Genomic DNA, 56,297 nt, shown 5'->3' on the forward strand with positions numbered 1-56,297 from the left:
CGCGGCGCCGCCGCCGCCGCGCCATGGCGGAGGCGGCTGGTTCGGCGGCGACTTCTTCGCACCATTCCAGCAGCCCCAGCAGCAACAGCAGGCCCCGCGCCAGGATTTTTCGCGCGCACCGGCGCCGGCCAAGCGCGAAACGGTCGCTGAGAAGAACGTGCTGGTGATCGGCGACGCCATGGCCGACTGGCTCGCCTATGGCCTGGAAGACGCCTACACCGAGCAGCCCGACATGGGCGTGATCCGCAAGCACAAGACCGCGTCCGGCCTGATCAAGTATCAGCCGCGCGGCGAGCCCTCCGACTGGGCAGCCGCGGCCAAAGGCATCCTCGAGACCGAAAAGCCCGACGTCATCGTCGTCATGCTCGGCCTCAACGACCGCAGTGCGATCCGCGAGCCCGCACCGGACAAATCGGACAAGGCATCCGACAAGAAGAACGACAAGGGCGCGCGCGCCAAGCCGCAAGGAAAGCCCGGCGACGCCAAGCCCGGTGGCACCGACACGGCCGCCAAGCCGGACGACAAAGCGGTTGACAGCGACCTGCCGCAGGACGAGGTCGACAGCGCCGATGCGCCGCAGCCGCCGGCCGCCGAGAAGACCGCGCGCTCCCCGAACGGCGTCTACGAATTCCGCGACGACCGCTGGGTCGAGCTCTACAGCAAGAAGATCGAGGAGCTGATCGGCGTCCTCAAAGCCAAGGGCGTGCCGGTGCTCTGGGTCGGCCTGCCCGCTATCCGCGGTCCGAAGGGAACGGCGGACATGCTGTTCCTGGATTCGCTCTACCGCGAGGGCGCGGGCAAGGCGGGCATCACCTATGTCGATGTCTGGGACGGCTTTGTCGATGAAGCCGGCCGCTTCCTCCAGAAGGGCCCCGACTTCGAAGGCCAGATCCGTCAGCTCCGCACCTATGACGGCGTCTATTTCACCAAGGCCGGCGCACGCAAGCTCGCGCACTATGTCGAGCGCGAGATCACGCGTCTGCTCGCAGGCCGCTCGGGCCCGATTGCATTGCCGAGCGAGCCGGCAACGCCCGACACCAGCGCCGAGCCCGGCAAGCCCGCGCCGCGGCCGCTGGCCGGCCCGATCGTGCCGCTCGTTGCAGCCTCGATCTCAACCGACCAATTGCTGGGCGGACCGGGCACACGTCCCGCCGCCGTCGACGCGCTCGCCGCCAAGACGCTGGTGAAGGGCGAGCCACTGACGGCGCCCGCGGGCCGCGCGGATGATTATTCCTGGCCGCGCCGCGAGGTCGGCCGCGAGCAGGCCAAGGGCGATACACCGATGGCGACGACGACGCCTGACAGCAGCGGCGCCACGCCCGGTTCAGCGGGGGCACCCGGCGCAGCCGCAGCGCTCGCGCCGCCGCCGCCGCCGAGGCTCGCGCCGAAGAAGCCTCCGGTACCGCAGCAGCAACCGGCCCAGGCAACGCCCTCATTTCGCGATTTCTTCGGCTTCGGGTCGCCGCCACCGCCGCCGCGTCAATTTGCGCCAGCGCCGCGCAATCCTAATTTCTATCCCGCGATCCCGCGTCCGCCGGGCAATGTTGGGCGATCGGCGGAAATGTTTCGGTAGTCGTCTCGCTGAAATGATCTCGCTGAAATGAGATGTCATTTCGGGGCGTACGAAATGCACCCCCAAGCAATGTGGAATCTCGCGCCACACATCCGGCTTCCGGTCGCCTCTGACGCGTCGTCCCGGAATGCCGTGCTTGGCTGCTATCTGTAGTAACGCCAGCGCGGCGGCGGGCGGCGCGCTGGGCGCGACATCAGCAACGCAAGTGCGAAACCGATGCCGCCGGCGATCAGGAGCGCGCCGAGCGGATTGTCCCGCACCTTGCGAGCGAGCGCCTGCGTGCCGTCGCGGAACGTCTCGCCTCCGCTCTCATAGGCATCCTTCGCGTAGTCAGCCGCGGCCGCGCCCGCATCGCGCGCGGCGTCCTTGGCCTGACCGTAGAGATTCTGCACCGTGCCTGCAGCTTCCCGCGCCTTGGCCGCCGCCTGCGTCTTCGCGTCGCCCGTCATCTCTCCGATGGCGCCTTCCGCGCGTCCGGCAAACTCCTTCGCTGATCCGACAATCCGATCGTTGTCCATGACGGTCCTCCTCGGGGGTCAGCCCAGGTAACCGATCAGGCACGGCGCAGTTCCCTTTAGGTTTTACAGAATGAGCCCGCCATCGACGACGAGGGTCTGGCCGATGACGTAGGACGACAAGGGCGAGGCCAGAAACAGCGCCGCGCCCGCCATGTCAGCCGGCGTGCCCAATCGCCGCAGCGGAATGCGCGCCAGCGCGCCTTCGAGCCGCTTGGGATTGTCGGTCGTCACCTTCGTCATTTTGGTGTCGACGAGGCCGGGCGCGATGCCGTTGACGCGGATGCCGTCCTCGGCCCACGCCTCGCCCAGTGTCCGCGTCAATCCGACCGCGCCGGTCTTCGAGGCGTTGTAGGCGGGATTGCCCATGGTGGAGTGATAGGCCGCGGTCGACGACACGATGATCAGCGAGCCCTTGGTATCCCGCAACATGGAATGAAATCGGCTCGCGCAGGCCATCAGGCTCATCAGGTTGACCTCGACGACTTTACGAAAGCCCGCCATTTCGAATTCGCCGCGGCGGTAGATCACCGCGCCTTGCGCGAGCACGAGCACATCGAGCCGGTCGAAGGACGGCTTGAACGTTTCAATCGCGCCGGCGCTGCCGACATCGAGCTGCGCGTAAGCGAGACCCGTGAGGTCTGAGCCTTCTTCCGGCGAATATTCCTTGGCGTGGGCACGCGTGCCGCAAACCGCGACATCCGCGCCCCTGGCGCGAAAGGCCTGCGCGATGCCGTTGCCGATTCCGCTGGAACCGCCGACGACCAGCACTTGCTTGCCTGTGAAATCGAGCTCGTTCGCCATCGCGGCCTCCCTTTATCTTGCTTGTTTGACCTGTCTGCGGATCGATGCAAGCCTTGTCGATCTCATAACAAGAAGCAAGCGCACCTGAGGAAACAGCATGTCCGACTTCAAGCAGCTCAGCCGGTCCGTGAAGGGCCTGACCGTTCTCGTCACCGGTGCAGCGAGCGGGATGGGCCGCGCGACCGCGCGCGTGTTCGCGGATGAAGGCGCGCACGTCGCCGTCACCGACCATGACGAACGAGGTGCGCAAGCGGTTGCAAAGGAGATTGCAGCGAGCGGTGGTTCGGCGAAGGCCTGGAAGCTCGATGTTGCCGACGCCGGCGAGATCAAGCGGGTGGTCAATGATGTCGCCGCGCACTTCGGCGGGCTCGACATCGTCGTCAACAATGCCGGCATCTCCGTGCGCGTCGCGATCGATGACGACGCTTACGAAGATGCGTGGGCCAAGGGCATCGCCGTAATGCTGACAGCGCATCCGCGCGTCATCCGTGCGGCCCTTCCGCACCTGCGGAAATCAAAGAGTCCGCGCATCGTCAACATCGCCTCGACCGAGGCGCTTGGCGCCACCGCGCTGCACAGCCCCTATTCGGCGGCGAAGGGCGGCGTCGCGAGCCTCACCCGCTCGCTCGCGGTCGAACTCGGCCGCGACGGCATCACCGTCAACTGCATCTGCCCGGGCCCGATCCGCACCGCGATCACCGATCGCATCCCGGAGGAGCACAAGACGATCTACGCCAAGCGCCGCACGGCACTCGGCCGCTACGGCGACCCCGAGGAGGTCGCGCATATGACGCTCAGCCTGTGCCTGCCGTCCGCCTCCTTTCTCACCGGTGCGGTGATCCCGGTCGACGGCGGCCTGATGGCACGCAACGCGTAAGAGCCATGCGCGCCAAGCGTTGACATCGCCGGGTGCGAGAGTAGCTTTTTCGTCAGCAGAGCGGGACCAACCGCTCGCGGTCCGCGGGAGAAACGTCATGACGATCGCCATCCGGCAGCTTCAGAAGCATTTTGTCGGCGAGGTTTCAGGCCTCGACCTGCGCCAGCCGCTCACGGCGGAAGAGGCACGCGAGATCGAGGCCGCGATGGACAAATACGCCGTGCTCGTCTTCCACGACCAGGACATCAACGACGAGCAGCAGATGGCCTTCGCGCTGAATTTCGGCCAGCGCGAGGACGCGCGCGGCGGCACCGTCACCAAGGAGAAGGACTACCGGCTCTCCTCGGGCCTGAATGACGTCTCTAATCTCGGCAAGGACGGCAAGCCGCTGGCGAAGGACAGCCGCACGCATCTGTTCAATCTCGGCAACTGCCTCTGGCATTCCGACAGCTCGTTCCGCCCGATCCCCGCAAAATTCTCGCTGCTGTCGGCGCGCGTGGTGAACCCGAAGGGCGGCAACACCGAATTCGCCGACATGCGCGCGGCCTATGATGCGCTCGATGACGAGATCAAGGCGGAGATCGAGGATCTCGTCTGCGAACACTCGCTGATGTATTCGCGCGGCTCGCTCGGCTTCACCGAATACAGCGACGAGGAAAGGGAGATGTTCAAGCCGGTGCTGCAGCGGCTGGTGCGCACCCATCCCGTCCATCGTCGCAAGTCGCTCTATCTCTCATCGCATGCCGGCAAGATCGTCGGCATGAGCGTGCCGGAAGGCCGGCTCTTGCTGCGCGACCTCAACGAGCACGCGACGCAGCCAGAGTTCGTCTATGTCCACAAATGGAAACTGCATGATCTCGTGATGTGGGACAACCGCCAGACCATGCACCGCGTCCGCCGCTACGACCAGTCGCAGCCCCGCGACATGCGCCGCGCCACCGTCGCCGGCACCGAGCCCACGGTGCAGCAGCAGGCGGCGGAGTAGCTACACACTCACCAATGTCGTCCCGGCGAAGGCCGGGCTCACAGCATACGGTTTGGCGAAAACTCGTGGTTGCCAGGTTGTTCCCACAACTGCTCCCTGGGTTATGGGTCCCGGATCTGCGCTCCGCTACGGGACAGCGCTCCGCGCTCCCCGGCGCTGCGCTTGTCCGGGACGACGCGGGAGGGTGTTGCGACAGCTACGCGTGCCCCGCCTCGTTCGAGAGCATGCCGGGATCGATGCCGATCTTGCGCAGTGCGCGGGCGTATTTGTCATCGACGTCGCCGCCGAAGATCAGATCCGCATCCGCATCGCAATGCAGCCAGCCGTTGCTCTGGATCTCGGTCTCGAGCTGGCCCGGCGCCCAGCCGGCATAGCCGAGCGCGAGGATGGCGTGCTTCGGCCCGGAGCCGTTGGCGATGGCCCGCAAGATATCGACGGTTGCGGTGAGGCAGACGCCGTCGTCGATCCTGAGCGTCGCGTTCTCGATGAAGAAGTCGCTGGAATGCAGCACGAAGCCGCGCCCGGTATCGACCGGGCCGCCGCGCAGCACCTTCATGCTTTCGGCGTTCTCCGGCAGCTTGATCTGCTCCCCCTTCTTGATGATGCCGAGCTGCACCAGGAGCTCGGGGAAATCAATGCTGCCGGCGGGTTGATTGACGATGATGCCCATCGCGCCCTCCGCCGAATGCGCGCAGAGATAGATCACCGAGCGCTCGAAGCGCGGATCGCCCATCACCGGCATGGCAATCAGGAGGCGGCCGTCGAGATAGCCGGCCGGGGTGTGCTGCGGGGAGCCCGCGGTGTGGGTGCTGTCGCCAGTCCTTTTGCCTTCAGGAGCCATGGGAAGCACTCCGGTTTCGATTCCTATCCTGATGTCGGGCCCGCCCGCTGTCAAATCAAGGCTTGCAGCAGCCGGATTCCGGTGCATCCATCACAAGCAATTCAATGGTTTGCCCCGAGGTCACCCTGTAAAGACGTGCCATGCTCAACAGAGTTCCCATGCGTGCGGCGATTGGCGTCGCAACAACCCTGCTTGCGTCGTCGTTGGCGTTTGCGGCCCGCGCCGACGACGCCTCGCCCTGGCAGCGCGACGGACATTCCGCGGTGCGGCTGCTGGCGGGATCGCGCAGCGGCGCGGTCCTGCTCGGCGGCATCGCCTTTCAGATCCAGCCCGGCTGGAAGACCTACTGGCGCATGCCCGGCGATTCCGGTGTTCCGCCGCGGTTCGACTTCTCGAAGTCGGACAATGTCGAGGCGGTGACGGTATTGTGGCCGGCGCCGCTGAAATTCGACGACGGCGCCGGCGGCCATTCGATCGGCTATCACGACCAGATCGTGCTGCCCTTGCGCATCGTGGCCAAGGCGCCCGACAAGCCGGTGACGCTACGCGCCGAGATCAATTACGCCGTCTGCGAGAAGCTCTGCATTCCCGTCGAGGCCAGCGCCGAGCTCGGCTTCAACAGCGTCGCCTCGACCGAGGACGCCAATCTCTTTGCGGCGCTGGACACCGTGCCCAAGCCCGCCAATGTCGGCGATCCCAACCCGCTGACCATCCGCGGCATCAAGCGCGACGGCGCCAACAAGGTGGTCGTCGATGTGGTCGCCCCGGCGGACGCACGCAACGTCAACCTGTTCGTGGAAGGGCCGACGCCCGACTGGTCGCTGCCGATTCCGGCTCCGGTCGAGCACAGCCCGCCAGGGGTGAAGCGCTTCGCCTTCGAGCTCGACGGGCTGCCGCCCAACACCAAGCCCGACGGCGCCGCGCTGAAGTTCACGCTGGTCGGGCCTGAGAAGTCGTACGAGTTCAATATCAATCTGGAGTGACTCTTCCCGTCGTCCCGGACAAACGCAGGGCCGCGCAGCGCGGAGCGCTGTGCCGTAGCGAAGCGCAAATCCAGGACCCATAGCCACAGGGAGTGGTTTGACGAAGATTCGGGGTTACCGCTTTCGCACTACAACCACGCTCTGGGGTTATCGCGACGCGCGCAAGCGCCCGCGCGGGGGCCGGCCGCGCAATTGTTCACTAGGCCGGGACGACGCATTGGGCGCCCACCCAACCGAATCTTAACGAATGGTTGCTACGCCGAAGGCTGCCGCATCACGCGGGGGCAAGGAATTTCGACGTGGCCGTGATGGACGCTCAATCCGCAACGACCGGACCGGCTGGCCTGATCGCGCGGTTGCGTGGCAAACTGGCGGGTGGGTCGAGCGAAGCGTCGCTGACGCGCAGGCTTGCCGGCACCATCTTCCTTATCCGCGTGATCAGCGCAGGCCTTGCCTACGTCTCGCAGGTCCTGCTTGCGCGTTGGATGGGCACGTCCGACTACGGCATCTATGTCTATGTCTGGACCTGGGTGCTGCTGTTCGGCAGCATGATGGATTTCGGCATCTCGGCCTCCGCGCAAAAAATCATTCCGGAGTATCGCACCAGCGGCGAGCTCGCGCTGCTGCGCGGCTTCCTCGCCGGCAGCCGCTGGCTGACCTTTGCCGCTTCCACGATGATGTCGCTCGCGCTCGCCGGCATAGTCAGGCTGCTCTCGCCCTGGATCGATCCGGCCGAAGAGCTGCCGCTCTATATCGGCTGCATGACGCTGCCCGCCTTCGTCGTCGCCAACACCCAGGACGGCATCGCCCGCTCTCACGACTGGATGCAGCTCGGCTTGATGCCACAATTCATCATCCGCCAGGCGCTGATCATCGGCATTACGGCCTGCGCCTTCCTGCTCGGCTATCATCTCGGCGCGGTTGCCGCGATGGTCGCGAGCGCCGGCGCGGTGTGGATCGCGATGGCCGGGCAGATGCTGGTGCTGAACCGCAAGCTCGCCGACCACATCGAGCCCGGTCCCAGGACTTATGACATCGGCGGCTGGCTTACGGTTTCGCTGCCGATCCTGCTGGTCGAGAGTTTCTACCTGCTGCTCTCCTACACCGACGTCCTGGTGCTTCAGCAGTTCCGCTCTTCCGAGGAGGTCGGCGTCTACTTCGCCGTGGTGAAGACGCTGGCTCTGGTCTCCTTCATTCACTACGCAATGTCGGCGACGACCGCGCACCGCTTTGCCGAGTATAACGCGCTCGGCGACAAGGCGCGCCTGTCGGCCTATGTGGCGCACGCCATCAACTGGACGTTCTGGCCTTCGCTGGCGGCGACGATCGTGCTGCTCGCGCTCGGCAAGCCGTTGCTCTGGCTGTTCGGGCCGCCATTCGTGGTCGGTTACGACATCATGTTCGTCGCCGCGATCGGGCTCGTGGTACGCGCCGCGATCGGTCCGGTCGAACGTCTGCTCAACATGCTCGGCCAGCAGAAGGTCTGCGCGCTGGCCTACGCCCTGGCCTTCGTGATGAATGTGGTACTCTGCGTGGCCTTGGTGCCGCGCTTTGGCGGCCACGGCGCCGCGGCCGCGACATCGATCGCGCTCACCTTCGAGACGGTGCTGCTGTTCTGGATCGTGCGGCAGCGCGTGGGCCTGCACGTGCTGGCGATCGGCAAATAGGCCGCGCGGCCTACCCTGCCCAAAGGGAACGGTGATCTCGCGAGACGCTCGCAAACAGGGCAAAATGGCTGCCCATGTTAGCCCTGCAGCATGATTTTTCTTATTTGACCCAGGTGGTTGCACCACAGGGAAAGTTTATTCTACGTCATATTGCCCAAAGGACGAGATAAACCTAAGATTCCGCGGACATGATCGATCCTCTTTACGTGGCCTCGGGATTCGGCGTCGGCCTGCTTGTCGGCATGACCGGCGTGGGTGGCGGTTCGCTGATGACGCCGCTTCTGATCCTCCTGTTCGGCGTCCATCCATCGACCGCGGTCGGAACCGATCTGCTCTATGCCGCCGGCACCAAGACGGGCGGCAGCGTGGTGCATGGCTGGTCGCGCAGCGTGCATTGGCCGGCGGTACTGCGGCTCGCCTGCGGCAGCATTCCGGCAAGCGCCCTGACGTTGTTCGTGCTGTGGAAGCTCGATCTCAAGAGCGAAGCCGAGCGCAATCTGGTAAACTTGGTGCTGTGCTTTGCGCTGATGTTGACGGCGATCTCGCTGATCTTCCGCAAGTCGATCATGGAGCGCTACCGCCGGCGTCTGCAAAAGATCGATGACCGCACCACGGCGATCGCGACCGTCATCACCGGTATCGTGCTCGGCGTATTGGTGTCGATTTCGTCGGTCGGCGCCGGCGCGGTTGGCGTGACCGTGCTGCTGCTGCTCTACCCGCGCCTGCCGATGGCGACCATCGTCGGCTCGGACATCGCGCATGCAGTACCATTGACGCTGGTGGCCGGCACCGGGCACTGGATGCTCGGCTCGGTCGACTGGCACCTGATGGGCGTGCTGCTGATGGGCTCGCTGCCCGGCATCATCGTCGGCAGCTACAGCGCGACCCGCATGCCGGAGACGGTGCTGCGCCTCGCGCTCGCCTGCGTCCTCGTCGTGGTCGCAAGCAAGATCATGTTCACCGAGCTGAACCTGTCATCCGCGATCGTGACGGCTCTGGCCTGGAGCCATTGAGCCAGGCGTGGTGAGGAGAACTTCCTCACCACTGCCGTTTTGCAGCGCGCCGACTACTCCGCCGTCCAGCCGCCGTCGATGGAGAGATTGGTGCCGGTGATCTGCGCGGCATCGTCGCTGCACAGGAACAGCGCCAGCGCCGCGACCTGCTCGGAGGTGACGAATTCCTTGGTCGGCTGCGCGTCGAGCAGCACGTCGTTGATGACCTGCTCGCGTGTCAGGTTGCGCGCCTTCATCGTGTCGGGAATCTGCTTCTCGACCAGCGGTGTCCAGACATAGCCCGGGCTGATGCAGTTGCAGGTGATCTTGTGGGTCGCAACCTCCAGCGCCACCGTCTTGGTCAGGCCGGCGATGCCGTGCTTGGCCGACACGTAAGCCGACTTGAACGGTGAAGCGACCAGCGAGTGCGCCGACGCCGTGTTGATGATGCGGCCCCAGCCTTTCTTCTTCATGCCGGGTACCGCGGCGCGGATGGCGTGGAAGGCCGAAGACAGGTTGATTGCGATGATCTGGTCCCACTTCTCGATCGGGAATTCCTCGATCGGCGAGACGAACTGGATGCCGGCATTGTTGACGAGGACGTCGACCGAGCCGAAGGTCTTGTCGCCGAGCGCGATCATCTCCGCGATCTGGGCCGGCTTGGTCATGTCGGCGGGCGAATAGATGGCCTTCATCTTGAAGTCGGACTCGATCTTCGAGCGCTCCTTCTCGATATCCTCCGGGGAGCCGAAGCCGTTGATCACGACGTTGGCCCCAGCACTCGCAAAGGCGCGCGCGTAAGCCAGCCCGATGCCGCTGGTTGATCCAGTCACGACGGCGTTCTTGCCTGACAGACTACCCATTTTATTCGCTCCTTTTTGCCGGGGGCGCGGAGACGTCCCCCGTGAGATCGTAGGTCACCATGGTCTCATCGGATTGCGGCCGCTCGAGCCAATCCTTGTGGCGCATCGACAGGTGCACGTCGCGCACGCCGGCTTCCCAATGCTCGACCATGCCGACATGCGAGAAATCGTAATCCTTGGACGAGGATTCGTAGTTCTTGCTGCGATAGATCAAATGCACGACGGTCACGGTGCTTTCGCGTGCCGCCTTGGCGAGGAATTCGACGGAAGGATCGTTCTTCAGATAATCCGGTAATTTGCCGATCAGGTCGCGCACGGCCCTGCGGGCGTTGTGGATCTGCTTGTTCTTGTCCGTGTTCATCCGCGTGCGGCTGGAATAACGGATGTCCTTCTCGCGCTCGGCAGCCTCGAGCAGCGAGGTCGGCAAGTCCCCGCGCGCGCTGAACAGGTCGACCTGGAAGATCAGCATGTCGCGGTGGAATTCGGCATCGAGCACGTAATCGAGCGGCGTGTTGGAGGCGATGCCGCCGTCCCAATAATGCTCGCCATCGATGATGACGGATGGAAAGCCCGGCGGCAGCGCGCCGGAGGCCATGATGTGCTCGGGGCCGATCTTCTTGCCGAGCCTCTTGAACTCGTAATTGTCGAAATATCTGAAGTTGCCCGAGGTGACGCCGACCGCACCGACCGACAGGCGCGTCTTCAGGTCGTTGATGCGGTCGAAGTCGACCAGCCGCTCCAGCGTCTTCTTCAGGGGCGCGGTGTCGTAGTAGCTCTCCGCTTCAGGATGGCCCGGTGGCCAGAGCGGCGCGGGCGGAATGCGCGGGGTGAAGAAGCCGGGCACGCCGAAGGTCGCGATCAGCGCAGCGCTCGTGGAGTTGAACAGCTCGCGGCTGTGATCGCTCTTGCCGATCGGCTTCCACGGCACCGGCGCCGAAACCATCTCCCAGAATTCTTTCAGCCGCTTGATCCGTGTTTGCCCCTCGTTGCCGGCGATGATGGCGGCGTTGACCGCGCCGATCGAAATGCCGGCAACCCATTCCGGCTCGAAGCCGAAATGGCACAGCGCCTGATAGGCGCCGGCCTGATAGGAGCCAAGCGCACCGCCGCCCTGCAACACCAGGACGCGTTGCGCATTCGCGGGGACGCTGGCAGCTTGGGGGCTATGATCGGTCATGCGGGAACATTAGCAAATGACGAGCCACCGTGGCGACAGTTCGCCGCGGCGTCAATGCATCCCGGGATCAAGACTGGCTTATCGGGGGTCCGTTGAGGCCAAAATCATGGTCCAGAACACCTTGTATTTGGTGTTCGGAGCATAGCTCGCCGCTATGCCCAATTTTGTGACACCGCCCTTGAGCATGTTCGCCCGGTGCGGAGGCGAGTCACGCCAGCCGGAAAACGCTTCTGCCAGCGTATGATAGCCGGCCGAGACGTTCTCGACCGCGACGGTGGCCGGATAACCGCCGGCATTGAGCCGCTTGCCCAGGGGCGCGCGGACGTCATGGTCCATCTTGTTCGCCGCCGCCATGGCGTCGGACTGGGATTCGGCGAGTTTCATCAAGTCGGGGTCGATGATCACAGTGCCGAGGCCGTTGTTCTGCCGATACTGCGAGATCATCACGGAAGCGGCTTGCGCATCGAGCTTGGCGCCCGGGGCCGCCATGTCGGCATACATGGACGGCTGCTGGACAGGCGCTTCATTGCCCGCACAGCCGGCCAACAGCAAAAGGATGAGAATTGCGGCCGCGGCGCGCATGAGTAAGGCCCCCAAATGAGGGGCCGTTGTTGCATACCAACCGTGGCTGAAAGGTGAATTTCGAGGAAAATTTGTCCCGTTGTGACGGGCTCAGGCGCCCGCAAATATCCGATAGCGGCGGGGCTCGAGACCGATCGTGTCGCCGGCGCGCAGTTCCTTGTCGCGAGGGGCGTCGATCTCGATGGTTTCGCCACCGAACAGCGCCACCTCGGCCCGCTGCACCGGGCCGAAATTCCGGACATGCTGCACGGCGCCCTCGAAGGCCCCGCTGCCGGCCGGGCCGACCAGCATGTCATGTCGCCGCACGAACAATCGTGACGCGCCAGACGCGGCACCCTGCGCCACGAGATTGAGCGGGCGGTCGCCGAGCCGGACCGCACCATTTGCCACCTCCACCGGCAGCACGATGGATTCGCCGATGAAGCCGTGCACGAAGGCGGTCGCGGGATTTTCGTAGACGTCGTCGGGCGAGCCGATCTGCTCGATCTTGCCCTTGTCCATCACCACGACACGGTTGGCGACTTCCAGCGCCTCTTCCTGGTCATGGGTAACGAAGATCGAGGTGACGTTGATCTCGTGATGCAGCGAGCGCAGCCACATGCGCAGCTCCTTGCGGACCTTGGCGTCGAGCGCACCGAAGGGCTCGTCCAGCAGCAGGATGCGCGGCTCGATCGCAAGCGCGCGAGCAAGCGCAATGCGCTGGCGCTGGCCGCCGGAGAGCTGGCTCGGATAGCGGTCGGCCAGCCAGTCGAGTTGCACCAGATCGAGCAGCTCCCTTACGCGCGCACGGATGGTGGCCTCATCCTTTCGAACTGCGCGCGGCTGCACGCGCAGGCCGAAGGCGACGTTCTCGAAAACCGTCATATGGCGGAACAGCGCGTAGTGCTGGAACACGAAGCCGACGTGACGCTCGCGCGCGCCCTGCGCCAGCGCATCCTCACCGTTGAACGAGACTTCGCCGGCGTCAGGCCAGTCGAGGCCAGCAATGATCCGCAGCAACGTCGTCTTGCCGGAGCCCGATGGACCGAGCAGCGCCAGCAATTCGCCGTTGTCGACCTTGAGGTCGACGCCGTCGAGAGCGGCAAAGGTCCCGAATTTCTTGACGAGATTCCTGACTTCAATGGTCACGGGCGTCATGTCCTTCGTCCAGATGACGTTCGAGAACGGTCTTGGCGATCAGCGTGATCAGCGCCAGCATTGCGAGCAGCGAAGCGATCGCGAACGCAGCGACGAACTGGTACTCGTTGTAGAGAATCTCGACCAGGAGCGGCATGGTGTTGGTCTCGCCACGGATGTGGCCGGAGACGACCGACACCGCGCCGAACTCGCCCATCGCGCGCGCATTGCAGAGCAGGACGCCATAGAGCACGCCCCATTTGATGTTGGGCAGCGTGACGCGGAAGAAGGTCTGCATCCCCGAGGCGCCGAGCGAGATCGCGGCCTCCTCTTCCTGGGTGCCCTGCTCATGCATCAGCGGGATCAGCGCGCGCGCCACGAAGGGGAAGGTCACGAAGGTCGTCGCCAGCGCAATGCCAGGTACCGCGAACAGGATCTGGATGTTGTGCTCACGCAGCCAGCCGCCGAAATAGCCCTGCGCACCGAACAGCAGCACGAAGACGAGACCGGAGATCACCGGACTTACCGAGAACGGCAGGTCGATCAGCGTGATCAGCGCGGTCTTGCCCTTGAAGTCGAACTTGGCGATGGCCCAGGCCGCGACCAGGCCGAACACGAGGTTGAGGCCGACCGAGATCGCCGCGACCAGCAGCGTCAACCTGATCGCGGACAGCGCCTCCGGCTCGGAGAGCGCAGCGAGATAGGCCAAAATGCCCCGCGAGAAGGCCTGCGCGAACACCACCGCCAGCGGCAGCACGACGAAGACGCTGAGGAACAGCACCGCCAGCGTGATGATGGCAATCCGTACCGCCTTCGGCTCGGTGCGGAGGCTGTCGCGTGCCGCGGCGGCGTGTGCGCGCGCCTTCACATCCGATCGCGAGAGCGAGACGATATCTGCGATCTGCATGGTCATCGCATCCAGCCTCAGCGCACCGGGATCCGGTTCTGCGCCCAGCGCTGCAACCGGTTGACCGCGAAGATGATGACGAACGACACGACGAGCATGACGGCCGCGATCGCGGTCGCGTCGGCATAGCGGAACTCGGAGAGCCGGATCACGATCAGGAGCGGCGCGATCTCGGAGACGTTGGGCAGATTGCCGGCAATGAAGATCACCGAGCCGTATTCGCCGACGGCGCGCGCAAAAGCGAGCGCCAGTCCCGTGAGCAGCGCGGGCGCGAGCGAGGGCAGGATCACGCGCGTGATGGTCTGCCAGCGGCTGGCCCCCAGACTGCCCGCGGCTTCCTCGATCTCGGGATCGAGGTCCTGGAGCACCGGCTGCACGGTGCGGACCACGAAGGGAATGCCGATGAAGATCATGGCGACGAAGATGCCGAGCGGCGTGAACGCCACCTTGACGCCGAGCGCGGCGAGCGGCGCGCCGAGCCAGCCTTTCGCTGCGAACAGCGAGGTCAGCGCGACGCCGGCGACCGCCGTCGGCAGCGCGAAGGGGACGTCGACGATGGCGTCGAACAGCCGCCGGCCAGGGAAGCGGTAGCGCACCAGCGCCCAGACGATGATGGTGCCCATCACCAGATTGACGCATGCCGCCGCGAAGGCGAGCCCGAACGAGACCCGCAGCGCGTTCAGGGTACGGCGACTGGAGAGAATGGCCCAGAACTGCTCGGGGCTCAGCTCAAAGGATTTCAGGAACAGGCCGGCGAGCGGAATCAGGACAATGATCGACAGCCAGGACAGCGTCAGTCCCATCGTGAGACCGAACCCCGGCAGAGTCCGGCGTCGTGCTGCGATTGCGCTCACCAGGCCCCCTGTGCCCTCGTTGACGACGACGCCCAATCAGTTCTTGTAGATCTGATCGAAGACGCCGCCGTCGGCGAAATGTTCCCGCTGCGCCTTGGTCCAGCCGCCGAACACGTCATCGATCGTGAACAGCTCGACCTTGGCGAATGAGTTTTCGTACTTTTTGGCGATGTCCGGATCGCGCGGACGATAGAAATTGCGCGCCGCGATCTCCTGGCCTTCCTTGGTGTACCAGTATTGGAGATAGGCATCGGCCGCGTTGAGGGTGCCCTTCTTGTCGGCAACCTTGTCGACGATCGCGACCGGCGGCTCGGCGAGGATCGATTGCGGCGGCGCCACGATCTCGAACTTCTCCGGACCGAACTCTTTCAGCGCGAGATACGCCTCGTTCTCCCAGGCGAGCAGCACGTCGCCGACGCCCCGCTCGACGAAAGTCACGGTCGCACCGCGCGCACCGGTATCGAGCACCGGCACCTGCTGGTAGAGTTTTGCGATGAAATCCTTGGCCTTGTCGGCCGAGCCGTATTTCTTCTGCGCGAAGCCCCAGGCCGCGAGATAGTTCCAGCGCGCACCGCCCGAGGTCTTCGGGTTCGGCGTGATCACGGCAACGCCGGGCTTGAGCAGATCGTCCCAGTCCTTGATGCCCTTGGGATTGCCCTTGCGCACCAGGAAGACGATGGTCGAGGTGTAGGGTGATGAATTCTGCGGCAACCGCTTCTGCCAATCGGCGGCGGTGAGGCCTTTGCCGGCGATGGCATCGATGTCGTAGGCGAGCGCAAGCGTCACGACGTCCGCCTGCAATCCGTCGATCACCGCGCGCGCCTGCGAACCGCTGCCGCCGTGCGACTGCTTGATCTCGATGCTCTTGCCGGTTTCCTTCTGATAGACGCGCGAAAACGCCTTGTTGAACTCGACATAGAGCTCACGCGTCGGATCGTACGACACGTTCAACAAATTGATGTCAGCGGCGAGAGCCGAGCTTGCCCAAAGGAATCCTGCCGCGAGCGGAACGATACGACGCATCATGTCCATCTCCATTCACTTCGACGACGTCAGTGTCAGCGAAGGCGTGCAGGCATAACTCGGGTCGAAACGCGCTTAAGTCAACGGAACCGGATTTCCTTGTTCGCAGCGTGGCAGGCTGACTGTGCTACGAAATCTTCATCGTGTGAATGCCGCATTCTGTCTTGGCCCGGCCACGCCACCGGCCGGCACGAGAATCCTCGCCTGCGGCCGTCCGGCTGGTGCAAGGCATGCACCCAACGGACAGGAATCCTGACTCGACAAGAGGGTGCCGCGGCAATTTGGCGCGGACGAAAATCGCCTCGAGCTCCTCGCGCGAGACGTTGGCGAAGGGATTGAACTTCAACCGCACGCCGTCGTCCTCGACGACCGGAATGTCGGCGCGCGCATTGCCCTGGAAGCGCTTGCGGCCGTTGATCCAGGCCGAGAACGGCTTTAGCGCACGCGCGAGCGGCTCCACCTTGCGGATGCGGCAACAAGCGTCGGGATCGGAGAACCAGAGCTCGCGGTCCGGATCCTCGCGCGACAGCGTTTCCTCCGCCGGCTTGATCGAGCGGACGTCTTTCAGTCCAAGCGTCGCAATCAAAGTATCGCGATAGGCGAGCGTCTCCTCGAACAGCCATCCGGTGTCGAGGAAGATCACAGGGATCGCGGGATCGACGTCCGCCATCACCTTGAGCAGCGTTGCCGATTCCGTGCCGAAGGACGACACCAGCGCGAGCTTCTCGCGCCCGACGCTCTTCAGCGCCATGGCGATAACTTCCGCGGGCGAGGCATCGCGCAGAGCGCGATCAAGCTCCTCCGCCGAGGGCAGCGCAGAGACGGACGTTGATGAAACCTGGGATGCTATTGCGTTCACGTGCCGACACCTTCGGAGTGACGCAACTGCATGCGCCGATGCAGCGCCGTGATGCGGCCGTCGCCGGTCGGCTGATAGAACACCGAATAGTGTTTTGCCGTCTGCATGAAGGCTTCCGCGTCGGCCTGCTTCTTGACCTCGAAGGCATCGAAGCCCGCGCGCAGCATGAACACGAACTGGTCGCGCAGCACCTGGCCCGTTGCACGCAGCTCGCCGCGATAGTTGAACCGCTCACGCAGCAGCCGCGCCTGGCTATAGGCGCGACCGTCACGGAAGGTCGGGAACACCAGCGCCACGGCGGCAAGCCTGCCGAGATAGGGCACGAGTTCGTCGATGTCGCGATTGTTCGGCCAGATCACGCCGACCTTGCCTGGGCGCGCGAGGAACGCCTCCGCATCGCCGAGGAAGCGCTCAGCCGGCACCAGGATGTCGCCGCTTTCGGGCAGCGGCGTATCGACGGCGAGCTTGACGAAGCTGTCGTCGACGATCTTTCCGCCGTTAACGAGTGGCATAGACCCGCTCCTTGAAGGGTTCGACGCCGAGACGTTTCACCGTGTCGATGAACAGCTCTTCCGGGCGCTCGCGCAACGCGAGATAGGCTTCCACGATGTCCTCGACGACGTCGGCGACCTCGTCGAACTTCACGCCGGGCCCGATCAGATTGCCGAGCGCAGCGCTCTCGTCGGCGCGACCGCCGATGGTGATCTGGTAGACCTCCTCGCCGTTCTTCTCGACGCCGAGAATGCCGATATGGCCGACATGGTGATGGCCGCAGGCATTGATGCAGCCGGAGATGTTGATGTGCAGCCGGCCGATCAGGTTGGCGAGCTCATGATTGGCGAACCGCCGCGTCAGTTCCTGCGCGATCGGGATCGAGCGCGCATTCGCCAGCGAGCAGTAGTCGAGCCCGGGGCAGGCGATGATGTCGGTGATCAGGTTGACGTTCGGCGTCGCCAGTCCGAGCTTGTCGAGCGCCTTCCACAGTGCCGGCAGGTCGCGCTTGGCGACGTGCGGCAGCGCCAGGTTCTGCTCGTGGCCGACGCGGATCTCGCCGAAGGAATATTTGTCGGCGAGATCGGCCAGCGCATCCATCTGCTCGGCGGTGGCGTCGCCCGGAGGGCCGCCGGTCGGCTTCAGCGAGATCGTGACGATGGAATAGCCCTGGACCTTGTGCGGAGACACCGAGTTCTTGCGCCACGCCTCGAAGTCCGGATCGGCCGCGGCCTGGCGCAGCTCGTCCGGCATATGCGGGAGCTTCTCATAGGCCGGATAAGTGAAGCGGGAGCGGATGTCCTCGATCACCTCGTCGTCTATCTGAAGCGAGGAGTTGCGAATGTGCTGCCACTCCTCCTCGACCTCGCGCGAGAACTTCTCGATGCCGAGCTCGTGCACCAGGATCTTGATGCGCGCTTTGTAGATGTTGTCGCGGCGGCCGTACTGATTGTAGACGCGAAGGATCGCCTCGATATAGCTCAGGATATCGCGACCGTGCACGAAGTGCTTGATCGTCTTGGCGATGAACGGCGTGCGGCCGAGCCCGCCGCCGACCAGCACCTCGAAACCGGTCTCGCCCTTCTCGTTCTTGATCAGCCTGAGGCCGATGTCGTGAATCCTGATCGCGGCGCGGTCATGGTCCGACGCGGTGATCGCGATCTTGAACTTGCGCGGCAGGAACGAGAATTCCGGATGCAGCGTGGTGTGCTGGCGAATCAGCTCCGACCAGATGCGGGGATCCTCGATCTCGCCCGGCGCGACGCCGGCCCACTGGTCCGAGGTGACGTTGCGCATGTTGTTGCCGGAGGTCTGCATCGCATGGATGCCGACCTCGGCGAGATCGGCCAGCGCATCCGGCAGCTCGGCAAGCTTGATCCAGTTGAACTGGATGTTCTGTCGCGTGGTGAAATGGCCGTAGCCGCGATCATATTTGCGCGCGACATGCGCGAGCCGCCGCAACTGGTTCGACGCCAGCGTTCCGTAGGGAATCGCGACGCGGAACATGTAGGCGTGCAGTTGCAGATAGACGCCGTTCTGAAGCCGCAGGATCTTGAATTCGTCCTCGGTGAGCTCGCCGGAAAGGCGGCGCTTCACCTGGTCGCGGAATTCCGAGACACGCTCGTTGACCAGCGTGCGGTCGATTTCGTCGTAAGCATACATAAGAGAGTGCCTTAAACCTGGACCGGCTGTCCGATGGTTACGCCGGTGCGGCGGATCTGTTCGCGCAGATTGCCGGGTTCGACCTTGCCGTCCTCGGCGACCTGCACCGGAGCGATATAGGCACCCACGGCGCCGACGTCATCAGCGACGGACTCCGCAAGCAACGCTTTCGCCTCGTCGGAGTTGCGCACGATCGCGGCTTCCGACAAGTCCGCGGACCAGCCCTGGGCGGCGGTGCGATAGACCACGATGCCATCCCAGGTACGGTTGGCGGTCACGACCGAGGGGCCGGCGATTTTGATCTTTTTCTGTTCAAGCGGGGAGGTCATTCGGCTGCATCCAGGAGGTCAGAGATGATGTGTTTGGGGGTTTGACGGCGAAGCGAACCGGCATGCCGGACCACTTCGCCGATAATGAGAATGGCGGGACCGCCATCGGTCCGCCTGACGAGCTCGGGCAGGTCACGCAGCGTGCCGATCGCGGCTTGCGCATCGGGCTGGGTGACGCGGGCGAACACGCCGACCGGCGTCTCCGGCGAACGACCGGCAGCGAGCAGACCGGCGCGCACGGCGGGCGCAGCGGTCATGCCCATGTAGACGACCACGGTCATCCTGGTGTCCGTCAGCGTCGACCAGTCGACGGTCTCGGCATCGCGCGCCTTGTGCGCGGTGAGGAAGGTGATGCGCGTCGCTTCATGGCGATATGTCAGCGGCACCTCGAAATCGGCGGCGCCGCCGATGCCGGCGGTGATGCCGGGAATGATTGAATAGGGGACGCCCGCGGCGCGCAAGGCTTCGACTTCCTCGCCACCGCGGCCGAACACGAAGGGATCGCCGCCCTTCAGCCGCACCACGCGCTGGCCGGCCTGTGCGGCCTCGATCATCCGCCTGTTGATGGCGTCCTGGCCGATGCCGGGCTTGCCGACGCGGCGGCCGACCGCAACGCGCGTGGTGTCGCGGCGGATGCGGTCGAGAATTTCCGCCGAGACCAGCTCGTCATGGAAGACGATGTCAGCGTCCTGCAATGCGCGCAGCGCCTTGATGGTGAGGAGATCGGGATCGCCGGGGCCGGCGCCGACCAGTGCGACGGAGCCCTCCGGCTTGTCGGCGCGCGCGAAGGCGGACGGATCGGAAATCTGCTCGAGCGCCGCTTCGGCTTCGCTCTTGCGGCCGGCGAGCACGGAAGCCCCGATCGGACCGTCGATCACGCGCTCCCAGAAGCGGCGGCGCAACGGAAACTCGGCGATGCGCTCGTTGATGGATTTGCGGAAGCCTCCGATGAATTCGGCGAGTTCGCCGATGCGCGCCGGCAGCAGCGCCTCGATCTTCTCGCGCACGCGCCGCGCCACCACTGGCGAGGTGCCGCCGGTGCCGACCGCGACCACGACATCGCCGCGATCGACGATCGCCGGGAAGATGAAGCTGGAATGTTCGAGGTCGTCCATGACGTTGACCGGCAGGCCGAGCGCCTTGGCGCGCACCGACATCGCAACGCCGACATCGCCCGCGCCTGCGCAGACGATGGCGATGACGCCGGCAAGATCGGCAGTGAGCGGATCGCCGGCAGCGAACTCGATCCGCGCCGCGTCGTCGGGAGTGAGTCCGCCGAGGTCATGATCGCCGTCGATCGCATGCACGCGGATGCGCGCACCGGCCGCCGCGAGCACGCGAAGCTTGGCGCGCAAAAGCTCGCCCGCGCCGATGAGGACCACCGGACCGGCCTTGAGATCGAGAAACACCGGCAAGAACCGCATGCGATACTCGTTTCCCCCAATTCGGGGTTGACTGGAATTATTTTCTATATATGTGTCGTTTCGAGCGCGCAAAGAGAAAATTTTTTCTTCTATTCCGCGCTGCAACTATAGAATTTTCGCCTCCAAACGCAAAGTGGCAGAGATGCATCTTCTCAAGGACGATTCCGCAGGTGACGGACTGAGCAGCACCGCGTTCACCGAGCGCGTGCGTGCGCAAGAATTTTCTGCCGACCTTGCTCCGAGCATGGACCATCTCGACCAGCTCGAGGCGCAGAGCATCTACATCTTCCGCGAGGCGTTCGCCCGGCTAAAGAAGATTGCCCTGCTGTGGTCGCTCGGCAAGGACTCCAACGTCATGATCTGGCTGGCGCGGAAGGCGTTCTTCAGCCGCATGCCGTTCCCCGCCCTTCATGTCGACACCGGGAAGAAGTTTCCTGAGATGTATCGCTTCCGCGATAACTACGGCAAAGAGTGGGAGCTCGACCTGCGCGTCGAGCCCTGCCCGCCGATCGATGCCGTCGATCCGACCTTGCCGCCGGCCGCCCGTTCCGCGGCACGCAAGACCGAAGGGCTGAAGATGGCGCTCGCGAAATTTGGCTTTGATGGCCTGATCGCCGGCATCCGCCGCGACGAGGAGGCGACGCGCGCCAAGGAGCGCGTGTTCTCGCCGCGCGGGCTCGAAGGCAATTGGGACGTGCGCGACCAGCCGCCGGAGTTCTGGGACCAGTTCAACGCCTCGCCGCCGCCGGGCGCGCACCTTCGCATTCATCCGATCCTGCATTGGACCGAGGCCGACATCTGGGCCTACACCAAGCGCGAGAACATTCCGATCATCCCGCTCTATCTGTCGCAGAACGGCAAGCGCTACCGCTCGCTGGGCGATTCCGACATCACCTTCCCGGTGAATTCGAGCGCATCGAACATCGACGAGATCCTCGTCGAACTCGAAGATACCAAGGTGCCGGAGCGCGCCGGCCGCGCGCTCGACCACGAGACCGAGGACGCCTTCGAGCGTCTGCGCGTCGCCGGCTATCTCTGACCTCAGGACGCAACGCGGCTATGAACATGATCGTCACGACGGCTACGCCCGCCACCCCGAACGGCACCACGCGTCCCCAGGTCCGCATCGTCATCGTCGGCCATGTCGACCATGGCAAGTCGACGCTGGTCGGCCGCCTGCTGCATGAGACCGGCAGCCTGCCCGAGGGCAAGCTCGAAATGCTCAAGGCCGTCAGCGCCCGGCGCGGCATGCCCTTCGAATGGTCGTTCCTGCTCGATGCGCTCCAGACCGAGCGCGACCAGGGCATCACCATCGACACCACGCAGATCCGTTTCCGCACCAATTCGCGCGACATCGTGCTGATCGATGCGCCCGGCCACGCCGAGTTCCTGCGCAACATGATCACCGGCGCCTCGCAGGCCGATGGCGCGGTGCTGATCATCGACGCCCTCGAAGGCGTGCGCGACCAGACCCGACGACACGGCTATCTCCTGCATCTGCTCGGCGTGAAGCAGGTCGCGATCGTCGTCAACAAGATGGACCGCGTCGACTTCGCCGCCGACCGATTCAAGGCGATCAGCGACGAGATTTCCGCGCATCTCGAAGGGCTCGGCGTGACGCCGACCGCGATCATTCCGATTTCCGCCCGCGACGGCGACGGCGTCGCCGAGCGCACCGATCGCATCGGCTGGTACAAGGGACCGACCGTGGTCGAGGCGCTCGACCGGCTGGAGCCGGCGCGACCGCTCGAAGCACTGGCGCTGCGGCTGCCGGTGCAGGCGATCTACAAGTTCGACGACCGCCGCATCGTCGCGGGCCGCATCGAATCCGGCAGCCTCAAAGCCGGCGACGAGATCGTGATCATGCCGGCCGGCAAGATCGCGAAGATCAAGACCGTTGAGGGCTGGCCGGTAACGCCGGTCGCAGGCCGGCAGGGCGCGGGACGCTCGGTCGGCATCACGCTCGACCGTGAACTGTTCGTCGAGCGCGGCGACATCATCGCGCATGCGGGCACTGCGCCGCGCGAAACGCGCCGGCTGCGCGCGCGCATCTTCTGGCTGCACGACAAGCCGCTCGCCAAGGGCGACCAGCTCCTGGTGCGCTGCGGGCCGAAGGAAAGCCGCGCCACGGTCGTTGCGATCGAGAAGGCGGTCGATCCCGGCGAGCTCTCGACCACCGAGAACAAGGCGATCGGTCGCAACCATGTCGGCGAGATCGACATCTCTCTTTCCAATCCGATTGCGGCCGATCCCTATACCGAGAATCCACGCACCGGGCGCCTCGTGATCGAGGTGTCGGGACGCATCGCGGGCGGCGGCCTGGTGCTCTCCGTCGATGCCGGCCAGCGCGCCGTGCCGGTCGACATCGTGCCGGTGGAATCGGCGCTGCGGCCCGACGAGCGCTCCGCGCGTTATCGCCATAACGGCGCCGTGGTCTGGCTCACGGGCCTCCCCGCCTCCGGCAAGTCGACGCTGGCGAAGGCGCTGGAGCGGCGGCTGTTTTCGAATGGCGGCTCGCCCATCCTGCTCGACGGCGACACGCTGCGCGCCGGGCTCAACAGCGATCTCGGCTTCTCCGCCGCTGATCGCAGCGAGAACATCCGCCGCCTCGCCGAAGTCGCCACGCATCTGGCGCGCAACGGCCACATCGCGATCGTCGCCGCCGTCTCGCCCGCCCGCGAGGACCGCGCCGCTGCGCGCCGCATCGCCGACACCGCGTTCCGTGAGATCCATGTCGCAACCCCTGCGGCCGTGTGCGAGGAGCGTGACCCCAAGGGCCACTACAAGAAGGCCCGCTCCGGCGCGCTCGTTTCGTTCACGGGCATCGGCAACGATTACGAGAAGCCCGACGCCGCCGAGCTCGTGATCGATACGTCCACTCGAACGGTCGCGGATGCGGCGGACGAGATCGAGCGCATGCTCAAGACGACCGGCGTGCTGTTCGACGAACTCGTGGACCTCGCCGCGAATATTTGAGTCTGTCTCATTCCCGGCTGTCGTCGCCCGGTCATCGAGACCGGGCGACCCAGGATTCCAGAGACAGCGTTGGGATACGGAGAAGCCGCGGCGTACTGGATTCCCCGCTTTCGCGGGGAATGACACCGGTGTGTTGGGCCTCCCACACCTCGTCTTGACATTTTGACAGACCTTTGGGGGTCTTCTCACCGCCCCGATTTTGGGGCTATTAGGACCCCGAAAGCCGTCCCCTGTGGGCGCATTTTGCTGCTGTCGGGTCTAAAGCAGCCAAAAACAGCCATTTCCAACAAGAAAGCCCATCATGAAACGCGTCGACGCCCACGGATTGAAGATCGCTCCCGTCCTGTTTGACTTCATCGCCAAGGAAGCGGCCCCGAAAACGGGGATCGCGCCGGATGCGTTCTGGGCCGGGCTTGCCGCTATCATCAAGGAGCTTGGGCCGAAGAACCGGTCGCTGCTCGCCGTTCGCGACACGTTGCAGGCCAAGATCGACGACTGGCACCGCGCCAACAAGGGCAAGGCGTTCGACATCGACGCCTACACCGCCTTCCTGAAGGAGATCGGCTATCTCGTCCCTGAGCCTGCGACGCAGAAGGTCGAGACGGCCAATGTCGACGAGGAGATCGGCAAGATCTGCGGCCCGCAGCTCGTCGTGCCCCTGACCAATGCACGCTACGCGCTGAACGCGGCGAATGCGCGCTGGGGCTCGCTCTATGACGCCTTCTACGGCACCGACGCCATCCCGCACGATGCCGCCGACACCGGCAAAGGCTACAGCAAGGCGCGCGGCGACAAAGTGATCGCCAAGGCCAAGGCGTTCCTCGATACCGCCGTGCCGCTCGCGACCGGCAGCCACACCGACGTCACCGCCTACAGCGTCGTCGCGGGCCAGCTCGCGGTGAAGCTGAAGAGCGGCAATGCCACCGCGCTGAAGAACGCCGCACAGTTCGCGGGCTTCCAGGGCGAAGCGGCTGCGCCGTCCGCGGTGCTGCTCGTCAACAACGGCCTGCACATCGAGGTCAAGATCGACCGCAACAACACGATCGGCAAGGACGATCCGGCCGGCGTTGCCGACATGATCATGGAGGCTGCGGTCTCCACCATCCTCGACATGGAAGACTCGGTCGCCGCCGTCGATGCCGAGGACAAGGTGCTGGTCTATCGCAACACGCTCGGCCTGATGAACGGCACGCTGTCGGCCGACTTCGAGAAAGGCGGCAAGACGCTGACGCGTTCGCTCAACGCCGACCACAGCTACACGACGCCGGACGGCAAGGGCGAAGTGAAACTTCACGGCCGCAGCCTGCTGCTGATGCGCAACTGCGGTCACCACATGTTCACCGACGCGGTACTGGACGAGACCGGCGAGGAGATTCCGGAAGGCCTGCTCGATGCCGCCGTCTCCGGACTTGTTGCCATCCACGACCTCAGGGGCAATTCGAAGGTCAAGAACAGCCGCACCGGATCGGCCTATATCGTCAAGCCGAAGATGCACGGCCCCGACGAGGTGTCGCTGACCTGCGAGATATTCGACCGCGTCGAGAAGATGCTGTCGCTGCCGGAGAACACGCTCAAGGTCGGCATCATGGACGAAGAGCGGCGCACCACCGTCAACCTCAAGGCCTGCATCCAGCGCGCCTCGAAGCGCATCATGTTCATCAACACCGGCTTCCTCGACCGCACCGGCGACGAGATCCACACCTCGATGGAAGCGGGTCCGATGATCCGCAAGAACGAGATGAAGGCGCAAGCGTGGATCAAGGCCTATGAGAACTGGAACGTCGACATGGGCCTGATCGACGGTCTCCCCGGCCACGCCCAGATCGGCAAGGGCATGTGGGCCGCGCCCGACAAGATGGCGGACATGCTGGCCCAGAAGCTCGCGCATCCGCAGGCCGGCGCCACCACCGCCTGGGTGCCCTCTCCGACCGCGGCGACGCTGCACGCGCTGCACTACCACCAGGTCAACGTCATCGCGCGCCAGCAGGAGCTGACCAAGGGCGGACCTCGCGCGAAGCTCTCGGACATCCTCACCATTCCGGTGTCGAAGTCGAACTGGGCGCCGGACGACGTCAAGCAGGAGATCGACAACAACTGCCAGGGTATCCTCGGCTACGTCGTGCGCTGGATCGACCAGGGCGTCGGTTGCTCCAAAGTGCCCGACATCCACGATGTCGGCCTGATGGAAGACCGCGCAACGCTGCGCATCTCGAGCCAGCATCTCGCCAACTGGCTGCACCAGGGTGTCATCACCGAGGCGCAGGTGATGGAATCGCTGAAGCGCATGGCCGTCGTCGTCGACAAGCAGAACGCGGGCGATTCGCTGTACAAGCCGATGGCGCCGTCCTTCGACGGCGTCGCCTTCAAGGCCGCCTGCGACCTCATCTTCAAGGGCCGCACGCAGCCGAACGGCTACACCGAATACATCCTCACCGCGCGCCGACGCGAGGCGAAGGCGGCGGGCTGATCGGGCGAAACGTCGCGGCGCGCGGCGGAACGGCCGCCCGCCGATCGCGTTGTCCGGCCATCAACTGGCGGGAGATGGTCATGGACTGGAATCGCATCGAAGGAAACTGGAAGCAGTTCAAGGGCTCGGCCAAGGAGAAGTGGGGCAAGCTCACTGACGACGACCTCAAATTGATCGAGGGCCGTCGCGAACAACTCGAAGGCCGGCTGCAGGAACGCTATGGCAAGGCCAAGGACCAGGTTCGTCAGGACGTCGACGACTGGCTCAAATCGCTGCACTAGGGCACGATAAGGCGAACGAAGCCCCGGCTCACGCCGGGGCTTTTTTGTTGGAAGAGTCGGAGCCCGGATGGAGCGCAGCGTAATCCGCGATCGGTGCGGCTTGGGGTAAGACCCCGGATTTCACTTCGCTCCACCCGGGCTACGGATCCCCGCTAAAACACCGTGAGATATTTCAGCAGCGACACGACACCGATGATGATCACGATGACGCGCGCGATCTGCTTGGCCCGGCCATCCATCGGCAGCATGTTGATGAGATAGAGAACGAGAATGATGACGAGAAAGGTGACGAGCACACCCACGATCATCGCAGAGCCCCCTTCAGGCAATTCCTGATGATGTCCTAACGCGGTCCCCTCGCTCCGGGTTCCATGCCCAGCAATCCGCTGCAACTTCTAGTTATGCGTACTTCCACCGGCGGGCTCGCTGCCTAAAATCTTACCCTTTTGCTTCGGAATGCGGAAACCGTTTGCGGCAAGCCGCGAGCCGCATGCGATTGCCGATCACGACGCGCCCTCCCTGTTTTCCTTCAATTGCCGTTGGCGGTGCCCTTACGAATCCTGGAATTTGGAGTTGGGGGTTTCGATGCTGAGTCGTCTGACCGTATCCGCCCTGTTGAAGGCGTGATTGCGATAACGTCGGTCTGCGTGGTGATTGCGCTCTCGCTCACCGCCTATGAATCCTGCCGCCTCAAGACCGCCAACCGCATCTCGCACATCGCGGACGCCTGCGCTGACCTGTTCAAGGCGATGCACAATCTGTGCACCGACCGCTCGACCACCACGCGGCTGTTGAACGCGACCGAGCCGATGGACGCCGAGATCGAGAAATATCTGCGCACGTTACGCGACGCGCACGCAATATGCGGCGCAGGGCACCAGGAACGTCTCGGACAACATCACCGGCGTCAAAGCCGACGCCGACGCCGCGGCGGGTGCAGCGGAGAACGTCAAGCAGGTGTCGGAGACGCCGGAGACCCAGGCAGCTCGGCCAACAGGTCAGCGATTTCCTCGGCAAGATCCGCGCGGCGTAAGGCACGCTAGCGCCACACTCACGGTGTCGTCCCGGCGCAGGCCGGGACCCAACCCTAGGGAGTGGTTGTCGCGCGAGCCGCTAACCACGAGTCTTCGCCAAATCCAATCCTGTGGGTTTGGGTCCCGGCCTGCGCCGGGACGACGGCGGAGATTTGGGCAGCGCTATCGCACCCCTCGCGATGTCTTCGCGGCGAAAGCCGGCGACACATCCACGGTGTCGTCCTGGCTTTCGCCAGGACGACAATAAGAGGCATGATGCTCCGGATCAGAAAAATCGCGCTTCGAATGCAATGAGCGACGGTGCCTGCACCGCCCCCAATCCTTAACGACTCCGTAATTTTACGGCAGGCCCACTGTCTAAGTTTTTACCCTTTTCGGGCCAAATGCGCCCAGCGCCTGCCGGCGGCATGCGCGTATCGCGTGCATCCCTTTGGTCTTTCGAAGTTCGTGGGGGCTGCCGTTCGGGGCCACGAACTTCGAAACGCGTACCGGGGTGTCCGATGCTCAACCGCTTGACCGTATCTGCGCTGCTGAAGGCGGTGATCCTGTCCACCGCGCTCGTCGTCGTCGTCGGATTCTCGCTCAACGCCTGGAGCTCCTGGACCCGGCTGCAAGCGGCCAACCGGATCGTCGCGATTTCGGCAGCCTCGGCCGACGTGTTCAAGGCGATGGCGAACATCCGTGCCGACCGCTCGACCAGCAGCCGCCAACTCACCTCCGACATCCAAGTGGACCAGGACATCGAAAGATATATCCGAGGGATCCGCGACATCCTGATGCCGGCGCTGGTGCGCGCGATCGAGATCCTGCCCTCCATCGACCTGCCACAACGGGACACGATGGTGTCCGAGCTTGACCGGCTGACCAAGGTCCTGCTTGAGAAGCAGGCGGAATTCTGGACCGAGGTCACCAAGCCCAAGGCCTCGCGCCGCGCAACACTCGCCAAGGAATATGCCGACACCGAGGATGGGCTGATGGCGATCCTGGAAAAACTGTCGCCCCTGCTCAGCGCGAGCGTCAATCATCAGGATCCGGTCATCGACCAGTTCCTGATGATCAAGCAGATGGCCTGGCTGTTGCGCCTGAGCGCCGGCGAATCTTCGTTGATCGTCGGCAACGCGCTCGGCACCGGCAAGATCACGCCCGAGCTTCAGCTCGCTTACACGAAATTCGTCGGCGGCACCGAAACCGCCTGGAATGCGATCCAGCTCGCCACGGTGGGCATGCAATTGCCGCCGGGACTCGCCGCGGCAATGGCCGATACCAAGGCGGTCTATTTCGACCCGCAATACGCCGCCACGCGCGACGGCATCATTGCCGCTGTCAGCAAGGGCGACAAACCGTCGATGACCGCCAACCAGTGGAGCCCCTATTCGGTCGGCCGGATGGCAAGTGCGATCAAGCTCGCCGACGCCGCGCTTGCTGCCGCCAAGGACCATTCCGCAGCCCAGCGCGCGACCGCGGTGCAGTCGCTGATCGTCAATGTGGCCCTGCTCATCGCCGCGATCGTGCTGACGGGCGCATCGATGCTGGCGGTGAGCCGCCGCGTGATCACGCCGCTGCACCGGATTCGCGATGCCATGCTGAAGGTCGCCGGCGGCGATCTCGCCGTCGACAGCGGCTATCTCGACCGCCACGACGAGATCGGCGCGCTCGCCGGCGCGCTGGAGACGTTCAAGCAGCAGGCGACGGACAAGCTGAAGATCGAAGCGCAGGAGCGCGAGCGCAATGCAGGCGCGGCGGCGCGCCAGCGCGCGATCGAGGCCTATGTCGGCGAATTCGAAGGCGTGGTGCAGAGGTCGTTGGGTGAATTGAGCGACGCCTCATCCGAGATGCGCAAGACCTCCGGCGAGCTGTCCGCCGTGTCGCGCCAGACCAATGAACGCGTCGAGGTCGCGGGCAAGGCCTCCAACGATGCCTCCTCCAGCGTCGAAAGCGTCGCCGCTGCGGCCGAGGAGCTCAGTGCCTCCATCAACGACATCAGCCAGCAGGCTGCGCATGCCGCGGGCATTGCCAGCCGCGCCGTCAACCAGGCGCGCGAGACCGACGGCACCGTCCAGGGATTGGCGCAATCCGCCGGCCGCATCGGCGAGGTGGTCGGGCTGATCAACACGATCGCGGCGCAAACCAATCTGCTCGCGCTCAACGCCACCATTGAAGCGGCGCGCGCGGGCGAAGCCGGACGCGGGTTTGCCGTTGTCGCCTCCGAGGTGAAGTCGCTGGCGAGCCAGACCGCGAAAGCGACGGAGGAGATTTCCGAGCAGATCGCCGACATCCAGAAGGTCGCGGGCGACGCCATCAACGCCATCCAGGCAATCGGCGGCATCATCGGCGAGGTGAACGAGGTCGCGACTGCGATTGCGGCGGCCGTGCAGGAACAGGGTGCGGCCACGCAGGAGATCACCCGCAGCACGCAATATGCGGCGCAGGGCACCAAGAACGTGTCGGACAACATCAACGGCGTCAAAGCCGACGCCGACACCGCGGCGGGTGCGGCGGAGAATGTGAAGCAGGCGTCCGAGACACTGGAGACCCAGAGCCGCCAGCTCGGCCAACAGGTCAGCGACTTCCTCGGGAAGATCCGGGCGGCGTAAGGCCGGGCGTTCAGGCTGGCGAAAGCCAGGACGACGTTAGGGAAGGTCCTGCGCGACGCCGCCCGTAACGATTCGGTCGCGGTAACGATCTGTTAACGACCAGCACTCTCTGCGCAACCAGCACACCCGCCGTACCCGACCGTGCGCGCAAGTCGCAGGCCCTACCCGATGCACGCGGCGCGCGCGTTACAACTCTCTTTATCCCTTTCTGCGAAAAAAGCTCCGGGTTCGGGGGGATTCATCATGCTTCGACGTCTGACCGTTTCGGCGCTGCTCCAGTCCGTGATCGCCCTTCTCGCGGTTTGTGTGGTGGCCCTGCTGGTGACGACCGCCTGGCGATCCTGGGAGCGGCTGCGCGCAACCGGGCACATCGCCGCCGTTGCCGAGGCCTCCGCGAATGCCTTCAAGGCCATGCACAATTTGCGCACCGACCGCTCGTCGACGCCGCGGGTGCTGAACGGCGAGGCGCCGGTGTCTCCCGAGATCGAGAAATTCCTCCGCGGCATTCACGACGCCGAAATGCCGGCGATCCGCGCCACGGCCGCACTGCTGCCATCAATCCCCTTCGCCGAGCAGACGACGCTGCTGGTTCAGTTGAACGAGGAGCTCAACAAGCTGGGAACGCTCCAGACCGAAGCCTGGGACGAGATGCGCAAGCCGAGGAAGGCGCGGCGCACAGCCCTTTCGAAGGAGTACACCGACCAGACCGGCGCTCTGCTCGCAACGCTCGAGACGATCTCGGCGCGCCTCACCGCAGTCGTCAACCACAACGACCCGCTGATCGACCAGCTCCTGTCGATCAAGCAGGCCGCCTGGCTCCTGCGCAACACCGCCGGCGAAGCTTCTGACCTTGTCGCGACCGGCCTGGTCGCGACCGGCAGCCTGCCGCTGGAAGCACAGCAGACCTACACCAAATCCGTCGGCGCCATCGAGAACGCCTGGAGCGGGCTGGAATCGTCGGCGCTGGGCATGAAGCTGTCGCCAGAGCTCGCCAACGCGATGGGCGCGGCCAAGGCCGCCTATTTCAACCCGGACTATCTCGCGCTGCGCGACCGGCTGATCGACCAGATCATGGTCGGTTCGAAAACCGACATGACCGCCGACCAGTGGACGCCGCTGACGTCGCAGCGCATGGGCACCGCGGTCGCAGTGGCCGAGCGTGCGCTCGATGAGGCGCGCGACGATTCGGCCGTCCAGTACGCGGCGGCCGGCCGCGCGCTCGCGGTGCAGATCGCGATGCTGCTGTTCGCGACGCTGCTGACGGTCGGCGCCATGATCGCGGTCACCCGTCGTGTCATCCGCCCGCTGCACAACATCCGCGACGCAATGCTGAAGGTCGCCGGCGGCGACCTCACCGTCGACAGCGGCTATCTCGATCGCAAGGACGAGATCGGAGCGCTCGCCGGTGCGCTGGAAACCTTCAAGCAGCAGGCGACCGACAAACTGACGATCGAGGCGCAGGAGCGCGAGCACAATTCCGTCGCTGCGGCACGCCAGCGCGCGATCGAGACCCATGTCGGCGAGTTCGAGGGCATGGTGCGCAACACCCTCGACCAGCTGAACCAGGCCTCGAGCGAGATGCGCAAGACGTCCTCGGAACTCTCCGCGGTCTCGCGTCAGACCAACGAGCGGGTGCAAATGGCCGGCAAGGCCTCGGGCGAAGCCTCGATGAGTGTGGACAGCGTTGCTTCGGCGGCCGAGGAGCTCAGCGCGTCGATCAACGACATCAGCCAGCAGGCTGCGCACGCCGCAGGGATCGCCAGCCGCGCCGTCAGCCAGGCGCGCGAGACCGACGGCACCGTGCAGGGCCTTGCCAGCTCGGCCAGCCGGATTGGCGAGGTCGTCGGCCTGATCAACACGATCGCAGCGCAAACCAATCTGCTGGCGCTCAACGCGACGATCGAGGCGGCGCGCGCGGGCGAAGCCGGACGCGGCTTTGCCGTTGTCGCCTCCGAGGTGAAGTCGCTGGCGAGCCAGACCGCGAAGGCGACGGAGGAGATTTCCGGGCAGATCGCCGACATCCAGAAGGTCGCGGGCGACGCCATCAACGCGATCCAGGCCATCGGCGGCATCATCGGCGAGGTCAACGAGGTCGCGACTGCGATTGCGGCGGCCGTGCAGGAACAGGGGGCGGCCACGCAGGAGATCACCCGCAGCACGCAATATGCGGCGCAGGGCACCAAGAACGTCTCGGACAACATCACCGGCGTCAAAGCCGACGCCGACACCGCGGCGGGTGCGGCGGAGAATGTGAAGCAGGCGTCCGAGATGCTAGAAACCCAGAGCCATCGGCTCGGCCAGCAGGTCAGCGATTTCCTCGGGAAGATCCGGGCGGCGTAACGCCGGCGTTCAGGCTGGCAGCCATCCCCTCGATGTTGTCCTGGCGAACGCCATGACGACGTTAGGGAGGGTCCGGGCCTTGATCGGGCAATCCAGTATTCCAGAGACAGCGAGAAATACGGAGAAGCCGCGGCGTACTGGATTCCCCGCTTGCCGCCTACGCTGAAGCTTCGGCGGCCTTGGACCGCAAGCCCCCGCGAAGCCTTGGCGTAGCCGCCGGGTCGCGGGGAATGACAGCGATCCTTGGGGCAATCAGCGACGATCAGCACGCGAAGCTGAGCGCGCCCCTACTCCTTCGCGACCACCGGCATATGGCGGAATTTGGCGCGTACCTTCTCCGGCAGCGGCGAGAAGTTCACCGCGACGCCGCTGCGGTCATTGGCATTGCGGTTGGCGACGACGAGGCCGTCCTGGCCGGCGACGATGTCGCCCTTGCGCAGGGTCGGGTCGTTCTCGACCTTGACCGGTGCGAGCCCGACCGTGTCCTTGCCGTTGCAGGTGCAGCCCGCGACGATCTCGTTGCGGTAGCGGAACGCGTTGGGCAGGTCGGAATAGGACTTGCCGTCGTCGGTCGTGGCATCGTCAATATTGCTGCCATAGACCAGCGAGGTTTCGGACGCCGGGCAGAAACTCCTGCAGGATTGCGCCTTGCTCTCGGCATCGTTGCCCTGCGCCGGGAAGTAGCGGCCGTCGCAGCCGCGCACGCAATAGGCCGTGCCGCCGCCATAGACCGCGCGCGACCGCGGCGCCTCGTAACGTGGCATGTCGTCGGTCGGGAAGGGCATCCTGATCTGCGGCGGCGGCCGCATGCGGAAGGCGCCAAACAGCGCCGAGAGGAAATCCTCCGCATGCGCCGACGGCGTCAGCGCGAGGGCGAGGGCGCCTGCGGCGAACAACACCGCCGCGACCCCGGCCGCTCTGCCGATCCAACGTCTATTCATGCGACCTCTCGTACTCTTCAGTTCACCGACGACGTCGCGATGTTCAGGACCTGGCGGCCCGAGGGCAGCGTCGTCACCGCCGGACGCTTGCGCACGGGATCGCCTCCCCTATCGCCACCCTTGGCCATCAGCGGCGCGTTCTTCGGCAGCACCACCACCCTGGCGCCGATGTTGACGCGGCCGAACAGATCGATGACGTCCTCATTGGTCATGCGGATGCAGCCGGAGGAGACGAACTTGCCGATCGTGGTGGGATCGTTGGTGCCGTGGATGCGGTATTCGCTGGAGCCGAGATACATCGCGCGCGCGCCGAGCGGATTGCCCGGGCCGCCGGCGACGAAACGCGGTAGATAAGGCTGCCGCGCGATCATCTCGACCGGCGGATGCCAATCCGGCCATTCCGCCTTGCGCGCGACGTTCTGCACGCCCGACCACGTGAACCCGTCGCGTCCGACGCCGACGCCGTAGCGGATGGCGCGGCCATTGCCGAGCACATAGTAGAGATAGGTATTGCCGGTATCGATGACGATGGTGCCGGCCGGCTCGCTGCGGTCGAAGCTCACGATCTGGCGGCGCAGGCGCTCGGGAAGCGTGGCGTCCTCGGAGGTCTGCTCTTCCCCTAGATTACTCTGCGGAGACACCTGATTCTGCGGATAGGTGAGCGGCTGCATCGGCGCATAGCCGAGCATCTGGGCGCGCGCGACGCCGAACGACGCGCTCAGGAGCGCGGTCGCGAAAGCAAGAGCGGTGGCGGCGCGCGGCGAGAAGCGGCGGCGGACTACAAACAACCTTGTCATGTGCTGCCCCGTTGGATGTGTGCATCTGGGTGATGCGCTGCCCCCAACAAACGCAGCCGGACCGACTCAAGTTCCGATGACGCCTGCGGCTGCCACGTCACAGTCAAGCGAACCCGTCTTCACGAAGGCGCGATGGAACCCGCACACTTGTGATGCGTTCTCGTATCATTAATGGGCGCGCGGAGCAGATTCCCGTGCGGGAGAGGTGTTGTGCGCGTCCTTCCCAGCGAACGTCTCATTCCCGGCAACAACGAGGGCGCGCCGTTTCCCGACAGCCACAGCGAACTGCCGCCGGTTATCCGCCGCACCGAGTTCGTCGCCTTCGCGCTCGCGGGCCTGCTGGTGATTGCCATCGCGGCCGTGCTCTATGTCGGCAAGGCGTTCTTCCTGCCCGTGGTGATGGCCTTCGTCACCGGCACCATGCTGTCGCCGGCCGCGACCTTCCTGGAGCGGCAAAGAGTACCGCGGCCGCTCGGCGCCTTGCTGATCGTGGTCGCCGTGACCACCGTGGTCACCTTCGTCGTCGCGCTGATCGCCTCGCCCGCGATGGAGTGGAGCTCGCGCCTGCCGGAATTTGGCGCACAGCTGAAGGAGAAGCTGCACGTCTTCGATCGGCCATTGGCGCTGTGGCAGGAGCTGCAGGCGATGGTCGGCGGCGGCTCGGAAGCGCTGCCGAGCTTCCAGCTGCCGAAATTCGAATGGGTCCAGCCGACGCTGGAATTCCTGTCGCCGACCTTCACCGAATTCCTGCTGTTCTTCGCTACCCTGATCCTGTTCATCGCGAGCTGGCGCGACCTGCGGCGGGCGCTGATCATGACCTTCAGCGATCACGACAGGCGGCTGCGCACGCTTCGAATCCTCAACGAGATCGAGGTCCATCTCGGCAACTACCTCCTGACCGTGACCATCATCAATGTCGGCGTCGGGGTCGCCACAGGCCTCGTCTGCACGCTCACCGGCATGCCCAATCCAGCCGGGCTCGGCGCGCTTGCGGCGACCCTCAACTTCATCCCGATCATCGGGCCGATCGCGATGTTCGCCGTGCTGGTCGTGGTGGGGCTCGTCGCCTTCCCGACCATCAGCGGCGGCCTGATCGCCGCGCTCGCCTTTAGCGGCATCACCTTCATGGAGGGGCACTTCGTCACGCCGACGATCATCGGCCGGCGGCTGGCGCTGAATGCGCTGGCCGTCCTGCTCGCGCTGGCGTTCTGGACCTGGATGTGGGGGCCGATGGGCGCCTTCCTGTCGTCGCCGCTCCTGATCGTCGCGTTGATCGTGAAAGAGCATCTTTTACCTGCGGATTCGCCGCAACCGCCGCAGGCGTGACGAGTTTCCGCCTTCGGAACTTACCCGATGACGAAACGTTTCACGGCTATCTCAGCCGCCAACAGTTCGGAGCTCCTGATGTCAATGACCAATGACGAAACCGGGATGAGCGACTGGACCGACAAAGCCACCAGAGAACGCCTCGAGAAGGATGTAGCAGCCGTGAAAAGCGATATCGCAGCCCTCACCGAACAGATCACCGACGCGCTCAACACCTTTGCCAATTCCGCCGGCAAGCAGGCGCGGCGCGGCTATCGCCAGGCGCGCCAGAACGTGGATTCGACGATCGACGACATGTCGGAGCGCAGCAGCGCGATGATGGATGCGGCGCAGGACGCCTACGGCACGATCGAGGAGACACTGGAGGACGCAATCACGCAGCGGCCGCTCGCGACCGTCGGCCTTGCGCTCGGCATCGGCTTCCTGATCGGCCTGGCCTGGCGCCGCTAATATGCGGGGCGACCGATCATTGGGATGACGGCGGTGCCTAGGCGCCGCCGCCTTTGGCTTGTGGGGATTTGAGGAGCAAGGCCATGTTTCAGCGTATCGTTGACAGCATCAGCGCATCGACGGGCACCACGATACGGCTGACGTCGCTCGCCGCAGGCGCCGCGTTCGCACTCTTCATCACCACATGCTTCCTGTGCGCGGCAGCTTTCATCTCGGTCCTGGAGAAATACGGTCCCGTGCAGGCGTGCCTCGCCGGTGCGGGAATCTTCTTCCTGCTCACGCTCGCCGCGGCGGGCACGTATTGGGGCTACAAGCGGTCAGTCCAGAAGCGCGCCAGGATCGCCGCCGAGCGCGCCGCGAAGTCGGTGGCGCAAAGCGTGCTCACCGATCCCATGCTGCTCGCGACCGGGCTTCAGATCGTCCGCGCCATCGGGGTGAAGCGGCTGCTTCCGATCCTGGCGATTGGCGGAGTCGCGCTCGGGATCATGGCAAGCCGCGCCGGCACACCCGAGGATGCTTCGGCCGAGCCGGCCGAATAGCAGTCAGCGGAAAATTCCGATCAGCATCATCCCGCCGGGATCAGGTCACGCAACGGCCGGGCTGGAGCAGCTTGGCGACCTCGGTCAGCGAGCTGACCATCGGCTCGCAAGCAACCGTCGGCTTGTTGCGACCCTGCTTTTGCAGCAGGAGAGGCGACTTGGCGTTGCCGGTCTCGATCACCGCGGGGACCCGCAGCACGATCGACGTATCGGCAAGATCGTTGAGCCGCATCGACACGGTGCGGGTCGTAACCGCCGCCGGCTTCAACTCAGCGAGCCGATCCGCCTTGCCGGCACGATTGACGACATGGCCGGGCTTGTCGGAGATCGCCTGCCAGCGGTCGGCGAGGTCGTGGCCGGAGGCCAGCTGCACAGCACCGAGCGTCACGGCAATCGCGACGGTGCCGAAAAATGCTTTATAAATCTGTGACATGGCTATTCGTCCCTCGCCCCATGGCGATTGACGGAACAACGCTGCCGGAATGTCCCGGGTTCTTGATCGTTACGATCACTTAACCGTGTGCGAAAAAAGTCGCGCGGCTCAAAAAAAATTGGATCGGGTTGGAACGACTTCCGCGGCCGCGCGTCGTCTCAACAGCCGGTTATTCCCCCCTGCCCCATAAACCGGCGACGTAGGGCGCGACTGTGGTGATGCCAGTCGCGCCTTACTTTTATCTGGCGCCTACTTCGCCTTCCCCGCAAGCCACTCGCGTCCCTCGGCATAGAGCTTCTCGACCTCGGCGCCGGTCAGGCCGGGCATGTCGCGCTTGACCTTGTAGCCGATCAGTTCCTGCATGTAGGCGAGGTGACGGTAGCCTTCGGGCAGCGCGGACAGCGCCTTCGCATCGAGACGGAGCGTCGCCGAGGGATCGACCGGATCGATCCGGTCCTTCTCGTAAATCGGCTGGCGGCGAACGATGCCCCATTGGCCCTGCCGCTTCTCCAGGAAATCGTAGAACCGCCCGGTGCAGACGACGTCGCAGAGCACGTCATGGACCGGTGCGCGCTGCGAGATGGTCATCTTGGTCTGTGCGATGGCGCGCTCGCCCTCCAGATCGATGCTGGTGCCGCCGAGGAAATGCAGGATGCGCACGCCCTTCGCAAACCCTTCCTGGCTGACGCGGATGAAATCCCGCGCCGGCCCCTGAAACCAGGTGGCCGACATCCAGCCCTCGTCATGCCAGACCGTGGCAAAGCGCTCCCAGTCGCCGGCGTCGCGCCACACCGCCCAGTTCTCGACGAGGTCGCGGATGGCGAGGCGATCGAGCAATGGCTGGTCGAACATGGGGATCTCCTGACGGCTTGAGGCTGCGATGCGCGTCATCGCCGCGACGTATCAACGTGGCAATTTCGCTGTCGTCAAGCGGGCGAGGCTTTGCAGTCTTTCCAATTGCCCACAACGGGGCAAAGCGCGATACGAGCAACGATCCTTGCAATCAACCTGCCCGCGATTAATATCCGCATTGATGCAGATGCAATTCCCCTTGTTGGCCGCACTTCTCGGATTGCTGGCGGCTTTCCCCGCGCATGCGCAGGCTGATACGCAGAGCGAGAGCGTCAAAGCCTGGAAGGCAAGACTGTCGGCACACATTGCCAGCAACAGGCTATTTCCAGCTGAAGGACCAGGGCAAACCGGCGAAGCCAAGGTAACATGCGTCATCGACCGGTACGGCAGGTTGATCTCGCGGGCGCTGGCTGTGAGCACCGGCTCTGTGCCGCTCGACGTTGCTGCGCTGGAGATCGTCGCCCGCGCCCAACCGTTTCCAGAACCGCCTTCGGAGCTGAAGGAGGACACGTTCTCCCTTACAGTGCCGATTGTCTTCAACGGCCGCCAATTCCAGGTGCCGCCCTCCGGGTTAGTGCTGAGCAGGTCGGCTCTCGCAGAGTTCGACGCCGTGGCCGCTTGGCGCAAGACGGTCACCGAGCATGTCTGGCGCCACAGGGCGTTTCCTCCGGAAGCGATGGGTCAGAGAGGCGATGCCGGCGTCACATTCGTGATCGACCGCTCGGGCAAATTGATCTCGCGCGCGTTGGTGGAAAGCACAGGCTCCCCGCCGCTGGATGCGGCAGCTCTCAAGATGGTAGAGCGAAGCGAACCATTTCCAAAGCCGCCTCCCGGGGCGAAGGACGACCTCCAGAGGATGACCGTCCTAATGACTCTCGACGGAACGCAACCCAAGGGCGGGCCATGGGTCGACGAAGCCAAGGTAAAGGCCAAGCTTAACGGCGTCTGCCGCGGCTGCTAATACGCGAGCCATAGACCGCCTGGTGCTTCACAAAATGAAACGGCGCGCCTTGCGACGCGCCGTCTCTCAATCGATCCGATCTTTGTTTCTTACGCCGCGGGTGCCTTGGGCGTGCGGTTGCGCGAGTTGCGCTGGAAGAACAAGGCCTGGCTCGCCACCGCCGACACCATCGCAGGCTGGAACGGCTTCGAGATCAGGAACGCCGGCTCGGGACGCTCGCCGGTGAGGAAGCGTTCCGGATAGGCGGTGATGAACACCACCGGCACCTCGAAGGTGCGCAGGAGCTCGTTGACGGCATCGAGGCCGGATGAACCGTCGGCGAGCTGGATGTCGGCGAGGATCAGGCCGGGCCGCTTGTTCTTGGCGAGCGCCACAGCATCGGAATGGGTGCGGGCGACGCCGACGACATTGTGGCCGAGATTCTTCACCAGGCTCTCGAGGTCCATGGCGATGAAAGTTTCGTCCTCGATGATCAGCACGTCGGTGGCGATCTCGGCCGCCATCTCGCGTCCGGCGGCGTCGGCGAGCCGCCGCGTCTCCCCGACATCGGTGCCGAGGATGTAGGCGACCTCTTCTTCCGAAAATCCTTCAAGCGACAGCAGCAGGAACGCCTGGCGCGGCAGCGGCGTGATGTTCGACAGCCGCCGCTCTGGCGGCATCGGCAGGGGCGTGACCTCCGCATCGTCGTTGACGGAGACCGAATTCCAGATCTGGGTGAACAGCCGGAACAGGCCGGCCCGCGGTCCGTGGCTCTCGTCGAGCACGGATGGATCTCCGAGCATGGCTTCCAACATGGCTGCGACATAAGCGTCGCCGGAGGCCTGGCTGCCCGTCAGGGCACGTGCATACCGGCGCAATAGCGGCAAGTGCTCAGCAACAAGCTGTGAACGGGACATCCCCACTCCATTCATCTTCAGACCAATCCTAAAGGGACCAGGCATGAAAAAGGCCGGCCCGGTTCCCCTGCTCGCCCCTGTCTACGTCTGAAACACAGAAAAGTTCCGGAGCGGCTGGAACTTTTTCTCCACCGTCGCATTGAGCCTATCCAGGGAACGGCTCCCGGTTGAGAAAAAATCTCTGTTTTGCAGTCACTTAACTCGGGGAAACGTGGAACAGGTCATGAAAGATCTCCGCTCATGAAAGATCTAAAATCTCAAGCAAGCAAGAACACGACCCCCGGCAAGGGTGGTCTCACTCCGGAGATCCAGTCCCGGATTGGGCACCAGTTGCGCGCCATGTACGACGATGTCGTACGGCAGGGTGTTCCCGACCGGTTCGCGGAACTCATCAAGAAGCTTGATGCGCCGGGAGCGACACCCCAGGTAGAAAACGATGGGGGAACCAACGACAACAATGGGAGGGAGTAATGCCTCTCACGGAATCCCTGCGCGACGACATCCTGGCGGCCGTACCAAGCTTGCGCGCCTTCGCCATCTCGCTTAGCGGCAACGCCGATCGCGCCGACGACCTGGTGCAGGAAACGCTGCTGCGGGCGCTCGCGAACATCGACTCGTTCCAGCCCGGCTCCAATCTGCCAGCGTGGCTGTTCACGATCCTGCGCAACCTGTTCCGCTCCGACTATCGCAAGCGGCGGCGGGAGGTGGAGGATGCGGAAGGCAACTACGCCAAGACGCTGAAGACGCAGCCGTCGCAGAACGCACATCTCGAGTTCGAGGAGTTTCGTGCGGCGCTAGACAAGCTTCCACAGGACCAGCGCGAAGCACTGATCCTGGTCGGCGCCTCCGGCTTCTCCTATGAGGACGCGGCCTCGATCTGCGGCTGCGCAGTCGGCACGATCAAGAGCCGCGTCAACCGCGCGCGCTCGAAGCTCGCAGCCCTGCTCTATGTCGACGGCGCCGAAGATTTCGGCCCGGACGAGACCGTGCGCGCCGTGATCGGCGGCAGCGGCGGGTAGAGACCGGCAGTCAGAACAAGCGAACGGAATGTGAAGGCAGCCGCTCGAGCGACCGCCTTCACGCGCGTGTCTTCCCTTCTCCCCTTGTGGGAGAAGGTGTCGCGCGTAAGCGCGACGGATGAAGGTCTCGCTCCGCGTATGAACCTCTCTCGATCTGAATTCGCAGACAGAACCCCTCGCTCGGCGCCGTAGCCGAAGCTTCGCTTCGGCGCACTCTTAAGAACGGCCGCCGGAGGCGGCCTACGCCACCTTCTCCCACAAGGGGAGAAGGGGAGAGGAGTTCGCGGCTGGTCTAGCGCGCCGGCCTCACCGGCTGCGAAAATTTCTCGGTGCGATCGCGCTCGGTCATGTCGATCACCGTCTCCATCGGCGCGGTCAGCTCGTAGACGTAGGAGACGTCGGTGAAGAAGCGCTTGGCAGTGCCGCCGAGCGCCTCGGGTGCGACGCGATCGAGCAGGATCAGGCCGAAATCGGAATCGGCGCGTCGCGTCGCCTGGCTGGTGTTGAACTCCTCCCAGCGGAAATGAAAGATCTCCTCGCCCTCCTCGCCCGTCACCGTCCAGTTCGCGGTGATGTGCGGATGCTTGCCGACCAGCGACAGGCCCTCGTCGGAATGCGAAGCGAGCTCGAAGAACAGCAGCGAGAGGCTCTGCGCCGCGCGCGCGCTGACCGCGATGTCCGGACCGCTGACGGCGATGCGATCGGCATGCGGGATGGCGCGCGCCTCGAACAGGCCCTTCAGCTTGACGCCCTGCCACTGGCTCTCGCTGAGCAGCGAGACCACGTTGGACATGGCGTGGATGCGCCCGATCAGCAGCTCACGCGCGCTGTCGATGTCGGAGCCGTGGCGCAGCGTGCGCGTCACGATCGACTGGATCACCGCCAGGATGTTCTTGACCCGATGATTCAGCTCGTCAATCACCGCCGTCAGGCGGCGCTCGAAACCGATCCGCACCTGGATTTCGCGGCTGAGCCGCAAATTGTTGTAGGCCACGTATCCGAACAGGCCGCACACCATCGCCGTGATGGCGAAACCGATCGCCGCCACGATGATGGCGGTCTGCTCGGCGCGCCGCGCCGAATTGGTCTTCGCGTAATAGCTGAACTGCCAGTCGCGACCGCCGAAGCTCACCGTGCGCGTCGCCGACGGCGCCGGTGCATCGGCCGACACCATGCGCGTGGAAACCACGCCCTGGTCGTTGGCGACGAGTTCGCTGCCGTCCTTGCGCGGATCCTTCAGCGCCACCGAGAACAACGACAGGTCATCGTTGGTCAGCATCAGCGAGGCGAGCTCGTAGGAAAATGTGACGAAGCCCGCCGGCTCCACCGCGCCCTCGGGAATGACGGGGGCGGCCACGATGACGCCGATCGGCCCGTTGCCGCGCAAGAGCGGAACCGGGTCCGAAGCAACCGACCTCTTCTCGACCCTGGCCCGCGCCAGCATCGCACCGCGAACCTGATCCTGGTCGTAGCTGCGGCCAGGCAGTGTCATTGTCTCGTCGCTGCGCGGCTCGAGGTCCATCAGCACGTCGATCGGCTGGGTGACGCTGGCGAGATCGATCGGCTTGTCGTCGAAGGTGCGGATCTTCGAATTTGGGAAGCCCGCGCCCGCGATGGCCGCCTGCGCCGCGGCCAGCTCGTTCGGCTTGAGCCGGGCGATCCAGCCGGCCACCACGAAATCGGTCTTGAAGGCGTAGATCGCCGAGCGCAACGGCTCCAGCATGTTGGGCTTGATCACCGACGGCGCACGGAACAGGCCTGAGGCGACACGCGCGAGCAGCTCGCGCTCGGTCAGCCGGTCCTGCACCAGGCTCGCATGCACGTCGATCGCGCGCGCCAGCGCGATGCGGTCCAGCGCCAGCTCCTGGTCATGGACGCGATAGGCCGCAAGCCCGGACAAGAGGATGCCGAGCAGAGCGATGAACCCGATAATGAAACCCAGCCGGACCACGCGTCTACTCAGAAAGAAGCGGGAGATCGGCAATAAACACGGAGCATATGAACGCCGCTCGAACGGCCAATTGCCGAAACAGAGTGGACCCCAGTGAGGGAGATAATGAAGGAGGAGACATCGGTACGCAACTTGGGTCGCCTGAAAAGCTTAATCCGCCCGGCCGATCGTCCGGCCCAACGGCTTTGCTCCGGGCACCGAAGTTGGTTAATCACCACGTCGGAAATTTGTTCCGCGGCTACAGATTCGCCGCAAGGGTTAACGGCCGCAACCGCCTGCGCTATGTCGTCGCGCGCCGCAAGCCACCCTTGGCCTCGATGAAGCCGACGATGCGGTCCAGTCCCTCGCTCTTCTTCAGATTGGTCATGACGAAGGGACGCTCGCCCCGCATCCGCCGGGCATCCGTCTCCATCTTTTCCAGGGAGGCTCCGACATGGGGCGCGAGGTCGATCTTGTTGATGACCAGGAGGTCCGACCGGGTGATGCCGGGGCCGCCCTTGGACGGAATCTTGTCGCCCGCCGCCACGTCGATGACGTAGATCGTGAGGTCGGCAAGCTCCGGCGAGAAGGTCGCCGCCAGGTTATCGCCGCCTGATTCGATCAGCACGAGATCGAGCCCCGGAAATTTCGCGCGCATGTCCGCCACGGCCGCGAGATTCATCGAGGCGTCCTCGCGGATCGCTGTGTGCGGACAGCCACCGGTCTCGACGCCGGCGATGCGGTCCGGCGTCAGCGAGCCCGAGCGCACCAGGAATTCCGCATCCCATTTGGTGTAAATGTCGTTGGTGATCGCGGCGATGTCGTAGCGCTCGCGCATGGTCTTGCAGAGCAGGTCCATCAGCGCGGTCTTGCCCGATCCGACGGGGCCGCCGACGCCGACACGCAGGGGGCCGTGAGACGTAGCCATTGATTCTTTCCTATTGTCGTCCTGGCGAAAGCCAGGCCCCATTATCATCGAACTCTGTTGTCGCGGCGGCCCGAGGCCACACCGACGCATAGCCACAAACATTTGTGGTCATGCGTCCTGGCTTTTCGCCGGGACGACGGCGCAATGCGGCGCACACGCTCACGACCTGAACAGCCGCGTATATTGTGCCTCGTGCCGGAGACTGGCGAGATCAGCGCGAAACGTCGCGCTGCCGAGGTCGTCCAGTGTCGAGTTCAGCGCACGATCCGCCGTCGCGGCAACTGCAGCCTCCAGCCTCACCAATACGCGCTGGCTGTCGGTCTGGCCAAGCGGAATGAGCCGGCTCGCCGCGGAAATCCAGTTCGAGACCACCGCATGCAGGAAGGCGTGCAGTGTCGGCGCCAGCGGTACGCCATGGGCCGCCGCGACCACGCCGACCGCGACGGGATAGACCGGAGGCGCACCGCATGCCGCGACCATGGCATCCAAACCTTCCGCATCCCACGCCGCCCGCGCGATGTCGATGAAGGCACGCCCTTGCGAGGTCGTCTCGAGCTGACGCTCACGGGAGGGCACGAAGGCTGCCGCAAGCTCCACTACATCGCGCAACGAGGCGTCGTCGCCCCCCTCGGCGGCGCGATAAGCCTGGACCAGAAAGGTCGCGTCGCAAAAGCCGGCGCCGTCGCCGAGCATCGCATCGAGCCAATCGGCGAGCGTTGCGGTATCGACGACGTCGCCTGCCTCGACCGCCCATTCGATACCGCTGGAATAGGAGAAGCCGCCGACGGGAAACGCCGGCGACAGCCACGTCATCAGTCGGTACAGCGCCGCCGCTTCGCGCTCGGACAAGTGGCCGGTGTCGACCGGCTCATTTGTGGTCATGAGCATGGCTGTGGCCGTGGTGATGGTCGGGATGGTCGCAATGCTCGTCGTGGTGATGATGGTCGTGACCATGATCATGCGCGGCATGATCGTGGTGGTGGTGATCATGGCCGTGATGATCATGATGATGGTCATGATCGTGATGGTGATGTCCATGATCATGATGCGCATGATCATCATGGCCATGCGCGTGGTCGTGGGCATGACCCGCATCGGCATAGGCGCCGCCTTCGGGATCGAACGGCGCCTCGATCTCGATCACGCGCGCACCGAGCCCCTTCACCATCGCTTCGATGACATGGTCGCGGCGGATGCGCAGGCTCTTGGCCATGATCTGCGTCGGCAGATGGCGGTTGCCGAGATGCCAGGCGACGCGGATGAGGTGGTGCGGATCACGGCCGCGGATTTCCAGCAGCGGCTCAGGCGCCGCGACCACCTCGACCAGCCGGCCGTCCTCCAGCACCAGGGCATCGCCGCCGCGAAGTGCGACGGCGTGTTCGAGGTCGAGCAGGAATTCGAGCCCGCGCGTGCCCGTCATCGCCATGCGGCGGCGGTGTCGATCGTCGAAATCGAGCACGACCGTATCCGCCGCGGCTTCCGTGAAGCGGTGCTGTCCCTTGACCTGCGTCGCCCGGATCATGCGCTTTACCCTGTTACCGAGTCTCGACCTTTTCCGGCGTGATCACTTCGATCTTCGGTGGCGCCGTGAAGCACTTCACCGCGACGCGACCGAACGTCTTCATATGCTCCATGGCACGATGCGGCACCAGCGCCTCGGCATTCTCCCACTGCTCAACGAACACCATCTTGGTGGGGTCGGTGACGCTCTCATGCAAATCATAGGCGATGTTGCCGGGCTCCTTCCGCGTCTCCTTGATGCAGGCGGTGGCGGCTGCGATGAATTCGGCGCGTGTCTCGGGCTTGATGGTCAAGGTGGCAACGACGTAGATCACGAGAAATCCTCCCGGTTTTTCTTCTGGGTTCAAGATACCGGGCGCGACATTAGACCAGGCGGGATCGAACGCAAAACCGGAAAATCCACCCCCCGACCTGCTCCGGGGACATGCGTTGAAGCGCTATTTCAGTACATGAAATATCGCTGCGCCATCGGCAGCACCTCGGCGGGCGCGCAGGTGAGCAGTTCGCCGTCGGCGCGGACCTCATAGGTCTCCGGATCGACCTCGATCTTGGGCGTGGCGTCGTTGTGGATCATGCTCTTCTTGGAGATCTTTCCGCGGGTGTTCTGGACCGCATAGAGCTTCTTGTCGATGCCGAGCTTGCGCGCGAGGCCGCCGGTGACCGCGGCCTTCGAGGTGAAGACCACGGAAGACGCCGTGCGTGCCTTGCCGAAGGCACCGAACATCGGCTGGTAGTGCACCGGCTGCGGCGTCGGGATCGAGGCGTTGGGGTCCCCCATCGGCGCTGCCACGATCGAGCCGCCCTTGACGATGCAGTCCGGCTTGACGCCGAAGAAGGCGGGCGACCACAGCACGATGTCGGCGAGCTTGCCCTTCTCCACCGAACCGATCAGTTTTGACACGCCATGGGCGATCGCGGGATTGATCGTATACTTGGCGATGTAACGCTTCACGCGAAAGTTGTCGTTGTCCTTGCCCTTGTCCTGCGGCAGCGATCCGCGCTGCTTCTTCATCTTGTCGGCGGTCTGCCAGGTGCGGATGATGACCTCGCCGAGCCGGCCCATGGCCTGGGAATCCGAGGACATCATCGACAGCGCGCCGAGATCGTGCAGGATATCCTCGGCCGCGATGGTTTCTTTGCGGATGCGGCTCTCGGCAAAGGCAAGGTCTTCCGCGATCGACGGGTCGAGGTGGTGGCACACCATCAGCATGTCCAGATGCTCGTCGATGGTGTTGCGTGTGAAGGGGCGCGTCGGGTTGGTCGAGGACGGCAGAACGTTCTTCAGGCCCGCGACCTTGATGATGTCAGGGGCGTGACCGCCGCCGGCCCCCTCGGTGTGGAAGGCATGGATGGTGCGACCCTTGAAGGCCTTGATCGTATCCTCGACGAAGCCGGATTCGTTCAGCGTGTCGGTGTGGATCATCACCTGGATGTCGTGATCGTCTGCGACCGACAGGCAATTGTCGATCGCAGCCGGCGTCGTGCCCCAGTCCTCGTGCAGCTTCAGCGCGCAGGCGCCAGCCTTGATCATTTCCACCAGCGCCGCGGGCCGCGACGCGTTGCCCTTGCCGGAAATGCCGAGATTGACCGGGAAGGCGTCGAACGACTGGATCATCCGCGCGATGTGCCACGGCCCCGGCGTGCAGGTGGTGGCGAAGGTGCCGTGGGACGGACCGGTGCCGCCGCCAAGCATCGAAGTGACGCCGCTCATGAGCGCGTGCTCGATCTGCTGCGGGCAGATGAAATGGATGTGGCTGTCGAAACCACCGGCGGTGAGGATCTTGCCTTCGCCCGCGATCACGTCGGTGCCGGGGCCGATGATGATGGTGACGCCCGGCTGGATGTCGGGATTTCCGGCCTTGCCGATCGTGGAGATCATGCCGTCCTTGATCGCGACGTCAGCCTTCACGATGCCCCAGTGGTCGACGATCAGCGCGTTGGTGATAACCGTGTCGGCCGCGCCCTGCCGGTTGGTGACCTGCGACTGGCCCATGCCGTCGCGGATCACCTTGCCGCCGCCGAACTTCACCTCCTCGCCAAAGGTGGTGAAATCCTTCTCCACCTCGATGATGAGATCGGTGTCGGCCAGCCGCACCTTGTCGCCGGTGGTCGGACCGAACATATCGGCATAGACGGAACGCTTCATCTTGACGGACATCACAAGCCCCGTTGGCATTTGAATGTTAAGACGGCGCTCATAGCGAGGCCCTCGCCGTTCGCACCGTGTCGTCGAATCTCGTATCGAGCCATTGATTGCCGCCGCGGCAGCCGGCGACCACCTGCTCGGCCCAAGCGGTGTAGTCGATCAGGTCGTCGCGCTCCTCGGCGCTCGGGTCGGGATGAATGCGCGCCCCGATATTGCTGATCTTGTCCGCGATCTTGATCAGCCTGGCATCGGCCGACTTCTTCGGCGCGTCGACTACCTGCCGGCGCCGCCGCTCGGCCTTCGGCAGGCTCATGTCGTCGGTGCATTCGACGACGAGCGAGGCGACACGCTCGGAAAACGTCTGTGCAAGCTCCTCGCGCGTGGTGTCGGTATCCTCGATTGTATCGTGCAGCCAGCCGGCCGCGACCAGCTCGGGATCGGCGCCATCGGTCGCGGCCGCGAGCAAGTTCGCAACCTCGGCGAGATGATTGATGTAAGGCTCATTGCCGCGCCCCTTGCGCGCCATGCCGTTGTGTCGACGCGCGGCGAGCTCGGCGGCTTCGGAGATGAGACGGATTGGCGACAACATAGCAAGAACCTCCGTTTTCGCCTCAACCTTGCCGCTACCTGCTTCGTTCCTTGGCATGCTCTCTCCGTTCCCTCCCCCCTTGCGGGGGAGGGTCAGGGAGGGGGGTGCACCTTGCTCCGCTGCCTGAAGGATGGTGAGGACCACACCCTCCAAGTTTTTCAGAACGTCTTCGTTGGTAAAGCGCAGCACGCGATAGCCGCGGGAGGCGAACCATTGGTCGCGCCGTTCGTCATGGCAAAGACGATCCGCGAAATCATGACTTTCGCCGTCGACCTCGACCACGACCTTGCAGGAATGAGCGACGAAATCCGCAATGTAGTTGCCCATCGGAGCTTGTCGGCGAAAGCCGAGACGGGCCAGGCGATGTGCCTTGAGATGACGCCATAACAACGCCTCTGCACGCGTCATCGAGCGCCGCAACTGCCTGGCGCGAGTTCTTTGTAACGGAGAGACCTCGTCGTGTGGCATACCCCCCTCCCCAACCCTCCCCCGCAAGGGGGGAGGGAGCGAGACAGTTGTGCTCACCTCACTATGGATCACGGCTTACCTTCGTTCGCTTCAGTGAACGCTCACAGCTTCCCCATGACGTCGCCGCGAAAACCGTAGATGGTCTTCTTGCCGGCCATCGCGACGAGCTGGACGTCGCGGGTCTGGCCGGGTTCGAAGCGGACGGCGGTGCCGGCAGCGATGTCGAGCCGCATGCCGCGCGCCTTCTTGCGGTCGAACTTCAAGGCCGGGTTGGTCTCGAAGAAATGGTAGTGCGAGCCGACCTGGATCGGCCGGTCGCCGGTGTTGGCGACCGTCAGCGTCACGGTCTTGCGGCCGGCATTGAGCTCGATCTCGCCGTCCTGGATGAAGAGTTCGCCGGGGATCATGTTGCGCTCCTACCTGATCGGCTCGTGCACGGTGACGAGCTTGGTCCCGTCCGGAAAGGTCGCCTCGACCTGGATGTCATGGATCATCTCGGGGATGCCCGGCATCACCTGGTCGCGTGTGAGCACCTGCGCGCCGGATTGCATCAGCTCGGCGACGGTGCGGCCGTCGCGTGCGCCTTCGAGAATGAAATCGGAGATGATCGCAACTGCCTCGGGATGGTTGAGCTTGACGCCGCGCTCCAACCTTCGCCGCGCCACGATGGCCGCCATCGAGATCAGAAGCTTGTCCTTTTCGCGGGGAGACAGGTTCATGCGAAATCTCTTCCATTCAACTCATCAATTCAACCACAGCCGCGGCAAGGCCACACCCGTGCGCGCCAGCACCGCCATCATGTCGGCGCGCAAGCGGGCCGCATCTTGGGCACAGAAGCGCGCCAATGCAAAGCCGTTCCAGGCGGATATCCCTACCTCGCCGGCAAAAGAGTCGGCCGCCTCGCGGATGCGTTCGACCAGGGCCTCGTCGCCGGGAACGATCAAGGCCGTGCCGATCGCCGCTCCGCCTTTGGCCACCGCAGAACGCGCGAGCTTGGCTCCAATATTGCCGTCGAGCCTGACCGTCTCGGCAAAGACCAGCTTGCCGCCGCGACGCAGCCGCCAGCGATCGACGAACTCGCCCTGCTCCATGCGCTCGCCCATCGCGGTGCGGCCGAACACCACGATCTCGCAAAGCAGGAGGGACGCGGTCTCATAGACCTCGATGTCGAAGCGGCGCTGCACCCGCGCGCGATCGAACAGGATCGTCTCCTGCGGCAGCCAGGAAAGATGTGCGCCGGCACCGACTTTCAATGCGATGTTGAGCTGCGCCGCCGGCCCCGGCGCGCGGTAGACCTTCTCCGCAGCCGCCGTGGTCAGCGTCAGCCGTGCAGCATCTGTGGCGGTGACGTCGATGTCGAAGCGATCGCCGCCGGCAACCCCACCGGCCGTGTTGACGAAGACGCCGGACAGCCCCTCGTCTTCCGGCGAGGGAAAACGCACCCGCAGCGATCCGGACTCATGCAGGGCGCCACGGCGCGTCACCCCGTCCGTGGCATGCACGTCAAACCGCACTACGCCGCGGGCGCGATTGGCTTCGAATACCGAAGATTCCAAGTCGGAAGAATTGGTTGATAGCTCGCTGCGCATCCGCCTCCCCAGCCGGTCGTCGCAGAATGTGTTGGCTTACAGCGCCATCTGGCGGCTGATTTCGCTCGCATCGAGATTGCTGCGGTCGCAGTTGAATTTCACCGCGCCGCGGTCCATCACGGCAAAACTGTCGCCGAGTTCGCAGGCAAAGTCGAGATATTGTTCGACCAGCACGATGGCGATGTTGCCGAGGTTGCGCAGGTAGGAGATGGCACGGCCGATGTCCTTGATGATCGAGGGCTGGATGCCTTCGGTCGGCTCGTCGAGCAGGAGCAGCTTTGGCCGCATCACCAGCGCCCGCCCGATCGCGAGCTGCTGCTGCTGGCCGCCGGAGAGATCGCCGCCGCGCCGGCCGAGCATGGATTGCAGCACCGGAAACAGCGAGAACACGTCGTCAGGAATGTGCTTGTCCTCGCGCTTCAGCGGACCGAAACCGGTCTTGAGATTCTCCTCGACCGTCAGCAGCGGAAAGATCTCGCGGCCCTGCGGCACGAAGCCGATGCCCTTGCGGGCGCGCTGGTAGGGTTTGAGCGAGGTGATGTCGCTGCCGTCGAACACGATCGCGCCCGACGAGATCGGATACTGGCCGACCATGGCGCGCAAAAGCGAGGTCTTGCCGACGCCGTTGCGCCCGAGCACGCAGGTCACCTTGCCCGGCTCGGCCGAGATCGAGACGCCGCGCAGCGCCTGCGCCGCGCCGTAGAAAAGGTTGATGTCCTTCACCTCAAGCATGGCTCAGCGTCCCAGATACACTTCGATGACCCGCTCGTTGGACGAGACCTGGTCGATGGTGCCCTCCGCGAGCACCGAGCCTTCGTGCAGACAGGTGACCTTGACGCCGAGCTCGCGCACGAAGGTCATGTCGTGCTCGACCACCATGACGGTGTGGGTCTTGTTGATCTCCTTGAGCAGCTCGGCGGTGAGATGCGTCTCGACGTCTGTCATCCCCGCGACGGGCTCGTCGACAAGCAGCAATTTTGGATCCTGCGCGAGCAGCATGCCGATCTCGAGCCACTGCTTCTGGCCGTGGCTGAGACTGCCGGCGAGGCGGTTGCGGGCATCGGTGAGACGGATCGTCTCCAGCACCTTGTCGATGCGCTCCGACTCCGCCTTGCTGCCGCGCCAGAATAGCGTGCCACGCACGGAGTGATCGACGTTGAGCGCGAGCAGCAGGTTGTCCTGCACGGTCTGGCTCTCGAACACGGTCGGCTTCTGGAATTTTCTGCCGATGCCGAGCTCGGCGATCCGGGTCTCATCCAGCCGCGTCAGGTCGGTGACGCCGTCGAACAGCACCGCGCCCTCGTCGGGCTTGGTCTTGCCGGTGATGATGTCCATCATCGTGGTCTTGCCGGCGCCGTTCGGGCCGATGATGGCGCGCATCTCGCCGGGCTCGAGCGTCAGCGACAGGTTGTTGATGGCGTGGAAGCCGTCGAACGAGACGTGCACGCCGTCGAGATAGAGCATCGCGGAAGTCGCGCGGGCATCCATGACGTTCATTGCGCCTCCTCCGCCATCTTCGGTTCGGTGATGCCGTCTTCGGCCGCGGCGCTCACGGTGGTCTCGGCCGGGCGCTTTTCTCTTGCTGACTCCCACCAGGAATTGAAGGTGCCGATGATGCCCTTGGGCAGCAGCAGCGTCACCAGGATGAACAGCGCGCCCAGCATGAACAGCCAGTACGGCGCCAGAGCGCCGGAGGTGAAGAACGTCTTGGCGTAGTTGACGACGATGGCGCCGAGCGCCGCGCCGACCAGCGTGCCGCGGCCACCGACCGCGACCCAGATCACCGCCTCGATCGAGTTGCCCGGCGCGAATTCGGATGGATTGATGATGCCGACCTGCGGCACGTAGAGCGCACCGGCGACGCCGGCCATGCAGGCCGACACCGTGAACACGAACAGCTTGTAGGATTCGACGCGGTAGCCGAGGAAGCGCGTGCGCGACTCCGCATCGCGCACCGCGATCAGCACCTTGCCGAGCTTGGAGGAGACGATGGCGCGGCAGACCAGGAAACCGACGATCAGGGCGAGACAGCTCAGCGCAAACAGTGCAGCGCGCGTGTCTTCGGCCTGAACGTTGAAGCCGAGGATGTCCTTGAAGTCGGTCAGGCCGTTGTTGCCGCCGAAGCCGAAATCATTACGGAAGAAGGCGAGCAAGAGCGCGTAGGTCATCGCCTGCGTGATGATCGACAGGTACACGCCGGTGACGCGGGAGCGGAACGCCAGCCAGCCGAAGCAGAAGGCGAGCAGGCCCGGCACCACCAGCACCATCAGCGCCGCAAACCAGAACATGTCGAAGCCGTACCAGTACCAGGGCAGCTTCTGCCAGTTCAGGAACACCATGAAGTCCGGCAGGATCGGGTTGCCGTAGACGCCGCGGGTGCCGATCTGCCGCATCAGGTACATGCCCATGGCGTAGCCGCCGAGCGCGAAGAAGGCGCCGTGGCCGAGCGAGAGGATGCCGCAATAGCCCCAGATCAGGTCGATCGACAGCGCCAGGATGGCGTAGCAGACATATTTGCCCCAGAGCGCGACGAGATAGGTCGGCACCTGCAGGAACGAGCCCGCGGGCAGCAGCAGATTGGAGAGCGGGATGAGGATCCCGCAGGCCGCGACGATGGTGAGGAAGATCGTCGCGCCGCGGTCCAGCGATCGCGTCAGCATGTGGGGGGTCATGCTTCCACCGCACGGCCCTTGAGCGCGAACAGGCCGCGCGGGCGCTTTTGAATGAACAGGATGATCAGGACCAGGATCGCGATCTTGCCGAGCACGGCGCCGGCGACCGGCTCCAGGAACTTGTTGGCGATGCCGAGCGTGAAGGCGCCGACGAGTGTGCCCCAGAGATTGCCGACGCCGCCGAACACCACGACCATGAAGCTGTCGATGATGTAGCTCTGCCCGAGATTGGGGCTGACATTGTCGATCTGCGACAGCGCCACGCCGGCGATGCCGGCAATCCCCGAGCCGAGGCCGAAGGTCAGCGCATCGACGCGCGAGGTGGCGATGCCCATCGAGGCCGCCATGCGGCGGTTCTGCGTCACCGCGCGCATCTCGAGCCCGAGCGCGGTATAGCGCAACATGGCGAGCAGGATCGCGAACACCGCGAGCGTGAAGACAAGGATCCAGAGCCGGTTATAGGTGATGGTGATCTGCCCGAGCTCGAAGGCACCGCTCATCCAGGAGGGATTGCCGACCTCGCGGTTGGTCGGACCGAACACGGTGCGCACCGCCTGCTGGAGCACCAGCGACAGGCCCCAGGTCGCGAGCAGCGTCTCCAGCGGACGGCCATAGAGGAAGCGGATGATGCTGCGCTCGATCAGCACGCCGACCGCCCCGGCGACGAGGAAGGCGAGCGGCACGGCGATCAGCAGCGAATAGTCGAACAGGCCAGGATAGCGGGTGCGGATCACCTCCTGCACCACGAAGGTGGTGTAGGCCCCGATCATCACCATCTCGCCGTGGGCCATGTTGATCACGCCCATCACGCCGAAGGTGATGGCGAGCCCGATCGCCGCGAGCAGGAGCACCGAGCCGAGCGAGAGGCCGTACCAGGCATTCTGCACAGTGGACCAGACCGCGAGCGTGTTCTGGATCGAACCGATCGCGCTCGCCGCCGCCTTGGTCACCGAGGCCGGCTGGTCGGTGCCGATGCCGGTGAGCAGCGCGAGCGCGTCCTGGTCGCCGCGGGCCTTGATGGTGGCAACGGCCTCAAGCTTCTGCACCTCGGTGGCGTCGGACATGTACAGCAGGATCGCCGCTCGGGCCTCGCCCAGCGCCGTCTTGACAGACTTGTTGGTTTCCTTGGCGAGCGCGCTTTCGACGGGCTCGAGCGCCGTCTCCTCATGCGATTTGAACACGGATTGCGCGGCCTGCAGGCGCGTCGCGAGATCCGGCGACTGCAGCGTCAGGCTGCCGAGCGCGGCGTCGACGCTGCGGCGCAGACGATTATTGAGGCGGACCGCACTCGCGCTGTCGGGCACGCTGGCGACCGGCTGTCCGGTGGCGGCATCGATCGACTTGCCGTCGGTGCCGGTGACGTAGACCTTCTTGGTATCGGGATCGGCCATCAGACGGCCGTCCTGGAGCGCGCTGATGATCGGAAAAGCCAGCGGACTGCCGCTGCTCGCGACCACGCCGATCGCCTCCTCCGTGTCGGAGAATTCGTCGTTGGCAAATTTGGCGACCGCATCCTCGAACGGACCGGCGAAGGCCGGCAGCGCAAACGCGATCAGGAACAACGAGAGCGCAAGCGTGCAGAGACGAGCGGACAGATTGGTTGGCACTGTGAATAATCCCGGCAGAAATGGGTGGAGAAGGCGGCGGGATCGCCGCCCTCCCCGGTCGCGGAATTGGCCGTCAGACTTCGGTCGAGTGCTCTTGGATCAGGATCCTGAGCCGAGGCACTTGTTGGTCTTGACGTTAAAGTTGCCGCACTTCTTCTCGACCCAGTCGCCGATCAGGTCCTTGGAGCCATCGAGCTCCTTCGACCAGGCGTCACCCGGAACGAGGCTCGGCGTCTTCCAGACCACGTCGAACTGGCCGTTGCCCTTGATCTCGCCGATGAACACCGGCTTGGTGATGTGGTGGTTGGGCAGCATCTTCGAGACGCCGCCGGTCAGGTTCGGCGCCTCGATGCCGGGAAGCGCATCGATCACCTTGTCCGGATCGATCGACTTCACCTTCTCGACCGCCTTCACCCACATGTTGAAGCCAATCACGTGCGCCTCCATCGGGTCGTTGGTGGTGCGCTTCGGGTTCTTGGTGTAGGCCTGCCACTCCTTGATGAACTTCTCGTTCGCCGGAGTCTTGATCGACTCGAAGTAGTTCCAGGCGGCGAGATGGCCGACCAGCGGCTTGGTATCGATGCCGGCGAGCTCTTCCTCACCCACCGAGAACGCGACCACCGGGATGTCCTTCGCCTTTATGCCCTGGTTGCCGAGCTCCTTGTAGAAGGGAACGTTGGCGTCGCCGTTGATGGTCGAGACCACCGCGGTCTTCTTGCCGGCCGAGCCGAACTTCTTGATGTCGGCCACGATCGTCTGCCAGTCGGAGTGACCGAACGGCGTGTAGTTGATCATGATGTCTTCCTGGGCGACACCCTTCGACTTCAGATAGGCTTCCAGGATCTTGTTGGTGGTGCGCGGATAGACGTAGTCGGTGCCCGCGAGCACCCAGCGCTTCACCTTCTCTTCCTTCATCAGGTAGTCGACGGCGGGGATCGCCTGCTGGTTCGGTGCGGCACCCGTGTAGAACACGTTGCGCTCGCTCTCCTCGCCCTCGTACTGCACGGGGTAGAACAGGATGTTGTTCAGCTCCTTGAACACCGGGAGCACCGACTTGCGCGACACCGAGGTCCAGCAGCCGAACACGACGGCGACCTTGTCCTTGGTGATGAGCTCACGCGCCTTCTCGGCGAACAGCGGCCAGTTGGAAGCGGGGTCGACGACGACGGCTTCGAGCTTCTTGCCGAGCACGCCGCCCTTCTTGTTCTGCTCGTCGATCAGGAAGAGGATGGTGTCTTTCAGCGTGGTTTCGCTGATCGCCATGGTGCCGGAGAGGGAGTGAAGCACGCCGACCTTGATGGTGTCGTCCGCGGCCTTCGCGCCGGTCAATGAAGCCAGACCGAGCATCAGTCCGGCGGTCGCGGCGAGCACGCCGCGGCGGCTAAATGACGCCGCTATATCGTGAGTGGATTTGGTAAGCATGAGGTATCATCTCCCTGACGCAGACGTGAAAAAAACGCTGCGAAACGGCCCCACGGCCGCCTGCGATTAACGGAATCGCAAGAACCATGCCATGGATTGGGCACCCAACAAGTCATTGGTTTTACTTGGAAATTTCAATGAAATTGAAATTTCGCCGCGGTCTGACTGCTTAAAATTTGGGCGAATGAAATGTATGCCAATGCGGCAGACAGTCTGATTTTTGAGCAAAACAGCACTTCTGTCTAAATTTCCGGCATAACTATTTTTGCACCGCAATCGGGAGCTGCGGGCCGCCTGCCTTGAAAGCGCCCCGTCGATGTTCCATATGACGGTGGAGAGCCCTTGCGAATCAAGGGATCGTTGCGAGCCGCGTGTTCTTAAGCCCGTACGGGCCTTTGGCTTGCCCCCAATCACCAAGCCATCCGACACCCCAAACACGCAGGTGTCTTCTTGACACCCTTTTGCGCGCGCCCCGCTGACTGCGCCGGGCGTTCGCTTTTGACATGGAAAGAACCCATCTTTTGACTTCGTTTCAGGACTTCGGCCTCGCCGAACCCATCGCCCGCGCGCTTCGTGAAGAGAATTACGTTACGCCCACGGCCATCCAGGCTCAGACCATCCCGCTAGCGCTGACCGGCCGCGACGTCGTCGGCATCGCCCAGACCGGAACCGGCAAGACCGCGTCCTTCGCGCTGCCGATCCTGCACCGCCTGCTCGAGCACCGCGCCAGGCCGCAAGCCAAGACCTGCCGCGTCCTGGTGCTATCGCCGACCCGCGAGCTGTCCGGCCAGATCCTCGACAGCTTCAACGCCTATGGCCGCCACGTCCGCCTGTCCTCGGCGCTCGCCATCGGCGGCGTGCCGATGGGCCGCCAGGTCCGCGCACTGATGCAGGGCGTCGAGGTGCTGGTCGCCACCCCCGGCCGCCTGCTCGATCTCGTGCAGAGCAATGGGTTGAAGCTTTCGAGCGTCGAATTCCTCGTGCTCGACGAGGC

55 protein-coding genes and 1 pseudogene (1 of these 56 only partly in view) are annotated in these 56,297 nt (G+C 64.4%); 19 read left to right on the forward strand and 37 right to left on the reverse strand.

Features of this window, described 5'->3' with window-relative positions; genetic code table 11:
- Positions 1-1,573 (forward strand): SGNH/GDSL hydrolase family protein (locus AYJ54_RS11325; protein WP_245328992.1); only part of this gene is annotated, 1,573 nt, incomplete at its 5' end.
- Between the two features lie 143 nt (positions 1,574-1,716).
- Here AYJ54_RS11325 and AYJ54_RS11330 read toward each other — a convergent pair.
- Both AYJ54_RS11330 and AYJ54_RS11335 read right to left on the reverse strand, forming a co-directional pair.
- The gene (locus tag AYJ54_RS11330) at positions 1,717-2,091 is read right to left on the reverse strand and encodes a CsbD family protein (protein ID WP_063699007.1); all 375 of its coding nucleotides are present in this window, start codon (positions 2,089-2,091) and stop codon (positions 1,717-1,719) included.
- A gap of 63 nt (positions 2,092-2,154) precedes the next feature.
- Positions 2,155-2,892 (reverse strand): SDR family NAD(P)-dependent oxidoreductase, encoded by a 738-nt coding sequence (locus AYJ54_RS11335; RefSeq protein ID WP_063699008.1) that lies wholly within the window; start codon positions 2,890-2,892, stop codon positions 2,155-2,157.
- Between the two features lie 97 nt (positions 2,893-2,989).
- On the opposite strand from AYJ54_RS11335, the gene AYJ54_RS11340 reads away from it, so the two are divergent.
- Positions 2,990-3,769: an SDR family NAD(P)-dependent oxidoreductase gene (locus tag AYJ54_RS11340; RefSeq protein ID WP_063699009.1), complete on the forward strand. Its 780-nt coding sequence runs from the start codon at positions 2,990-2,992 to the stop codon at positions 3,767-3,769.
- 97 nt (positions 3,770-3,866) lie between these two features.
- A complete protein-coding gene (locus AYJ54_RS11345) occupies positions 3,867-4,754 on the forward strand; it encodes a TauD/TfdA dioxygenase family protein (protein ID WP_063699010.1) in 888 nt (295 codons plus the stop codon).
- Between the two features lie 196 nt (positions 4,755-4,950).
- Here the strand turns inward: AYJ54_RS11345 and AYJ54_RS11350 are convergent, their stop codons facing one another.
- Positions 4,951-5,595 (reverse strand): YqgE/AlgH family protein, encoded by a 645-nt coding sequence (locus tag AYJ54_RS11350; RefSeq protein ID WP_063699011.1) that lies wholly within the window; start codon positions 5,593-5,595, stop codon positions 4,951-4,953.
- A gap of 140 nt (positions 5,596-5,735) precedes the next feature.
- Here AYJ54_RS11350 and AYJ54_RS11355 point away from each other — a divergent pair, with 140 nt between their 5' ends.
- From AYJ54_RS11355 to AYJ54_RS11365, 3 genes are all read left to right on the forward strand, one after another.
- On the forward strand, positions 5,736-6,578 hold the full coding sequence (locus AYJ54_RS11355; protein ID WP_063699012.1) for a protein-disulfide reductase DsbD domain-containing protein: 843 nt from the start codon (positions 5,736-5,738) through the stop codon (positions 6,576-6,578).
- Positions 6,579-6,877: 299 nt separating this feature from the next.
- The gene (locus AYJ54_RS11360; RefSeq protein ID WP_063699013.1) at positions 6,878-8,245 is read left to right on the forward strand and encodes an oligosaccharide flippase family protein; all 1,368 of its coding nucleotides are present in this window, start codon (positions 6,878-6,880) and stop codon (positions 8,243-8,245) included.
- Between the two features lie 188 nt (positions 8,246-8,433).
- Positions 8,434-9,258 carry a sulfite exporter TauE/SafE family protein gene (locus AYJ54_RS11365; protein WP_063699014.1) on the forward strand — a complete coding sequence of 275 codons (825 nt, stop codon included), beginning with the start codon at positions 8,434-8,436 and terminating at the stop codon, positions 9,256-9,258.
- Positions 9,259-9,311: 53 nt separating this feature from the next.
- Here AYJ54_RS11365 and AYJ54_RS11370 read toward each other — a convergent pair whose 3' ends face one another.
- The 12 genes from AYJ54_RS11370 to cysG form a co-directional block, all read right to left on the reverse strand.
- Complete coding sequence (locus tag AYJ54_RS11370) at positions 9,312-10,100, reverse strand: 3-hydroxybutyrate dehydrogenase (protein ID WP_063699015.1); 789 nt, start codon at positions 10,098-10,100, stop codon at positions 9,312-9,314.
- 1 nt (position 10,101) lies between these two features.
- Positions 10,102-11,277 (reverse strand): DUF3734 domain-containing protein, encoded by a 1,176-nt coding sequence (locus tag AYJ54_RS11375; protein WP_063699016.1) that lies wholly within the window; start codon positions 11,275-11,277, stop codon positions 10,102-10,104.
- Between the two features lie 78 nt (positions 11,278-11,355).
- Positions 11,356-11,859 (reverse strand): CAP domain-containing protein, encoded by a 504-nt coding sequence (locus AYJ54_RS11380; protein WP_063699017.1) that lies wholly within the window; start codon positions 11,857-11,859, stop codon positions 11,356-11,358.
- Between the two features lie 90 nt (positions 11,860-11,949).
- Entirely contained in the window at positions 11,950-12,987 is a 1,038-nt protein-coding gene (locus tag AYJ54_RS11385) for a sulfate/molybdate ABC transporter ATP-binding protein (protein WP_063699075.1), read from the reverse strand.
- Entirely contained in the window at positions 12,977-13,888 is a 912-nt protein-coding gene (gene cysW, locus AYJ54_RS11390) for a sulfate ABC transporter permease subunit CysW (RefSeq protein ID WP_063699018.1), read from the reverse strand. Before cysW ends, AYJ54_RS11385 begins: the two co-directional genes overlap by 11 nt.
- 11 nt (positions 13,889-13,899) lie before the next feature.
- Positions 13,900-14,736 (reverse strand): sulfate ABC transporter permease subunit CysT, encoded by an 837-nt coding sequence (gene cysT / locus AYJ54_RS11395; protein WP_082905617.1) that lies wholly within the window; start codon positions 14,734-14,736, stop codon positions 13,900-13,902.
- Between the two features lie 36 nt (positions 14,737-14,772).
- Positions 14,773-15,774 carry a sulfate ABC transporter substrate-binding protein gene (locus AYJ54_RS11400; RefSeq protein ID WP_136623619.1) on the reverse strand — a complete coding sequence of 334 codons (1,002 nt, stop codon included), beginning with the start codon at positions 15,772-15,774 and terminating at the stop codon, positions 14,773-14,775.
- A gap of 112 nt (positions 15,775-15,886) precedes the next feature.
- Positions 15,887-16,618 (reverse strand): phosphoadenylyl-sulfate reductase, encoded by a 732-nt coding sequence (locus tag AYJ54_RS11405; protein ID WP_063699019.1) that lies wholly within the window; start codon positions 16,616-16,618, stop codon positions 15,887-15,889.
- On the reverse strand, positions 16,615-17,130 hold the full coding sequence (locus AYJ54_RS11410; RefSeq protein WP_063699020.1) for a DUF934 domain-containing protein: 516 nt from the start codon (positions 17,128-17,130) through the stop codon (positions 16,615-16,617). Before AYJ54_RS11410 ends, AYJ54_RS11405 begins: the two co-directional genes overlap by 4 nt.
- A complete protein-coding gene (locus AYJ54_RS11415; RefSeq protein ID WP_063699021.1) occupies positions 17,117-18,772 on the reverse strand; it encodes a nitrite/sulfite reductase in 1,656 nt (551 codons plus the stop codon). Before AYJ54_RS11415 ends, AYJ54_RS11410 begins: the two co-directional genes overlap by 14 nt.
- A gap of 11 nt (positions 18,773-18,783) precedes the next feature.
- Positions 18,784-19,101: a DUF2849 domain-containing protein gene (locus tag AYJ54_RS11420; RefSeq protein ID WP_063699022.1), complete on the reverse strand. Its 318-nt coding sequence runs from the start codon at positions 19,099-19,101 to the stop codon at positions 18,784-18,786.
- On the reverse strand, positions 19,098-20,525 hold the full coding sequence (gene cysG / locus AYJ54_RS11425) for a siroheme synthase CysG (protein WP_063699023.1): 1,428 nt from the start codon (positions 20,523-20,525) through the stop codon (positions 19,098-19,100). The genes AYJ54_RS11420 and cysG overlap by 4 nt, the downstream gene beginning before the upstream one ends.
- Positions 20,526-20,769: 244 nt before the next feature.
- On the opposite strand from cysG, the gene cysD reads away from it, so the two are divergent.
- The 4 genes from cysD (at position 20,770) to AYJ54_RS11445 (ending at position 26,249) form a co-directional block, all read left to right on the forward strand.
- Entirely contained in the window at positions 20,770-21,564 is a 795-nt protein-coding gene (cysD, locus tag AYJ54_RS11430) for a sulfate adenylyltransferase subunit CysD (protein WP_063699077.1), read from the forward strand.
- A gap of 20 nt (positions 21,565-21,584) precedes the next feature.
- Positions 21,585-23,501: an adenylyl-sulfate kinase gene (gene cysC, locus AYJ54_RS11435; RefSeq protein ID WP_063699024.1), complete on the forward strand. Its 1,917-nt coding sequence runs from the start codon at positions 21,585-21,587 to the stop codon at positions 23,499-23,501.
- Positions 23,502-23,802: 301 nt separating this feature from the next.
- Positions 23,803-25,968, forward strand: a complete 2,166-nt coding sequence (locus AYJ54_RS11440) for a malate synthase G (RefSeq protein ID WP_063699025.1) — start codon at positions 23,803-23,805, stop codon at positions 25,966-25,968.
- 80 nt (positions 25,969-26,048) lie between these two features.
- Positions 26,049-26,249, forward strand: coding sequence for a CsbD family protein (locus tag AYJ54_RS11445; protein WP_027553924.1), 201 nt, complete (start codon positions 26,049-26,051; stop codon positions 26,247-26,249).
- Between the two features lie 152 nt (positions 26,250-26,401).
- Here AYJ54_RS11445 and AYJ54_RS49195 read toward each other — a convergent pair whose 3' ends face one another.
- Entirely contained in the window at positions 26,402-26,557 is a 156-nt protein-coding gene (locus tag AYJ54_RS49195) for a Thivi_2564 family membrane protein (protein ID WP_136623620.1), read from the reverse strand.
- A 1,226-nt stretch (positions 26,558-27,783) separates the two neighbouring features.
- Here AYJ54_RS49195 and AYJ54_RS11455 point away from each other — a divergent pair.
- The gene (locus AYJ54_RS11455; RefSeq protein ID WP_063699027.1) at positions 27,784-29,877 is read left to right on the forward strand and encodes a methyl-accepting chemotaxis protein; all 2,094 of its coding nucleotides are present in this window, start codon (positions 27,784-27,786) and stop codon (positions 29,875-29,877) included.
- Between the two features lie 243 nt (positions 29,878-30,120).
- Positions 30,121-32,217, forward strand: a complete 2,097-nt coding sequence (locus AYJ54_RS11460; protein WP_063699028.1) for a methyl-accepting chemotaxis protein — start codon at positions 30,121-30,123, stop codon at positions 32,215-32,217.
- A gap of 287 nt (positions 32,218-32,504) precedes the next feature.
- Here AYJ54_RS11460 and AYJ54_RS11465 read toward each other — a convergent pair whose 3' ends face one another.
- Together AYJ54_RS11465 and AYJ54_RS11470 are read right to left on the reverse strand one after the other, a co-directional pair.
- Positions 32,505-33,158, reverse strand: a complete 654-nt coding sequence (locus AYJ54_RS11465) for a DUF2865 domain-containing protein (protein WP_063699029.1) — start codon at positions 33,156-33,158, stop codon at positions 32,505-32,507.
- A gap of 17 nt (positions 33,159-33,175) precedes the next feature.
- Positions 33,176-33,955, reverse strand: coding sequence for a L,D-transpeptidase (locus AYJ54_RS11470; protein ID WP_063699030.1), 780 nt, complete (start codon positions 33,953-33,955; stop codon positions 33,176-33,178).
- Positions 33,956-34,165: 210 nt separating this feature from the next.
- Between AYJ54_RS11470 and AYJ54_RS11475 the strand changes: the two genes are divergently transcribed.
- From AYJ54_RS11475 to AYJ54_RS11485, 3 genes are all read left to right on the forward strand, one after another.
- Positions 34,166-35,281, forward strand: a complete 1,116-nt coding sequence (locus tag AYJ54_RS11475; RefSeq protein ID WP_063699031.1) for an AI-2E family transporter — start codon at positions 34,166-34,168, stop codon at positions 35,279-35,281.
- 78 nt (positions 35,282-35,359) lie between these two features.
- Positions 35,360-35,731, forward strand: coding sequence for an ElaB/YgaM/YqjD family protein (locus tag AYJ54_RS11480; protein WP_063699078.1), 372 nt, complete (start codon positions 35,360-35,362; stop codon positions 35,729-35,731).
- Positions 35,732-35,814: 83 nt separating this feature from the next.
- A complete protein-coding gene (locus AYJ54_RS11485; protein ID WP_063699032.1) occupies positions 35,815-36,270 on the forward strand; it encodes a hypothetical protein in 456 nt (151 codons plus the stop codon).
- 40 nt (positions 36,271-36,310) lie between these two features.
- Here the strand turns inward: AYJ54_RS11485 and AYJ54_RS11490 are convergent, their stop codons facing one another.
- Positions 36,311-36,703 carry a hypothetical protein gene (locus AYJ54_RS11490; protein ID WP_063699033.1) on the reverse strand — a complete coding sequence of 131 codons (393 nt, stop codon included), beginning with the start codon at positions 36,701-36,703 and terminating at the stop codon, positions 36,311-36,313.
- A gap of 249 nt (positions 36,704-36,952) precedes the next feature.
- The gene (locus AYJ54_RS11495; RefSeq protein WP_136623622.1) at positions 36,953-37,594 is read right to left on the reverse strand and encodes a nuclear transport factor 2 family protein; all 642 of its coding nucleotides are present in this window, start codon (positions 37,592-37,594) and stop codon (positions 36,953-36,955) included.
- On the opposite strand from AYJ54_RS11495, the gene AYJ54_RS11500 reads away from it, so the two are divergent.
- Positions 37,584-38,516: an energy transducer TonB family protein gene (locus tag AYJ54_RS11500; RefSeq protein WP_245328993.1), complete on the forward strand. Its 933-nt coding sequence runs from the start codon at positions 37,584-37,586 to the stop codon at positions 38,514-38,516. The genes AYJ54_RS11495 and AYJ54_RS11500 overlap by 11 nt on opposite strands.
- Before the next feature lie 89 nt (positions 38,517-38,605).
- Here AYJ54_RS11500 and AYJ54_RS11505 read toward each other — a convergent pair whose 3' ends face one another.
- On the reverse strand, positions 38,606-39,412 hold the full coding sequence (locus AYJ54_RS11505) for a response regulator (RefSeq protein ID WP_063699035.1): 807 nt from the start codon (positions 39,410-39,412) through the stop codon (positions 38,606-38,608).
- A 240-nt stretch (positions 39,413-39,652) separates the two neighbouring features.
- Here AYJ54_RS11505 and AYJ54_RS11510 point away from each other — a divergent pair, with 240 nt between their 5' ends.
- A complete protein-coding gene (locus AYJ54_RS11510; RefSeq protein ID WP_063699036.1) occupies positions 39,653-39,883 on the forward strand; it encodes a NepR family anti-sigma factor in 231 nt (76 codons plus the stop codon).
- Positions 39,883-40,431: a sigma-70 family RNA polymerase sigma factor gene (locus AYJ54_RS11515; RefSeq protein ID WP_027521710.1), complete on the forward strand. Its 549-nt coding sequence runs from the start codon at positions 39,883-39,885 to the stop codon at positions 40,429-40,431. Before AYJ54_RS11510 ends, AYJ54_RS11515 begins: the two co-directional genes overlap by 1 nt.
- 292 nt (positions 40,432-40,723) lie before the next feature.
- Here AYJ54_RS11515 and AYJ54_RS11520 read toward each other — a convergent pair whose 3' ends face one another.
- The 16 genes and pseudogenes from AYJ54_RS11520 to urtA form a co-directional block, all read right to left on the reverse strand.
- Positions 40,724-42,382, reverse strand: coding sequence for a CHASE domain-containing protein (locus AYJ54_RS11520; RefSeq protein ID WP_063699037.1), 1,659 nt, complete (start codon positions 42,380-42,382; stop codon positions 40,724-40,726).
- 280 nt (positions 42,383-42,662) lie between these two features.
- Positions 42,663-43,289 (reverse strand): urease accessory protein UreG, encoded by a 627-nt coding sequence (ureG, locus tag AYJ54_RS11525; RefSeq protein ID WP_063699038.1) that lies wholly within the window; start codon positions 43,287-43,289, stop codon positions 42,663-42,665.
- 159 nt (positions 43,290-43,448) lie between these two features.
- Positions 43,449-44,177, reverse strand: a complete 729-nt coding sequence (locus AYJ54_RS11530) for an urease accessory protein UreF (RefSeq protein WP_063699039.1) — start codon at positions 44,175-44,177, stop codon at positions 43,449-43,451.
- Positions 44,158-44,811 (reverse strand): urease accessory protein UreE, encoded by a 654-nt coding sequence (locus tag AYJ54_RS47070; protein ID WP_082905614.1) that lies wholly within the window; start codon positions 44,809-44,811, stop codon positions 44,158-44,160. Before AYJ54_RS47070 ends, AYJ54_RS11530 begins: the two co-directional genes overlap by 20 nt.
- A gap of 13 nt (positions 44,812-44,824) precedes the next feature.
- On the reverse strand, positions 44,825-45,124 hold the full coding sequence (locus AYJ54_RS11540) for a putative quinol monooxygenase (protein ID WP_063699041.1): 300 nt from the start codon (positions 45,122-45,124) through the stop codon (positions 44,825-44,827).
- Positions 45,125-45,252: 128 nt separating this feature from the next.
- Complete coding sequence (gene ureC, locus AYJ54_RS11545) at positions 45,253-46,968, reverse strand: urease subunit alpha (protein ID WP_063699042.1); 1,716 nt, start codon at positions 46,966-46,968, stop codon at positions 45,253-45,255.
- Between the two features lie 37 nt (positions 46,969-47,005).
- Positions 47,006-47,545, reverse strand: a complete 540-nt coding sequence (locus tag AYJ54_RS49205) for an HD domain-containing protein (RefSeq protein WP_063699043.1) — start codon at positions 47,543-47,545, stop codon at positions 47,006-47,008.
- A 180-nt stretch (positions 47,546-47,725) separates the two neighbouring features.
- Positions 47,726-48,013 (reverse strand): annotated as a pseudogene (locus AYJ54_RS52245) (endonuclease domain-containing protein); the annotation flags it as partial.
- Between the two features lie 101 nt (positions 48,014-48,114).
- The gene (locus AYJ54_RS11560; RefSeq protein WP_026202067.1) at positions 48,115-48,420 is read right to left on the reverse strand and encodes an urease subunit beta; all 306 of its coding nucleotides are present in this window, start codon (positions 48,418-48,420) and stop codon (positions 48,115-48,117) included.
- 9 nt (positions 48,421-48,429) lie between these two features.
- A complete protein-coding gene (locus tag AYJ54_RS11565) occupies positions 48,430-48,732 on the reverse strand; it encodes an urease subunit gamma (protein WP_006612146.1) in 303 nt (100 codons plus the stop codon).
- 24 nt (positions 48,733-48,756) lie between these two features.
- Positions 48,757-49,602, reverse strand: coding sequence for an urease accessory protein UreD (locus AYJ54_RS11570; RefSeq protein ID WP_063699045.1), 846 nt, complete (start codon positions 49,600-49,602; stop codon positions 48,757-48,759).
- A gap of 36 nt (positions 49,603-49,638) precedes the next feature.
- Positions 49,639-50,334, reverse strand: coding sequence for an urea ABC transporter ATP-binding subunit UrtE (gene urtE / locus AYJ54_RS11575; protein ID WP_063699046.1), 696 nt, complete (start codon positions 50,332-50,334; stop codon positions 49,639-49,641).
- 3 nt (positions 50,335-50,337) lie between these two features.
- Positions 50,338-51,099 (reverse strand): urea ABC transporter ATP-binding protein UrtD, encoded by a 762-nt coding sequence (urtD, locus tag AYJ54_RS11580; RefSeq protein WP_063699047.1) that lies wholly within the window; start codon positions 51,097-51,099, stop codon positions 50,338-50,340.
- The gene (gene urtC / locus AYJ54_RS11585) at positions 51,096-52,274 is read right to left on the reverse strand and encodes an urea ABC transporter permease subunit UrtC (RefSeq protein WP_063699048.1); all 1,179 of its coding nucleotides are present in this window, start codon (positions 52,272-52,274) and stop codon (positions 51,096-51,098) included. The genes urtD and urtC overlap by 4 nt, the downstream gene beginning before the upstream one ends.
- Positions 52,271-53,881, reverse strand: a complete 1,611-nt coding sequence (gene urtB, locus AYJ54_RS11590) for an urea ABC transporter permease subunit UrtB (RefSeq protein ID WP_063699049.1) — start codon at positions 53,879-53,881, stop codon at positions 52,271-52,273. Before urtB ends, urtC begins: the two co-directional genes overlap by 4 nt.
- A 99-nt stretch (positions 53,882-53,980) precedes the next feature.
- Positions 53,981-55,303: an urea ABC transporter substrate-binding protein gene (urtA, locus tag AYJ54_RS11595; protein WP_063699050.1), complete on the reverse strand. Its 1,323-nt coding sequence runs from the start codon at positions 55,301-55,303 to the stop codon at positions 53,981-53,983.
- 503 nt (positions 55,304-55,806) lie between these two features.
- Between urtA and AYJ54_RS11600 the strand changes: the two genes are divergently transcribed.
- On the forward strand, positions 55,807-56,297 hold the start of the coding sequence (locus AYJ54_RS11600; RefSeq protein WP_063699051.1) for a DEAD/DEAH box helicase. The gene runs 1,018 nt beyond the window's last position; 491 of the gene's 1,509 nt are visible here — the first part of the coding sequence; the start codon lies at positions 55,807-55,809; the stop codon falls past the right edge of the window.

The organism is Bradyrhizobium centrolobii, from assembly GCF_001641635.1.
In the GTDB taxonomy this organism is placed as follows: Bacteria; Pseudomonadota; Alphaproteobacteria; order Rhizobiales; family Xanthobacteraceae; genus Bradyrhizobium; species Bradyrhizobium centrolobii.

Excerpts from the sequence above, each read along its gene's own strand:
- AYJ54_RS11330 (WP_063699007.1), bottom strand. The coding sequence starts at position 2,091 with ATGGACAACGATCGGATTGTCGGATCAGCGAAGGAGTTTGCCGGACGC.
- AYJ54_RS11335 (WP_063699008.1), bottom strand. The coding sequence starts at position 2,892 with ATGGCGAACGAGCTCGATTTCACAGGCAAGCAAGTGCTGGTCGTCGGC.
- AYJ54_RS11340 (WP_063699009.1), top strand. The coding sequence starts at position 2,990 with ATGTCCGACTTCAAGCAGCTCAGCCGGTCCGTGAAGGGCCTGACCGTT.
- AYJ54_RS11345 (WP_063699010.1), top strand. The coding sequence starts at position 3,867 with ATGACGATCGCCATCCGGCAGCTTCAGAAGCATTTTGTCGGCGAGGTT.
- AYJ54_RS11350 (WP_063699011.1), bottom strand. The coding sequence starts at position 5,595 with ATGGCTCCTGAAGGCAAAAGGACTGGCGACAGCACCCACACCGCGGGC.
- AYJ54_RS11355 (WP_063699012.1), top strand. The coding sequence starts at position 5,736 with ATGCTCAACAGAGTTCCCATGCGTGCGGCGATTGGCGTCGCAACAACC.
- AYJ54_RS11365 (WP_063699014.1), top strand. The coding sequence starts at position 8,434 with ATGATCGATCCTCTTTACGTGGCCTCGGGATTCGGCGTCGGCCTGCTT.
- AYJ54_RS11370 (WP_063699015.1), bottom strand. The coding sequence starts at position 10,100 with ATGGGTAGTCTGTCAGGCAAGAACGCCGTCGTGACTGGATCAACCAGC.
- AYJ54_RS11375 (WP_063699016.1), bottom strand. The coding sequence starts at position 11,277 with ATGACCGATCATAGCCCCCAAGCTGCCAGCGTCCCCGCGAATGCGCAA.
- AYJ54_RS11380 (WP_063699017.1), bottom strand. The coding sequence starts at position 11,859 with ATGCGCGCCGCGGCCGCAATTCTCATCCTTTTGCTGTTGGCCGGCTGT.
- cysW (WP_063699018.1), bottom strand. The coding sequence starts at position 13,888 with ATGACCATGCAGATCGCAGATATCGTCTCGCTCTCGCGATCGGATGTG.
- AYJ54_RS11400 (WP_136623619.1), bottom strand. The coding sequence starts at position 15,774 with ATGGAGATGGACATGATGCGTCGTATCGTTCCGCTCGCGGCAGGATTC.
- AYJ54_RS11410 (WP_063699020.1), bottom strand. The coding sequence starts at position 17,130 with ATGCCACTCGTTAACGGCGGAAAGATCGTCGACGACAGCTTCGTCAAG.
- AYJ54_RS11415 (WP_063699021.1), bottom strand. The coding sequence starts at position 18,772 with ATGTATGCTTACGACGAAATCGACCGCACGCTGGTCAACGAGCGTGTC.
- AYJ54_RS11420 (WP_063699022.1), bottom strand. The coding sequence starts at position 19,101 with ATGACCTCCCCGCTTGAACAGAAAAAGATCAAAATCGCCGGCCCCTCG.
- cysG (WP_063699023.1), bottom strand. The coding sequence starts at position 20,525 with ATGCGGTTCTTGCCGGTGTTTCTCGATCTCAAGGCCGGTCCGGTGGTC.
- cysD (WP_063699077.1), top strand. The coding sequence starts at position 20,770 with ATGGACCATCTCGACCAGCTCGAGGCGCAGAGCATCTACATCTTCCGC.
- cysC (WP_063699024.1), top strand. The coding sequence starts at position 21,585 with ATGAACATGATCGTCACGACGGCTACGCCCGCCACCCCGAACGGCACC.
- AYJ54_RS11440 (WP_063699025.1), top strand. The coding sequence starts at position 23,803 with ATGAAACGCGTCGACGCCCACGGATTGAAGATCGCTCCCGTCCTGTTT.
- AYJ54_RS11445 (WP_027553924.1), top strand. The coding sequence starts at position 26,049 with ATGGACTGGAATCGCATCGAAGGAAACTGGAAGCAGTTCAAGGGCTCG.
- AYJ54_RS49195 (WP_136623620.1), bottom strand. The coding sequence starts at position 26,557 with ATGATCGTGGGTGTGCTCGTCACCTTTCTCGTCATCATTCTCGTTCTC.
- AYJ54_RS11455 (WP_063699027.1), top strand. The coding sequence starts at position 27,784 with ATGCTCAACCGCTTGACCGTATCTGCGCTGCTGAAGGCGGTGATCCTG.
- AYJ54_RS11460 (WP_063699028.1), top strand. The coding sequence starts at position 30,121 with ATGCTTCGACGTCTGACCGTTTCGGCGCTGCTCCAGTCCGTGATCGCC.
- AYJ54_RS11465 (WP_063699029.1), bottom strand. The coding sequence starts at position 33,158 with ATGAATAGACGTTGGATCGGCAGAGCGGCCGGGGTCGCGGCGGTGTTG.
- AYJ54_RS11470 (WP_063699030.1), bottom strand. The coding sequence starts at position 33,955 with ATGACAAGGTTGTTTGTAGTCCGCCGCCGCTTCTCGCCGCGCGCCGCC.
- AYJ54_RS11480 (WP_063699078.1), top strand. The coding sequence starts at position 35,360 with ATGTCAATGACCAATGACGAAACCGGGATGAGCGACTGGACCGACAAA.
- AYJ54_RS11485 (WP_063699032.1), top strand. The coding sequence starts at position 35,815 with ATGTTTCAGCGTATCGTTGACAGCATCAGCGCATCGACGGGCACCACG.
- AYJ54_RS11490 (WP_063699033.1), bottom strand. The coding sequence starts at position 36,703 with ATGTCACAGATTTATAAAGCATTTTTCGGCACCGTCGCGATTGCCGTG.
- AYJ54_RS11500 (WP_245328993.1), top strand. The coding sequence starts at position 37,584 with ATGCGCGTCATCGCCGCGACGTATCAACGTGGCAATTTCGCTGTCGTC.
- AYJ54_RS11495 (WP_136623622.1), bottom strand. The coding sequence starts at position 37,594 with ATGACGCGCATCGCAGCCTCAAGCCGTCAGGAGATCCCCATGTTCGAC.
- AYJ54_RS11505 (WP_063699035.1), bottom strand. The coding sequence starts at position 39,412 with ATGTCCCGTTCACAGCTTGTTGCTGAGCACTTGCCGCTATTGCGCCGG.
- AYJ54_RS11510 (WP_063699036.1), top strand. The coding sequence starts at position 39,653 with ATGAAAGATCTAAAATCTCAAGCAAGCAAGAACACGACCCCCGGCAAG.
- AYJ54_RS11515 (WP_027521710.1), top strand. The coding sequence starts at position 39,883 with ATGCCTCTCACGGAATCCCTGCGCGACGACATCCTGGCGGCCGTACCA.
- ureG (WP_063699038.1), bottom strand. The coding sequence starts at position 43,289 with ATGGCTACGTCTCACGGCCCCCTGCGTGTCGGCGTCGGCGGCCCCGTC.
- AYJ54_RS11530 (WP_063699039.1), bottom strand. The coding sequence starts at position 44,177 with ATGCTCATGACCACAAATGAGCCGGTCGACACCGGCCACTTGTCCGAG.
- AYJ54_RS47070 (WP_082905614.1), bottom strand. The coding sequence starts at position 44,811 with ATGATCCGGGCGACGCAGGTCAAGGGACAGCACCGCTTCACGGAAGCC.
- ureC (WP_063699042.1), bottom strand. The coding sequence starts at position 46,968 with ATGTCCGTCAAGATGAAGCGTTCCGTCTATGCCGATATGTTCGGTCCG.
- AYJ54_RS49205 (WP_063699043.1), bottom strand. The coding sequence starts at position 47,545 with ATGTTGTCGCCAATCCGTCTCATCTCCGAAGCCGCCGAGCTCGCCGCG.
- AYJ54_RS11560 (WP_026202067.1), bottom strand. The coding sequence starts at position 48,420 with ATGATCCCCGGCGAACTCTTCATCCAGGACGGCGAGATCGAGCTCAAT.
- AYJ54_RS11565 (WP_006612146.1), bottom strand. The coding sequence starts at position 48,732 with ATGAACCTGTCTCCCCGCGAAAAGGACAAGCTTCTGATCTCGATGGCG.
- AYJ54_RS11570 (WP_063699045.1), bottom strand. The coding sequence starts at position 49,602 with ATGCGCAGCGAGCTATCAACCAATTCTTCCGACTTGGAATCTTCGGTA.
- urtE (WP_063699046.1), bottom strand. The coding sequence starts at position 50,334 with ATGCTTGAGGTGAAGGACATCAACCTTTTCTACGGCGCGGCGCAGGCG.
- urtD (WP_063699047.1), bottom strand. The coding sequence starts at position 51,099 with ATGAACGTCATGGATGCCCGCGCGACTTCCGCGATGCTCTATCTCGAC.
- urtC (WP_063699048.1), bottom strand. The coding sequence starts at position 52,274 with ATGACCCCCCACATGCTGACGCGATCGCTGGACCGCGGCGCGACGATC.
- urtA (WP_063699050.1), bottom strand. The coding sequence starts at position 55,303 with ATGCTTACCAAATCCACTCACGATATAGCGGCGTCATTTAGCCGCCGC.